Genomic DNA, 56,211 nt, shown 5'->3' on the forward strand with positions numbered 1-56,211 from the left:
GGTAGCGTCTTTTTTCTGGCTGCAGAGCATGGTACGGGATGCACACGCGCGCAGCCTGATCTTTGATCTCGATACAGCGATCCAGGCTCTGGTGGAGCGGCTGGGGCGCGATGACCCCGAAACGGTCAAATTGACCGGGATTTATCACAACCTGATCCGTCACTGGGCTGAAGTGTAACTGATGATGACATTCAAGTTCCCCGCTGCATCCGCCATGATCGCCTCGCTGGCGATGCTGATGCTGGCCGCGCCGTCTTCGGCGCAGCAGCAAACGGCGCCTGTAGCGCAGCCCGCGCCCGTGACCCGGCCTCAGCCCACACCCACGGCCCAGCCGGCGGCAGCCCAGCCTGCGGCTGCTGCCCAAGCCGCGCCGGTGGCCGCCCAGCCGGCACAAGCGGCGCCGCAGGCGCAGGCCGCGCCGGCCCCTGCCGCGGCAGCTCCGGCTCCGACGGCGAACGAGGCCTCCCTGGCTGTGCCCGCGAGCGGCGACGGCAAGTCGCTGAAGTCGACCTCGACCGGCCTGCACGAATTGTCGCCGTGGAATATGTTCTTGAACGCCGACATCATCGTGAAGGCGGTGATGCTCGGTCTCGCTTTCGCCTCGCTCGTGACCTGGACCGTGTTCATTGCCAAGATGGTCGAGCTGACCGTGGCGCAGCGCAAGCTGCGTGGCGCGCTGGCCAAGATCGCTGAATCGCGGTCGCTGGCCGAAGCGCAGTTCGCGCTCGGCGCCAAGGGTAGCGTGCTGTCGTCGTTCATCGCGGCTGCGATGCGCGAGGGGCGCCTGTCGGCGGGCATCTCGAGCGACAGCGGCATCAAGGAGCGCGCCGCGTCGAGCTTCGCCGAGATCGTGCGCGCCGAAGCCCGCAAGATCCGCATCGGCATGGGCCTGCTCGCGACCATCGGCGCGACGTCGCCCTTTGTCGGCCTGTTCGGCACGGTCTGGGGCATCATGAACAGCTTCATCGGCATTTCGAAGTCGCAGACGACCAACCTTGCCGTGGTGGCGCCGGGCATCGCGGAAGCGCTGCTCGCGACCGCGATCGGTCTCGTCGCGGCGATCCCGGCCGTGATCATATACAACCACTTCTCGCGCGTCACGAAGGTCTATCTCGAGCTCGTCAACCGCGCCTCGGGCGCCGCGGGACGGCTCTTGTCGCGCGATCTCGACCGCACCCATGGTGACGTTCCGCGCGGCGCGCATGCGCGCACCGCGGCGGCGGAGTAAGCGATGGCGGTCTCGATCTCCGAGAATGATGGCGACGACGATTTCGCGGAATCGCACGAGATCAACGTCACGCCGTTCATCGACGTCATGCTGGTGCTGCTGATCATCTTCATGGTGGCGGCACCGCTCTCGACCGTCGATCTTCCGATCGATCTGCCGACCTCCAGCGCGACGCCGCAGAAGAAGCCAGACAAGCCGACCTATCTCAGCATCAAGCCGGATCTGACGCTGGCGATTGGGGAGAACGCGGTGAAGCGCGTCGACCTGGTCAATTCGCTGGATGCCATACCCGACATGAGCCGGGACAAATACGTGTTCCTGCGGGCCGATCGGATGGTACCCTATGGCGAGCTGATGGGCGTGATGGAGCTGCTGCGCGCCGGCGGCTACACGCATGTGAAGCTGGTTACGCTTGAGGGCGTTCCGGGAGCGCCCGCGGCCGCGCAGGCCGATCCTGCCAAACCCTGACGGCGAACGCGATGTCCACCAACCCCGATCTCGATCTGCGGACCTCGAAGCGGCTCTGGGTGATCGCTGCCGTGACGGCGGTCGGGCTGCATCTGGGCGGTGCCGCGCTGGCGCTCACCAATTTGCGCGGCGACGACGGCGACGAGGGGCTCGGCGCTGCCGGCGCGGAGTACGCCGTCGAGCTGGCTTCCGCGGATGCGACCGAAGAGGCCTTACCGCCCGGACCGCTGGCTGACGACCAGCAGGCTGTGCAGGAAATGGCGCAGCAGAAGGCCGAGGTGAAGGACACCGACCTGCCTCAGGAAAAGCCGGTGGAGTCCGACGACCCCGATCGCATCGTGACGGAAGACACCGCCAAGAAGCAGAAGGAGGAGGAGGCCAAGGTCGCCAAGGTCGAGACCAACGCGCAGGAAGCGCAGCAGGCCTCGGAGGCGGCCGCGCCGACCAAGCTGGAGGACGCGCGTCAGTCGGAAACCACCAAGGCACCCAACCCAGGCATCGGCAAGGACAAGCTGCTGCTGACCGCCAAGTGGGGCAAGAAGATCAGCGCTTATCTCGACCTGCACAAGAAATTCCCGGAGAAGGGTAAGGCCAAGGAGGCCAAGGTGAAGGTCGCCCTGGTGCTGAATCGTCTGGGCAAGGTGCTGTCGGTTGCCGTGCTGGAATCGTCCGGAGATGCCGCCTTCGACGACGCGGCGATCTCGATGGTCCACCGTTCCGATCCAGTCCCGGCACCGCCGGCCGACCTGACCGACGATCAGTTCTCCTTCAGCCTCGACGTCAACTACAACAAGCCGAAGAAGTAGCCGTTGTCCTTCCGGGGCGCGACGAAGCCGCGAGCCCCGGAATGACGCTGTCTCAGCTCTTCTTCACCAGCGGGCAAACGCTCTTCTCGAGCGGCAGCCAGGCCTCATCCGCGGGGATGGTGGCGACCAGCTTGTAATAGTCCCACGGATATTTCGAGTCCGACGGCTTCTTCACCTCGAACAGATAGGCGGGGTGGATCTTGCGGCCGTCGACGCGGATCGAGCCCTTGCCGAACAGGGGATCGTCGGTCGGCAGCTCCTTCATCTTGGCGACCACGGCGCGACCGTCATGCGGATTGCCGCCGAGCGCTTCCAGCGCCTTGAAATAGTGGATCAGCGACGAATAGACGCCGGCCTGCACCATGGTCGGCGGGTTCTTCTTGAAGCGCTCCATGAAGCGCTTGGTGAAGGCGCGGGTCTGGTCGTTCATGTCCCAGTAGAACGTCTCGGTGAAGTTCAGCCCCTGCGCGACGTTGAGGCCGAGCGCGTTGATGTCGGTGATGAACAGCAGCATGCCGGCAAGCCGCTGGCCGCCCGAGACGATGCCGAATTCCGCGGCCTGCTTGATCGCGTTGGTGGTGTCGCCGCCGGCATTGGCAAGGCCGACGATCTTGGCCTTCGAGCTCTGCGCCTGCACCAGGAACGACGAGAAGTCGGCATTGTTGAGCGGATGCTTGACGCTGCCGAGCACCTTGCCGCCATTCGCGGTGACCACCGCCGAGGTGTCGCGCTCGAGCGCCTGGCCGAACGCATAGTCCGCGGTGAGGAAGAACCAGGTGTCGCCGCCGGATTTCACCAGCGCCTTGCCGGTGCCGTTGGCGAGCATGTAGGTGTCGTAGACCCAGTGTACCGTGTTCGGAGAACACTGCGCGCCCGTGAGGTCGGACGAGGCGGAGCCCGAGTTCAGGTTGACGACGTTCTTCTCCTTCGAGAGGTTGGCAATCGCGAGCCCGACATTGGAGGCCGCGAGATCGACGAACACGTCGACCTTCTCGACGTCGATCCACTGCTTGCCGATGTTGACCGCGACATCGGGCTTGTTCTGGTGATCGGCCGAGATCAGATCGATCTTCCAGCCCTTCGCCAGCAGCCCGGAATCCTCGATCGCCATCTGCGCCGCCACCGTCGAGCCGGGACCGCCGATATCCTGATAGAGGCCGGACTGATCGCCGAGCGCGCCGACCTTTGCGACCTTGTCCATCGTCTGCGCCGACGCACCGCCGCAGAACGCAAGACTCGTGGTCATGACCAAGGCCGTCGTGACCGAGGCTGCAATGGAACGCTTCATCTTCCCTCCAGTATGATTTTGTTTTTTTGAGTTCCGCATTATGCCCGGCATCGGGCGCATCGCCTAGAGCACCGGCGCGATCGCCCGTGCGCGATATTCCACGCCACGGCGATTGCGCAGCCGGTGACGCGCGACGCGATGCCGCGGCGTGCGGAGGTCGATCATCAGACGCGGATAGGGTGAAGCGCGGACGGCGCTATTTCCAGGCGCTATTTCCAGTAGTACCGGATCGCGACGTAGATCACGACGAGGCAGGCGAAGATCAGCGCCACCGGCATCGGACGCTTGGCGTTCGGGTCGGAGGCGCTCGCCTTCTTGGCGGGCAGGCGGCGGAACGCCGTGACATTGCCACTGTCGGCCACCGGCTCACGCGCGCGCGCCGGAACCTCCGGCGCTTTGCCGGCGCCGCCCATCTCGACATAATAGGTGCGATACATTTGCTGGATGGTCGCCTCGCCGGCGTCGGCTTCGCTCATCTGTCCCAGCAGCTTGTTGTAAATGGCCAGGAAATTCTGCGCTTCGGGCGGCAAGGCGGAGGCGCCGTTCAGCTTCGCCATCATCTTCCAGGTCGCAAAGTCGGCCCGCGCGCGGGTGTCGGCGCGTCGTGCAATCAGCATATCGGCAGCTTTGATCACCATGGCCTCGAAGCGTTCCCGTCCTCAACGCACGACCCGGAAGAATGGCTACCGGTTTTCCGGTCGGATCAGCGCAAATCAAGGCTATGTGTTTCCGGTAATGAGGAGAAGGGCGTTGATTACATAGCCGGTCAGAGTTCGCAGTATCGTTGAAATAACATCAAGATTTAGGCCGACTTGCTGGCCGATCACCGGCAGCAGGATCAACAGCCCGATCAGGATCAGCATGCCGTAGGGCTCCAGCCGGGCGAGCGGGATCGCCAGCGGCCTTGGCAACAGCCCGACCGCGACCCGGCCGCCGTCCAGCGGCGGGATCGGCATCATGTTGAAGATCGCGAGCACGATGTTGATCAGGAAGGCGTTTTTCAGGTTGTCCGCGGTCCATTTTGCGGCATCGGCCGGCACCAATGGCAGCGCGTGGAATGCCAGCGCCGCAGCGATCGCCAGGATGATGTTGGTGGCCGGGCCGGCCAGTGCCACCCACACCATGTCGAGCTTGGGATGATTGAGCTTGCGGAAGTTCACCGGCACCGGCTTGGCATAGCCGAACAGGAACGGCGAATGCGCGAACAGCAGCACCGCGGGCAGGATCAGCGTGCCGAACGGATCGATATGCTTCAGCGGGTTGAAGCTGACGCGGCCGAGCTGCCAGGCGGTGTCGTCGCCGAGCCGGTGCGCGACAAAGCCGTGTGCGGCTTCGTGAAATGTGATCGCAATGACCACCGGCAATACCCAGACGGAGATGTCATACAGGGAAATGTTCAATGGCTTGCCGCCTCGGGTTCGCTGGGACCGGACCTCAGGCTAGCACGGATTCGCTGAGGGCCTTGCTGGCGAGCGTTGCCGCAGTCAGCGCATGTCGGGGGCGACCGCGTGCGCCAGGGGCGGCTGCGTGGTCGCGATCCAGATGCCGGCGAAAACGGTGACGATGCCGGCCACAAGATTCCAGCTCAACGGCTCGCCGAGCAGCGCTGCGCCGACCAGCGATGCCGCGATCGGATTGACGGTGACCGAGATCGCGACCCGGGTCGGGGTCGTCCGCTCCAGCGCGAGGGCCCAGAGATAGAATGTGAGCGCAGCGCCGAACGCGCCGAGATAGATCGCGCCGAACCATTGCGGCGCGCCGAAATCGGCAACCGGCGCAAAACTGCCGCGCAGCAGCGACGCTGTTATGAGCACTACGGCCCCGGCCGCCATCGCGAGCGTGGTGAAGGGGATCGGGCCGGAGCGGCGGACATAGGGTTTTGACCAGATGCTGTAGAGCGCCATGCACAGCGCGGCCGCGACCATCAAGAGGTCGCCGCGCCAGGCGCCACGTGGCGCCGTGGCGAGGCCGGAGAGCAGCGCCATCGAGACGCCAAGGATGGTGATCAGTACGCCGACGGTTTTGCGCGCGGTGAGCGCTTCGGCGCCAAGCGCCGCGCCGACCAGCATGGTCAGCAGCGGCAGTGTCGACAGCGCGAGCGCGCCGCGCGCGGCGGTGGTGAAGATCAGCGAGGCGTTGAACAGGACCGGAAACGCCGCAAAGAACAGCAGGCCGAGGCCGGCAACGCCGAACCAGTCGTGCCGCGTCGGCCAGCTCCGGCGTTGCAGCAGTGCCAGCGGCAGCAGCAGCAAGACGCCGATGCCGAAGCGGAACGCGCCGATCGCCAGCGGATCGATGGCGCCGACCAGAAACCGCGTCGCCCCGATCGAAGTGCCGCCCAGCGCGCTCGATGCCACCGCCGCCAACACGCCCCAGATCTCGCCCATTCCGTTGCCCCTTGGTTTCGCTTGCGCAATCTAGGGACCGAGACATAATCAGGGAATGGAATAGATTTGATCGACTAAATCACATATCGTTATGAGGGCGCCCATCCTGGACCCGGATCTTCTGCAGGCCTTTGTCGCGGTGGCGGAGCATCGCTCCTTCACCCGCGCGGCCTCGGCGCTGAACCGGACCCAATCCGCCGTCAGCATGCAGGTGAAGCGGCTGGAAGAGCGGCTGCAGGCCGAACTGTTTCACCGCAGCACGTCCAGCGTCGATCTGAGTGCGGCAGGCGAGGGATTGCTTGGCTATGCCCGTCGCATTCTGAGCCTCAACGCGGAGGCGGTTGGCCGGGTGCGCGCGCATGGCACGGATGGACGGGTTCGCCTTGGCGTGATGGACGACTATGGGACGATGATCGTCCCGCCGCTGCTCAAGGAGTTCATCGCCAGCTATCCGCTGATCCATGTCGAGATGGAGACGGGGCTGACGTCGACGATGACCGACCGGCTCGGCGAAGCCTATGACCTTGTGATCGCGATGCACCCCGAGGGACGCGGCGAAGGCGAGTTGCTGCGCACCGAGCAGGCGGTGTGGGCCGCGAGCGCCGCGCATCGCGTCGAAGCGCTCGATCCGCTACCGGTCGCGCTCTATCCGCAGGGCTGCCTGTTCCGGAGTTGGGCGATGCAGGCGCTGGACGAGGCGAACCGGCCGTGGCGGCTCGCCTTTGTCAGCCACAGCCTGTCCGCGGTCGAGGCGATCGCGGCGCAGGGCCTCGCCGTGACCGTGGTCAAGTCGGGGACTTTTCCGCCGACGCTGCGTCGGCTGACCGCGCGCGACGGCATGCCGCGGCTGCCGCGGGCCGAGATCCGCCTGCATCGCGCGCAAAACCTGTCGCACGCGGCGTCACTCCTGGCCGATCATCTCGTCGCGGCGCTGCGCCAGCCGGCGAGGCGAGCGGCGATTTAATAGGTCGCGCGTCCGCCGGAGATGTCGAACACCGCGCCGGTGGAGAAGGCGCAGTCTTCCGACGCCAGCCACGCCACCATCGAGGCGAGCTCCTCGACCTGTACGAAGCGGGCTTTCGGGATCTTCGACAGCATGAAGTCGATGTGCTGCTGGGTCATCTGGTCGAAGATCGCGGTCTTCGCCGCGGCCGGCGTCACCGCATTGACCAGGACGTCGTGCTGCGCGAGCTCCTTGCCGAGCGATTTGGTGAGCGCGATCAGGCCCGCCTTCGACGACGAATAATGCGCGGCGTTCGGATTGCCTTCCTTGCCGGCGATCGAGGCGATGTTGACGATGCGGCCGTATTTGTGGCCGATCATGGTCGGCACGATCGCCTTGCAGCAGATGAAGGGACCCTCGAGATTGATGCGCATCACCCTGCGCCAGTCGTCGAGATCGGTTTCCCATACCGGCTTGTTGGCTCCGGTGATCCCGGCGTTGTTGACGAGAATGTCGATCTTGCCGAACGCCCGCAGCGTTTGATCGCGCGCGGCGTCGACCGCGTCGGGATCGGTGACGTCGGTCCTGATCGCGATCACGTTCTCGCCGATCGCCCGCGCGGTCTTCTCGGCCAGCGGCTGGTCGAAATCCCAGATCGCGACCTTGGCGCCCGACGCGACAAAGCGCTCGGTGATGGCGCGGCCAAATCCCTGCGCGCCGCCGGTGACGACGGCACAGCGGCCGTTGAGATCGATCTTGTTCATGTTGCCTCCCGATTAGAGCGTCCAGCCGCCGTCGATGACATGCGCGACACCTGTGGTGAACGAGCTTTCGTCGCTGGCAAGATAGACGGCGAGCGCGGCGATTTCCTCGGCGGTGCCGAGCCGGCCCATCGGCTGGCGCGCAACGAACATCTCGCGTCCCTGCGGGCCGGCAGCCGCCGCACGCTCAAGCATCGAAGGCGTCTCGATGGTGCCGGGGCAGATGCAGTTGCAGCGGATGCCCTTGGTGATGAAGTCGGCCGCGACCGAGCGCGTCAGTGCCGCAACCGCGGCCTTGGTGGCGCTATAGACGTAGCGGTTCGGCGCCGCCTTCACCGCGCCGGCGGCGGAGGCGATGTTGACGATGGCGCCGCCGCCCTGCGCCAGCATGCCGGGCAGGAAAGCGCGCGTGGTGCGGTGCATCGACTTGACGTTGAGGTCGAAGGAGAAGTTCCAGTCGTCGTCCGAGCACTCCAGCACCGTGCCGTGATGCACGAAGCCCGCGGCATTGAGCAGGATGTCGGTCTTGCCGGCGCGTTTTGCAATTGCCTCGACCGCTGCGGTGTCGCGCACGTCGAGCTTTGCAACCTCGGCGACGCCTTCCTGCTTGAGCAGCGCAAGCTTGCCTTCGTCGATATCGGTCGCGAACACGATCGCGCCCTCGCGGGCAAAGGCCAGCGCGCAGGCGCGGCCGATGCCGACGGCCGCTGCGGTTACGAATGCGCGTTTGCCCTTCAGGCGGTCTGACATGCGTTTCTTCCTTCTTTGGCGATTTGCAGTGTCATGCGCGGGCTTGACCCGCGCATCCATCTTTCGAAGAACGATGGATTGCCGGGTCGAGCCCGGCAATGACGGTTTGCGTCCTAGTGATTGTCGCGCGCCACGCCGACCTTGCCGGCGATATCGTGGTAGCGCGTCGCGAGCTCGAGGCAGGCGCCGGTCGCGTGCTGGCCGACGGTCTTGCGATAGAGCTCCTGCCACGGCGTCTGGTTGGCCGGATGCGGGAAGCCGCCCTTGGCCTTCAGCTCGGCGCGGCGGGTGCGCAGCTCATCCTCCGAGATCATGATGTTGGCGCTGCCCTTGTTGAGGTCGATGCGCACCTTGTCGCCGGTCTTCAGGATCGCGAGCCCGCCATCGGCGGCGGCCTCGGGCGAAGCGTTGAGGATCGAGGGCGAGCCCGAGGTGCCGGACTGCCTTCCGTCGCCGATGCAGGGCAGGGACAGGATGCCGCGTTTGATCAGCGCCGCGGGCGGCTGCATGTTCACGACCTCGGCGCCGCCGGGATAGCCGATCGGGCCGGTGCCGCGGACGAACAGGACGCAGTGCTCGTCGATGTCGAGCGCGGGATCCTCGATCCGCGCGTGATAGTCCTCCGGACCCTCGAACACGATGGCGCGGCCCTCGAAGGCGTTGAGGTCCTTCGGGTTGGACAGATAGCGGTCGCGGAATTCCTTCGAGATCACGCTGGTCTTCATGATCGCGGAATCAAAGAGATTGCCGCGCAGCACGATGAAGCCGGCGTCCTTCACCAGCGGCTTGTCGTAGCCCCAGATCACGTCGCCGTCGGGCTGCGGCGCTTCCTTGCAGTTCTCGCCCATGGTGCGGCCGTTGACGGTGAGGGCGCCTTCGTGGATGCGCTTGTGCTTGATCAGCTCGCGCACCACCGAGGGCACGCCGCCGGCGCGGTGATATTCCTCGCCGAGATAGAAGCCGGCCGGCTGCATGTTCACCAGCAGCGGGACGTCATGGCCGTATTTCTGCCAGTCGTCGATCGATAGCTCGACGCCGACATGGCGCGCCAGCGCATTGATATGGATCGGTGCATTGGTCGAGCCGCCGATCGCGGAGTTGACCACGATGCAGTTCTCGAACGCCTCGCGCGTCAGGAAGTCCGACGGCTTCAGGTCTTCCCAGACCATGTCGACGATGCGCTTGCCGGTCTCGTAGGCGATCTGGCCCCGCTCGCGATACGGCGCCGGGATCGCCGCGCAGCCCGGTAGCGAGAAGCCGAGCGCTTCCGCAAGCGAGTTCATGGTGGAGGCGGTGCCCATCGTGTTGCAATGGCCGACCGAGGGGGCCGAGGAGGCCACGATCTCGATGAATTGCTCATAGTCGATCTCGCCGGCGGCGAGCCGCTCGCGCGCCTTCCACACCACGGTGCCGGAGCCGGTGCGCTGGCCCTCGTGCCAGCCGTTCAGCATCGGGCCGCCCGACAGCACGATCGCCGGCAGGTTGACGGTCGCCGCCGCCATCATGCAGGCCGGCGTGGTCTTGTCGCAGCCGGTAGTCAGCACCACGCCGTCGAGCGGATAGCCGAACAGCACCTCGACCAGGCCGAGATAGGCGAGGTTGCGGTCGAGCGCCGCGGTCGGGCGCTTGCCGGTCTCCTGGATCGGATGGGTGGGAAACTCCATCGCGATGCCGCCGGCGGCGCGGATGCCCTCGCGGACGCGGTGTGCGAGCTCGAGGTGATGCCGATTGCAGGGCGACAGGTCGTTGCCGGTCTGCGCGATGCCGATGATCGGCTTGCCCGACTGCAATTCCTCTCGCGTCAGGCCGTAATTAAGGTAGCGCTCGAGATAGAGCGCGGTCATGCCCGGATTGTGCGGGTTGTCGAACCATTCCTGGGAGCGGAGCCTGCGGCCCTTGCCCTTGCTGGTCGCGCCTGCGGCGTTGTGCCCGTTGGTGGGGGGTTTTGTCATTGGTTTCTCCCGCAATGCAAACTCTGGTGGGCCCATTCAAGGGCTCTGGTTCAACGTCGTTGCTACCTTGCGCAAATCGCCGTGCATTACAAACCCGACCGATCACGCACAGGTGTTTCGTGTGATGGATTGGACCTTAGTTGAAGGGGCTTGGTTGCGCTATCATTTTATCTTTTTTCGCGTCCCTTGTGACGGCCAGGTGCCGGGCGACGTCAATTGCGTCGCGCCGAGCTTTGCCGTTCCATGACACTGAAGCCGAGATCGACGACGGGTTCGGCGGGCCGGCGCCCTTCCAGCGTCTCGATCACCATCACGGCAGCGTTTCTGCCCATTTCATAGCGATTGGTGCGCACGCTGCTCAGCGTCGGCTCGCTCGACGCCATGAATTCGAGGTCGTTGAAGCCGACGATCGCCATCTGCTCCGGCACCGCCATGTGCCGGCGCTTGCACTCGAACAGCGCGCCGAGTGCAAGGTCGTCATTGACGCAGAACACGGCGTCGATGTCGGGCGCCTTGGCGAGCAGGTCGGCAAACAGCGTCCCGCCGAGCGTGACCGAGGTCGGGATCGCCGTTGTCACAATAAGCTGTGGATCGAACAGCGCGGCTTCCGTCATCGCAAAGCGATAGCCGTCGAGCCGGCGCTGCACCCGCGGGTCCATCCGCGCGCCGAGGAAGCCGATCCGCCGATAGCCCTGCGCGAGCAGGTGGGCGATCGCCGCTTTCGCGGCGTCAAAATGCGAGAATCCGATCATCATGTCGATCGGGGAGGGACCGACCTCCATGATCTGGACGATCGGACAATCGACCGTCTCCATGATGCCGCGGGAATCGGCAGTCTGGTTGATGCCGGTAATGATCAGCCCGGCGGGCTTCTGTGCCAGAAACAGACGCAGCAGGCGCTCTTCCTGCAGGATGCTGTAGCGGGTGTTGGCGAGCTGAATGCTGTAGCGACTGCCGTCGAGCGCGTCATAGATGCCGCGCAGCACGTCGGAGAACACGTTGTTGGTCAGCGACGGGATCAGGACACCGATCACCTCCGTGCGCTGCGACGCAAGCGCGCGTGCCGCGAGATTGGGCACGTAACCGAGTTCTTTTGCCGCACTTTCGACCCGCGCCCGCTTGCCGGCCGAAAGTGCTTCCGGATTCCTGAAGAACCGTGAGGCCGTAATCGGACTGACACCGGCGAGCTTCGCGACTTCGGCGAGCCGGATCTTGCCTGGCGTGATGCGCTTTCGGGCCATTTGCCGCTCATATCACGACGTTTGTCGCAGACAAACTGATATTGACAGCGCTACCAAGCGATTGCTAATCGAACGATTGCCAAAACCGGATAAACTGCGGACAATAACGCCAGTCCAACAGCGCCGCGCACCCAGCGCGGCCGGAACAAAACAGAGCGGTGGCGGCACTCGTCGTACGTCGTCGGGAACTTGAGGGAGGGAAGTGGATGTCGTCGGTCCAGATTCGCGACGTGCGGAAATCGTTCGGCAATTTCGAGGTCCTGCACGGCGTGTCGATCCCGATCGAGGACGGCGAGTTCGTCGTTCTGGTCGGCCCTTCCGGCTGCGGCAAGTCGACCCTGCTGCGCATGCTGGCGGGGCTCGAGAACATCACTTCGGGAACGATCTCGATCGGCGACCGCGTCGTCAACAATGTCCAGCCCAAAGAGCGCGACATTGCGATGGTGTTCCAGAACTACGCGCTCTACCCGCACATGACGGTCGCCGACAACATGGGCTTCTCGCTCAAGCTGCGCGGCGCCAAGCCCGAGGAGATCTCGACCGGCGTCAAGCGCGCCGCGGAAATCCTTGCGCTGACGCCGCTGCTCGAGCGCTATCCCCGCCAGCTCTCCGGCGGCCAGCGCCAGCGCGTCGCGATGGGCCGCGCCATCGTGCGCGATCCCCAGGTGTTCCTGTTCGACGAGCCGCTGTCGAACCTCGACGCCAAGCTGCGTGTTGCGATGCGCACCGAGATCAAGGAGCTGCACCAGCGGCTGAAGACCACGACCGTCTACGTCACCCACGACCAGATCGAGGCCATGACCATGGCCGACAAGATCGTCGTGATGCATGACGGCATCGTCGAGCAGATGGGCTCGCCGCTCGAGCTCTACGACACGCCGGCGAACCAGTTCGTGGCCGGTTTCATCGGCTCGCCGGCGATGAATTTCCTCAAGGGCAATGTGAAGGTGAACGGCGCCGCCTATTTCGAGGGACCGAACGGCGTCAAGCTGCCGCTGAAATCGGCGCCGGCCAATTCCGACGGCCAACCCGCGGTCTACGGCGTGCGGCCCGAGCACTTCACCATCGCCGATGACGGCGCCGAGGCCGAGATCGTGGTGGTCGAGCCGACCGGCTCGGAGACCCAGGTGTTCGCCAAGCTCGGCGGCGAGCAGGTCGTCGCCGTGTTCCGCGAGCGCCATCTGTTCAACCCGGGCGACAAGGTTCGGCTCAAGCCGGATCCGTCGCTGGTCCATCTGTTCGACGATTCGACGGGGAAACGACTGAACAGCTGACGGACCGATCGATCTTAATGGCCGACCAACAGGCCAGATCAAAAACAACAAAAACACAATCATAGGGAGAAGGACGATGCACGATTTTACTCGCCGCTCGCTACTTCAGGGCGGCACGGCGCTGGCTGCAACCGGCATGCTCACCGGGCCGGCGCTGTTTGACTTCGCCAAGGCCTGGGCGCAGAGCGCGCCCTGGAAGGCGGAGCCCGGCGCCAAGCTCACCGTGATGCGCTGGAAGCGCTTCGTGCCGTCGGAAGACGATGCGTTCAACGCCATGGTCGCGGCCTTCAAGTCGGCAACCGGCACCGAGATGAATGTGTTCTCGGAATCCTTCGAGGACGTGCAGCCGAAGGCCTCGGTCGCCGCCAACACCGGTTCGGGCCTCGATCTGGCATGGGGCCTGCACACGCTGCCGCAGCTGTTCCCGACCAAGGTCCTCCTGATGAACGATGTTGCCGATTATCTCGGCAAGAAGTACGGCGGCTGGACCGAGGCCGCCGCCACAACCTGCAAGAAGGGCAATGACTGGCTGGGCATTCCCGTCGCAACCGTCGGGGGCTATTTGACTTATCGCAAGTCGGCGGTTGAGAAGGCCGGCTTCAAACAGGTGCCGTCCGACTTCCCGGCCTATCTCGAACTGTGCAAGGCGCTGAAGAAGAACAACACGCCCGCCGGCTTTGCACTCGGTCATGCCACCGGGGACGCCAATGCCTGGGTGCACAACATCCTCTGGGGCTTCAACGGCTGGACCGTCGACAAGGACGACAAGGTCATCATCAACTCGCCGGAGACCATGAAGGCGCTGGAATACGCCAAGGCGCTGTCGGAGACTTTCATCCCGGGTGTCGCATCGTGGAATGACTCCTCCAACAACAAGGCGTTCCTGTCGGGCGAATTGTTCCTGACCTCGAACGGTATCTCGATCTACATCGCTGCCAAGGACGATCCGAGCAAGAAGGATCTCGCCGACGATATCGACCACGCGCTGTGGCCGGTCGGGCCGATCGGCAAGCCGACCGAGCTGCAGCTCGCGGTTCCGATCCTCGCGTTCAACTTTACGAAGTATCCGAACGCGGCAAAGGCCTTCGTCGCCTTCATGCTGGAGAAGGAGAATTACGACAAGTGGCTGACCGGCGCGCGGGGCTATCTGACCCACACGCTCAACGCCTATGACTCCGCGCCAGTGTGGACGGCCGACCCGAAGAACGCGGTGTTCGGCCAGGCCTCGAAGCGCGCGCTGCCGGCCTCCGGCATCGGCACGCCCGGCGAGAAGGCCGCGACCGCGATCGCCGACTTCATCGTGGTCGACATGTTCGCGAACTACTGCACCGGTGCCAAGGACGGCAAGGCCGCGATGGCGGAAGCCGAACGGCAACTGAAGCGTATCTATCGCTGATGTGATGGACGCGGGCGGCGGAGCGCCGCCGCCCGCGTCATCATTGGAATGCCATCATTGGAATATTGCGTAGTCATGCTCAATCCGTTGAGCAATCGGGACATCGCCTATGGCTGACATCGCCCTTGCTCCGCGACGTGCGAAGACCGAAATCCGCGAAGCGACCGCGTGGGATCAGCTCCGCCACAACAAGAACTGGCTCGGCTTCTGGTTCATGTTGCCGGCGATGGCGTTCCTGGTCTTCTTCCTGGCCTATCCGCTGGGGCTCGGCATCTGGCTGTCCTTCACCGACACCCGCATCGGCCGCGTCGGTCATTTCATCGGCACCGAAAACTATGAATGGCTGTGGGACGACGCCATCTTCTGGCTGTCGGTCTTCAACACGCTACTCTACACCTTCATCGCGAGCGCCGTGAAGTTCGCGGTCGGGCTCTATCTGGCGCTGCTGCTCAACGAGCGCATGCCGTTCAAGGCGCTGTTGCGCGCCGCGGTGCTGATCCCCTTCATCGTGCCGACCGTGCTGTCGGCGCTGGCGTTCTGGTGGATCTTCGATTCCCAGTTCTCGATCATCTCCTGGTCGCTGAAGCATCTCGGCCTGATCACCCAGAACATCAATTTCCTCGGCGACACCACCTGGGCCCGGATCTGCGTGATCTTCGCCAATATCTGGCGCGGCGTGCCGTTCGTGGCGATCACGCTGTTGGCGGGCCTGCAGACCGTGCAGCCGTCGCTGTATGAGGCGGCGACGTTGGATGGCGCCTCGCGCTGGCAGATGTTTCGCTACATCACCTATCCCTTGCTGACGCCGATCATCGCCGTCGTGATGACGTTCTCGGTGCTGTTCACCTTCACCGACTTCCAGCTGATCTGGGCGATGACCCGCGGCGGCCCGGTCAACGCCACTCATTTGATGGCGACGCTGTCGTATCAGCGCGCGATCATCGCGGGGCAGCTGGGCGAGGGCGCCGCGATCTCGAGCGCGATGATCCCGTTCCTGCTTGCTGCGATCATGGTGTCATGGTTCGGCCTGCAACGCAGGAAGTGGCAGCAGGGAGAGAGCAATGACTGATCTCTGCCGCTTCACGGGTTTCTTTGCGCGAACGGGGCAAGCCCCGCGCGCGCTGGGAGAGAGCAATGACTGATCTTCCCGCCTCCAAGGTCGACGTCAAGAGCATCCTGTCGACGCCGTCGCGCGTCGACAACAGCGAGGGCATGAGCTACCTGCAGTCGGTGCCGCGGCGGATCGTGACGCTCTACATCCCGCTGTCGATCATCGTGATCATCCTGCTGTTCCCGTTCTATTGGATGGGGCTGACGGCGATCAAGCCGGACGAGCAGCTGCTCGATCTCGACAAGTACAATCCGTTCTGGACCTGGAATCCGACCTTCAAGCACATCCACAAGCTGCTGTTCGAGAGCTACTATCCGCACTGGCTCTGGAACACGATGTATGTGGCGGTGGGCGCCACCGTGCTGTCGATCATCGCGAGCGTGCTCGCGGCCTATGCGATTGTGCGGCTGCGCTACAAGGGCGCCAACGTCGTCGGCGGCCTGATCTTCCTGGCCTATCTGGTGCCGCCGTCGATCCTGTTCATTCCGCTCGCGACCGTCGTGTTTCAGTACGGCCTGTTCGACTCGCCCCTGGCGCTGATCCTGACCTATCCGACGATCCTGATTCCGTTCTCGACCTGGCTGTTGATGGGGTATTTCAAGACCATCCCGTTCGAGCTCGAGGAATGCGCGCTGATCGACGGCGCCAGCCGCTGGCAGATCCTGATCAAGATCGTGCTGCCGCTCGCCGTCCCCGGCCTGATCTCGGCCTTCATCTTCTGCTTCACGCTGTGCTGGAACGAGTTCATCTATGCGCTGACGTTCCTGCAATCGACCCCCAACAAGACCGTGCCGGTCGCCATCGTCAACGAATTCGTTGACGGTGATATCTATCGCTGGGGGTCCCTGATGGCAGGGGCGCTATGCGGCTCGCTGCCGCTGGTTATTCTTTACGCGTTCTTCGTAGAGCATTATGTCTCGGCGATGACGGGTGCCGTGAAGGAATGAGCGCGCAAGGCCCGCAGCTGAATTCGAACAACAAGACAAGAAAAGGAGCAGGGTCGTGCACATTCTGATTCTGGGCGCCGCCGGCATGGTCGGCCGCAAGCTGACCGAGCGTCTCTTGCGCGAGGGCCGCCTCGGCAAGCAGGAGATCACCCGGATGACGCTGCAGGACGTGGTCGCTCCGGCCAAGCCCGCGAATGCCTCGATCCCGGTCAATGTAGTCGCATCCGATTTCGCCGATGCCGGCGCCGCGGCGCCCTTGATCGCCGAGCGTCCCGAGGTGATCTTCCATCTCGCCGCAATCGTCTCGGGCGAGGCCGAGGCCGAGTTCGACAAGGGCTACCGGATCAACCTCGACGGCACGCGCTATTTGATCGACGCGATCCGTGCCGTCGGCGGCGGCTACAAGCCGCGGCTGGTGTTCACGTCCTCGATCGCGGTGTTCGGCGCGCCGTTCCCCGAGAAGATCGGCGACGAATTCTTCCATACGCCGCTGACGAGCTACGGTACCCAGAAGTCGATTTGTGAGCTCCTGATCAACGATTACACCCGCAAGGGTCTGCTCGACGGGATCTCGATCCGCCTGCCGACAATTTGCGTGCGTCCGGGCAAGCCGAACAAGGCGGCGTCCGGCTTCTTCTCGAACATCATCCGCGAGCCGCTGGCGGGCGAGGAGGCGGTGCTGCCGGTCTCCGAGGACGTCCGGCACTGGCACGCCTCGCCGAAATCGGCGGTCGGCTTTCTGGTTCACGCCGGCACGATGGATCTCAATGCGATGGGGCCGCGGCGCAATCTCAGCATGCCCGGGATGTCCGTCACCGTCGGCGAGCAGATCGCGTCGCTGGAGCGCGTCGCCGGCAAGAACGTCACCGCGCGGATCAAGCGGGTGCCCGATCCGACCATCATCAGCATCGTCTCGGGCTGGCCGCGCGATTTCGCCACCGACCGCGCGCTGAAGCTCGGCTTCACCACGGCCGAGAAGACGTTCGACGACATCATCCGGATCCATATCGAGGACGAGCTCGGCGGCAAGTTCGCCGCCTGAGCGGCGTCCGGGCTAAAGCATGATCCGGAGAAGTGCGAAGCGGTTTTCCGAGAAGATCTTGCTCAGAGGGGCTAAGGCGCGATGATGATGCAACCAGGCTTCATCGCGCCTTAGCGCGGCGCTTGAGATGACCAGAGTTGCCAGCATCGGCGAATGCATGATCGAGCTGCGCCAGGCCCCTGGCGGCCAGCTCGGCGGGCTGTATTCGCGCTCCTTTGGCGGCGACACGCTCAACACCGCGGTCTATCTGTCCCGGCTCGGCGTCCACGTCGATTACTTCACCGCGCTCGGCGATGATGCGCTGAGCGATGAGATGATCGCGGGCTGGGCGAGCGAAGGCATCGGCACCAAGCATGTCGCGCGATCGGCGGGCAAGCTGCCCGGCCTCTATCTGATCCAGACCGACGACAAGGGCGAGCGGCGCTTCTTCCACTGGCGTGACAGCGCCGCCGCCCGCGACCTGATGGATCTGCCCGAAACGGAAGACATCCTGAATTCACTCGCGACCTATGACGTCGTCTATCTCTCGGCGATCACGCTCTCGATCCTGCGCGAGGATGGGCGGGAGCGATTGCTGGCGGCGCTGAAGCGGGCGCGGCTGCTGGGGACGCGGTTTGCGTTCGACACCAATTTCCGCGCCCGCGGCTGGCCGGACCTGAACGTCGCGCGGAAGGTCTTCAGCAGCGCGTTTGAGACGGCCGATATCGTGCTTGCCTCGACCGAGGATCTGGCGCCGCTTTATCCCGGCGAGAGCAACACGGCGCTGCTGGCGGGCATCTCGAGCCCCGAAGTGGTGCTGAAGCTCGCCGAGCCGGCCTGCATCGTGCGCTCGGCCGGCGGGACACGCGAGGTGAAGGCGGAGCAACTCACCAAGCCGGTGGTCGATACCACCGCGGCCGGCGATAGCTTTGCCGCTGCCTATCTTGCCGCGCGGCTCGGCGGCGCCGAGCCGGAGGAGGCCGCGCGCGCCGGCCATCGGCTGGCTGGTGTCGTGGTGTGCTATCCCGGCGCGATCATTCCGCGCTACGCCATGCCGCCGAAGAAGGCGCTTCGTCTCCCATCATCCCGCAAGGCCTCGCAATGACGACGACATCGAAGCAGGACCAGATCGCCGCGCTGATCCGTCAGGCCACCGTGATCCCGGTGCTGACCATCGAGCGGCTCGAGGACGCGGTGCCGCTCGCGAAGGCGCTGGTCGCCGGCGGCGTGCGGACGCTCGAGGTGACGCTGCGGACGGCGGTCGCGGTCGACGCGGCCAGGGCCATCATCGCCAGTGTGCCGGAGGCGATCGTCGGGATCGGCACGATCCTCAATGGTGACGACCTGGCGCGCGCCGAGGCGCTGGGCGCCAAATTCGGCATCAGCCCGGGTGCGACACTCGAGCTGTTGACGGCAGCAGCCGCTAGCCGGCTGCCCTTCGCGCCGGGGATCGCGACCGCCTCCGAGCTGATGCAGGCGCTGGCCCACGGCTTCGACGTCGTCAAATTCTTCCCGGCCGAGCAGGCGGGCGGTATCAAGGCACTGCGGGCTCTGGCCGGCCCATTTCCGCAGGTCAGGGTGTGCCCGACCGGCGGGGTCAGCGAGGCCAATGCGGCGACCTGGCTCGCCGAGCCCAATGTGCTGGCGGTCGGCGGTTCCTGGCTGTGCCCGGCGGCCGATATCCGCGCCGGCAATTGGGCCGGCATAACCGCCATGTGCGCGACGGCGATGAAAACGCTGAAAGCCGGCTAGAACTCCGTTCCGATAGAAACGGGGTTCTAGATTCTGGTTTTGACGCGTTTTCTTCACGCGAACCGGTGTCCACTTCGCTCGAAAACGCTCTCGAGATACGCTACATAACTCTCCGAACAGGAACAGGGAGATACAGCCATGACCGCCAGCATCGTGGGTTGGGCGCACACGCCATTCGGAAAGTTCGACGCAGAGACCGTCGAGGGTCTCGTGGTCAAGGTCGCCAACGAGGCGCTGGCTGACGCCGGCATCGCCGCGTCCGATATCGACGAGATCATGCTCGGCCATTTCAACGCCGGCTTCTCGCCGCAGGATTTTACGGCCTCGCTGGTGCTGCAGGCCAATCCGGCGCTGCGCTTCAAGCCGACCACCCGCGTCGAGAATGCCTGCGCAACGGGCTCTGCCGCCGTGCATCAGGGCATCCGCGCCATCGAAGCGGGCGCCGCGAAGATCGTGCTGGTGGTCGGCGTCGAGCAGATGACGAAGACGCCGGGCCCGGAGATCGGCAAGAACCTGCTCAAGGCCTCGTATCTGCCCGAGGATGGCGACACGGTCGGCGGCTTCGCCGGCGTGTTCGGCAAGATCGCGCAGGCCTATTTCCAGAAATACGGCGACCAGTCCGATGCGCTGGCGATGATCGCCGCCAAGAACCACAAGAACGGCGTCGCCAATCCCTATGCGCAGATGCGCAAGGATTTCGGCTTCGAGTTCTGCCGCGCCGAGAGCGACAAGAACCCGTTCGTCGCCGGACCCTTGAAGCGCACCGACTGCTCGCTGGTCTCGGACGGCGCCGCCGCGCTGGTGCTGACCGATGCCGAGACGGCCAAGACCATGGGCAAGGCGGTGAACATCCGCGCCACCGCGCATGCGCAGGATTTCCTGCCGATGTCCAAGCGCGACATCCTGCAGTTCGAAGGCTGCACCACCGCCTGGCAGCGCGCGCTGCAGAAGGCCGGCCTGCAGCTCTCCGACCTGTCCTTTGTGGAGACCCATGACTGCTTCACCGTCGCCGAGCTGATCGAATATGAAGCGATGGGCCTGACGCCGAAGGGACAGGGCGCGCGCGCGATCATGGAAGGCTGGACCCAGAAGGACGGCAAGCTGCCGGTCAATCCGTCCGGCGGCCTCAAGGCCAAGGGCCACCCGATCGGCGCCACCGGCGTCTCCATGCATGTGATGAGCGCGATGCAGCTCACGGGGCAAGCGCCCGAGGGCATGCAGCTCAAGAACCCGCAGATCGGCGGCATCTTCAACATGGGCGGCGCCGCGGTCGCCAACTACGTCTCGATCCTCGAGCCGGCGAAGTAGCTTGAACATTGCCGAATGGCTGGCTGCGACGGCACGGGCGCGTCCCGACGCGCAGGCGCTGCTGACCGGCTTCGATCTCGACGCCGACTACGCCACCTTTGCCCGCCGCGCCGCCTCCATCGGGGCGGCGCTGGCGCGCGATCACAGCATTGCCGCCGGCGACCGCATCGCGCTGTTTGCGTCGAACTGCACGCAATATCTCGAATGCCTCTACGGCATCTGGTGGATCGGCGCCGCCGCGATCCCGATCAACGCCAAGCTGCACGGCCGCGAGGCGGCGTGGATCTGCGGCAATGGCGGTGCCAAACTCGCCTTCGTCTCCGATTACACGATCGGTGCGTTGAACGAGGCGAAAGACGACTGCCCCGCCGGCATGACCACGCTGTCGGTCGACAGCGACGCCTACAAGACGATGCGAGGCGGCGAGGGGCCACCCGCACCGCTGCCGCGCGAAAGCAACGATCTCGCCTGGCTGTTCTACACATCGGGCACCACCGGCCGCCCGAAGGGCGTGATGCTCAGCCACGGCAATCTGGTCGCGATGTCGCTGTGCTATCTCGCCGACGTCGATCCGGCGACGCCGCACGATGCCTCGCTCTATGCCGCGCCGATCTCGCATGGCGCCGGCCTCTACAATTTCCCGCATGTCCGGATGGGCGGCCGCCATGTCGTGCCGGAGTCCGGCGGCTTCGATCCGGATGAGGTGCTCAACCTCAGCCGCCAGCTCGACAATGTCGTGATGTTCGCGGCCCCCACGATGGTGCGCCGCCTGGTCGATGCCGCCAAAAGGCGCGGCGAGAACGGTGAGGGGCTGCGCACCATCATCTATGGCGGCGGTCCGATGTACACGGCCGACATCACCGATGCGATGGCGACGATGGGCCAGCGCTTCGTGCAGATCTACGGCCAGGGCGAGTCGCCGATGACCATCACGGCGCTGTCGCGCGGCTGGCACGCCCGGAGCGATCATCCGCGCTATCTCGAACGGCTGGCTTCGGTCGGGCTGGCGCAGAGCGTCGTCACCGTGCGCATCACCGACAAGGACGGCAACCCGCTGCCAGCCGGGGAGACCGGCGAGATCGAGGTCAAGGGCGCGACGGTGATGCTCGGCTACTGGAACAATCCGAAGGCCAATGCCGAGACGCTGAAGGACGGCTGGCTGCGCACCGGCGATGTCGGCCGGCTCGACGCCGACGGCTTCCTCACGCTGTCGGACCGCTCCAAGGACGTGATCATCTCCGGCGGCACCAACATCTATCCGCGCGAGGTCGAGGAAGCCCTGCTGACCCATCCAGATGTCCGCGAGGTCTCGGCCATCGGCGTGCCGGATCCGGAGTGGGGCGAGATCGTCGTCGCCTGCGTCGTGCTGGCGGACGGCGCTACCGCCGACGACGGCAAGCTCGATGCGCATTGCCTCGCCTCGATCGCCCGCTTCAAGCGGCCGAAGCGCTATGTCTATCTCGATGCACTGCCGAAGAACAATTATGGCAAGGTGCTGAAGACCGCGCTGCGGGAGATGCTGGCCAAAGGCATGGGCTAAATCGCGGGCGCGGCTGGGTTGAATCGAAAAATATCGAAAACAACCCCATGCACAGTAGGGATTGGGGTCACTAAAGCGGTTAAGGGATAGGCCGGGACCTCCCGCCGCGCTAAGCTGCCTGTGCTTGTCACCGGGAGTACGGACCATGGGAATCGAGACGTCTCTGTCGCTGTCGGAAGTGAACGATCGCATCGCGATCCTCCGGGACAATATCAGGCAGCTGATCGAGCAGGCCGCGGGCGCAGCCGGCGCCGAAGTCGAGGAGCGCATCGCCGAGCGGCTTGAGCAGCAGAATGCGGAACTGGAAAGGCTCCTGAAGGCGCGCGAGGTGATGACGGGGCAGTCGCCGGCATAAGGGCGGCGGTGAATACGCTTCGTTTTGCCCATCCCGCGTTCCGCCGCACGGAAGCGGCCCGGCCGCGGCCATGCATACGCCCATACGCCCGGCGCAGCTTGATCTCTTTGAAAAGCTCCCGTTACTAGCTCCATAACCACGACATCCGGGAGCGAACAGGACGATGGGACCACTGCAGGGTATCAAGGTCGTCGACATGACGACCGTGCTGATGGGACCCTACGCCACGCAGATGCTTGGCGATTACGGCGCCGACGTCATCAAGGTGGAATCGCCCGATGGCGACGTGACGCGGCAGATCGGTCCGACGCGCCATCCCGGCATGGGACCGGTGTTCCTCAACACCAACCGCAGCAAGCGCTCGGTTTGCCTCGATCTGAAGAAGCCGGCGGGGCGCGAAGCGGTGCTGCGGCTGATCGCGAAGGCCGACGTGCTGGTCTACAATGTGCGCCCGCAGGCGATGGCGCGGCTGCAACTCGGCTATGACGTCGTTTCCAAGGTCAACCCGCGGCTGATCTATGCCGGCGTGTTCGGCTTCGGCCAGGAGGGACCTTATGCCGCCAAGCCCGCCTATGACGACCTGATCCAGGGCGCGACCGCGCTGCCGGCGCTGATGGCGCAAACCTCGGACGGCGTGCCGCGCTATGTGCCGAACGCGCTGGTCGATCGCATCGTCGGCCTCACCGCGGTCGGCGCGATCTGCGCGAGCCTCGTGCATCGCGACCGTACCGGGCACGGCCAGCGCGTCGACATTCCGATGTTCGAGACCATGGCCGGCTTCGTCATGGGCGATCACATGGGCGGGTTGACCTACGATCCGCCGCTCGACAAGGGCGGCTATGCGCGGCATCTGTCGCCGGACCGGCGACCGTACAAGACGCTCGACGGCTACATCTGCGTGATCGTCTACAACGACAAGCAGTGGGAGAATTTCTTCAAGGCGACCGGCCGCGACGATCTGCGCAGCGATCCGAAATTCGCGACCTTCGCCGGCCGTGCCACCAATATCGATGTCGTCTACGCCGAGCTCGCGCGTATTCTCCAGACCAAGACCACGGCCGAGTGGAACGAGATCCTCGAAAAGGCCGACGTGCCCGTGATGCCGATGCACGATCTCGAAAGCCTGCTCGAGGACCCGCATATGGTCGCGACCGGCGTCTTCCCCGTGGTCGATCACCCGACCGAGGGCCGGATCCGCAGCATGACGCCGTCGGCGCGCTGGTCGGAGACCAGGGTTGAGCCGAGCCGGCTGGCGCCGCGGCTCGGCGAGCACAGCGCAGAGATTTTGCAGGAGGCCGGTTTCTCCACCGAGGAGATTGCGGCGATGGTGCGCGACGGCGCGGCCAAAGCGGTGCAGGCACAGGAGCACGACAGATGGATTTCGCACTCTCCGCCAACCAGGAATCGATCCGCGATGCCGTCGCCAAGATCTGCTCGCGCTTTGACGAGGCCTACTGGCTGAAGAAGGACAAGGAGGGCGGCTATCCGGCCGACTTCCACCGCGCGCTGGCCGATGCCGGCTGGCTCGGCATCTGCATTCCCGAGGAGTATGGCGGCTCCGGGCTCGGCATCACCGATGCCGCGATCATGATGCGCACGATCTCCGAATCCGGCGCCGGCATGTCCGGCGCGTCCGCGGTGCATATGAACGTGTTCGGGCTCAATCCGGTGGTGGTGTTCGGCACCAAGGAACAGTGCCAGCGCATGCTGCCGCCGATCATCGACGGCCGCGACAAGTCCTGCTTCGCGGTGACCGAGCCCAATACCGGCCTCAACACCACGCAGCTCAAGACCCGCGCGGTGCGCCAGGGCGACAAATACATCGTCAACGGCCAGAAGGTGTGGATCTCGACCGCGCAGGTCGCCAACAAGATCCTGCTGCTTGCGCGCACCACGCCGCTGGAGGAGGTGCGCAGCCCGACCCATGGCCTCAGCCTGTTCTACACCGATTTCGACCGCAAGCGCGTCACCGTGCACGAGATCGAAAAGATGGGCCGCAAGCCGGTCGATTCCAACGAGCTGTTCTTCGAGAATTTCGAGATCCCGGTCGAAGACCGCATCGGCGAAGAGGGCCGCGGCTTCGAATACATTCTGCACGGCATGAATCCCGAACGCATCCTGATCGCGGCCGAAGCGGTCGGCCTCGGCCAGATCGCGCTGAAGCGGGCGTCGGAATATGCCAAGGGCCGCATCGTGTTCAACCGGCCGATCGGCATGAACCAGGCGATCCAGCATCCGCTGGCGAAGTGCTGGATGGAGCTGGAGGCTGCTTGGCTGATGGTGCTGCGCGCCGGCTGGCAGTATGACCAGAACCTGCCCTGCGGCCCCGCGGCGAACTCCGCAAAATATCTCGCGGCGGAAGCCGGCTTCCATGCCTGCGAGCAGGCGGTGATGACCCATGGCGGCTTCGGCTACGCCAAGGAGTACCACGTCGAGCGCTATTTGCGGGAATCGCTGATCCCCCGCATCGCGCCGATCAGCCCGCAGTTGATCCTCAGCTTCATCGGCGAGAAGGTGCTCGGCCTTCCGAAGTCGTATTGATGTTGGCGCGCGCGCAGACACACGTCGAGTTGTTTTCCCTCCCCCTGAAAGGGGGAGGGCAGGGTGGGGGTCAGCCACAGGCGAGAGCGGGTGGTGTGGAGACAGATCCCACCCGGCTTGCTTGCGCAAGCCGACTTCCCCTTTGCAAGGGGAGGTGAACAGATGAGCTTCGTCACCGGCGTCGGCCTCACGTCCTACGGCAAGCATGAGGGCCTGTCCTCGCTCGACCTGATGAGCAGGGCGGCCGAGCTTGCGATCTCGGATGCCGGGCTGAAGCGCTCCGACATCGACGGCATCCTGTGCGGCTACTCCACGGTCTCGCCGCACATCATGCTGGCCACGGTATTCGCCGAGCACTTCGGCATTCGCCCGTCTTACGCGCACGCCGTCCAGGTCGGCGGCGCTACCGGGCTTGCTATGACCATGCTGGCGCATCACCTGGTCGATGCCGGCGTTGCAAAACACGTGCTGGTGGTCGGCGGCGAGAACCGGCTGACCGGGCAGAGCCGCGACGCCTCGATCCAGGCGCTGGCGCAGGTCGGGCATCCCGATTACGAGGTGACGTTGGGGCCGACGATCCCCGCCTATTACGGCCTGGTCGCGACCCGCTACATGCATGAGTACGGCCTCACGCAGGAAGACCTTGCCGAGTTCGCGGTGCTGATGCGCAAGCACGCGCTGACGCATCCCGGCGCGCAATTCCACGACCCGATCACGGTTGCCGACGTGATGGCCTCCAAGCCGGTGGCGATGCCGCTCAAGCTGCTCGATTGCTGCCCGGTGTCGGACGGCGGCGCGGCGTGCGTGATCAGCCGCGAGCCGACCGGCGAGCGGCGGGTCCGCGTCCGCGGCTGTGCGCAGGCGCATACCCATCAGCATATCACCGCCGCGCCCGCGCTCAGCGAGCTCGGTGCCGGGATATCGATCGCGAAGGCGAAAGATGTGTCGGGCATCGCGATCTCGGACGTGCGCTACGCCGCGGTCTATGACAGCTTCACGATCACGCTCGCGATGCTGCTGGAGGATCTCGGCCTTGCCGGACGCGGCGAGGCGGCGGCGCGGGTGCGCGCCGGCTATTTCAATCAGGATGGCGAGATGCCGCTCAACACCCATGGCGGCCTGCTCAGCTATGGCCATTGCGGCGTCGGCGGCGCGATGGCGCATCTGGTCGAAACCCATCTGCAGATGACCGGCCGTGCCGAGAACCGTCAGGTGCGCGACGCCTCGGTGGCGCTGCTGCACGGCGACGGCGGCGTGCTGTCGTCGCATGTCAGCATGTTCCTGGAGCGTGTGCGATGATCGGACCGATCGTGGACTGGACCAAGGGCACTGAAGCCATCGTCTATCAGAGCTGCAACGGCTGCGGCGCGCGGCAATATTTCCGGCGCAGCTTTTGCGCCGCCTGCGGTTCGCCCGATCTTGCCGAGCATCGCGCGAGCGGGGCGGGGACGGTGTATGCGACCTCGCTGGTCTGCCGCGCCGCGACGCCGGAGAGGCGGGCGCATGTGCCGTACAACATCGTGCTTGTCGATACGGACGAGGGCTTTCGCATGATGGCCCATGGCGACAACGACCTCGCCATCGGCGACAAGGTCGCGGCGCGCTTCACGCAATTCGCGGGACGGCTGGTTCCTTATTTCGCAAAGGCGAAATGAAGGGCTGAACGATCCAGTCAGAACGCAAGACCAAGCTGAACTGGTTCGCTCTTGCCCCTCATAGTTTGCGGATAACCTGTTTGGGTATGATCTTTCGGAAAACCGCTACACAATTTTCCGGATCATGCCTCAGTGCCAATAAAAGATGAAGCTGGCGATGACGAGCATCGCCGTCACCGCCAGCATTTGCGCAAGCGCTTCCGAGGCCGCCCTCTTGGTGGCTTCCTTCATGCGTTTCCCCTAGACTTGGGCGTGACTCATCGTTGCGCGAATTGCGCGCAAGACGGCCAGATTTTTTACTCGGAACACCCCGCGTCGAGCATTCGCTTTTGACGAGTCCCCACTCAGCGAATATCGACTGTGACAAGGTTGTCTGGGAATGCGGCGGCAATTTGACTCGCGCGTGTTGCTCCTGCGACAGCAGCCCGTACAGAGCGTTTTCGAGCGAAGTGGATACCGGTTTGCGTGAAGAAAACGCGTCAAAACAAGGATCTAGAGCCCCGTTCCGATTTCATCGGAACGGAAAAGGCTCTAGTGTTTCGGAACCCGACAGAAACGACAGCAAGATCAAGGTTAGGAAATGGCCCGTATCGACTACTCCGATCCCGCGAAGGCAAGCCCGCGTACCCGCGAGATCCTCGACAAGAACCGCAACGCCAACATCTTTCGCATGATGGCGCATTCGCCAAGCTACTTTGAACAGTACTGCCGGCTCGGCGGCGCGATCCGCCACAAGGGCGAGCTCGATCCCGTCGTCCGCGAGCTTGCGATCACGCGCACCGGCATTCTCTGCGAGGCGCCCTACGAGATCGTCGCGCACAAGCGCATCGGCAAGAATGTCGGCGTCACCGACGAGCAGAACGCCGCGCTCGAGGACTGGCAGTCGGCGACCTGCTTCAACGAGGTGCAGCGCGCGGCGCTCGCCTTCACCGACGAGATCGTCAAGCTGAAGAAGCCGACCGACGCGACCTTCAAGACGATCGCGGCGAAGCTGACGCCGGCCGCGCTGATCGAGCTGCAGCTCTCGGTCGGATTCTACATCATGACGTCGAAATTTCTCGAAACCTTCGAGATCGACATGCAGCCGGTGACGGAAGTGGTGAGCTGAACGGATCGCGTCGCGGAGTCCTTCGCCTCGCCCCGCCTGCGGGGAGAGGCCGGAGCGCATGCAGCGATGCGGAATGCGGTCCGGGTGAGGGGGAATCTCCGCGAGTCTAACTCGAAGTTGTTTTGCGGATGCTGCCCCTCACCCCGACCCTCTCGCCGCGAAGGGCGGGGAGAGGGAGAACAGAGAGACCTACCCCGACGTCAGCAGATCGACCTTGGCATTCGCCAGGATCAGCCGTTCGGCGAGGATTTGCGCGAGGTTGCGCATGATCCGCTCGCCGGCGCGCGGATGTTGCTCGCGGAAGCGCTCGAAATCCTCGATCGTCACTTCGTAGGTGGTCGCCGACATGTCGGCGACCACGTCCGCGATCCGCTTAGGCTCCAACAGCGCCATCTCGCCGAACGCCATGCCGGCGGTCAGCGTCGCGAGCCGGATGCCGTCGGGCAGGGTGACGTGGACCACGCCGCTGCGCAGGAAGTACAGTGAGGTCGCCTCACTGCCCGCGGCGATGATCTTCTCATTGGGCTGGTAGGTCCTGACCGTGCAGAGCGGGGTGAGGTCGGCGATCTCCTGTTCGCTCAATCCGGCGAGCAGCGGCTGCTCGGAGAGTTCTGTCGTCTCGAGGAAGTCGATCGAGCCGCCATAGCGGTAGACGATCTGGTCCTCGGCCCACTCGATCGCGGTGTCGAGCAGGTAAAAATCCCTGATATTGCCGAGCCGCCTGGTCCACTCGCTGATCGTGGCCCATTCGCGCGAGGTTCGCTTGATGCCGGAGAGGATCACGGTGACGCCGAGCTCGGCCAGTTCCTGGAAGGCCTCGGCCACCAGCCTCGCGCCCGCGCGGGTCGTCGCGGTGACACGGCGCAAATCGAAGATCACGAACTCGGGCCGCGGGCTGCCGGCGAGGCGGCGCGAGACATAGTCGACATTGGAGAGTGACAGGGTGCCGACCAGTTCGATCACACGCACCTCCTGGAAGTGGCTTGCCAGGATCTCCTGCTCCTGCGGCCGGCGCACGCGCCGCGACGGGTTCATGCCGATATTGTAGTCGGCGATGATGCTGTGGCGCGCGTCGTCGCTGCGGTTCAGCATGTGCAGGTCGTAATGCGCCGACAGCGTCTCGCACACCTTGATGCCGCGCACGCTGTTGCCGTGCTTGTCGAGTTTTGGCGAATAGCTGCCGAGCCCGAGCCGCGCCGGCAGTGCCGCCAGAATGCCGCCGCCGACGCCGCTCTTGGCGGGGATGCCAACGCGGTAGATCCATTCGCCGGCGTAGTCGTACATGCCCGACGAGGTCATCACCGACAGCGTGCGCGCGATGGCGTAGGGCGTCACCACCTGCTCCTCTGTTAGCGGGTTGATGCCGCGATTGGCGAGCGTCGCCGCCATCACGGCGGTGTCGCGCGCGGTGACCAGGATGGAGCATTGCCGGAAATAGACGTCGAGCACCGCAGGCACGTTCTCGGTGATCACGCTGTTGGTGCGCAAGAGATAACCGATCGCCCGGTTGCGGTCGCCGGTGGCGCTCTCGGAGGCGTAGACCGCCTCGTCGACATCGAGCTCACGGCCGGCGAAGCGGCCGAGCGCATGGCGGATATAGTCGAACGCGCCGTCGCCCTTGTCCGCGTGGAGCAGGCCGGAGCAGGCGATCGCGCCGGCATTGACCATCGCATTGAAGGGATGGTTGTCGGCATTGAGCCGGATCGAATTGAAGGGGTCGCCGGACGGCTCGACGCCGATTACGCTTTCCACCCGTTCGGCACCCAGCGTGTCCAGCGCCAGCGCGAACACGAATGGCTTCGACATCGACTGGATGGTGAACGGCACCCTGGTGTCGCCGACCTCGTAGACGTGGCCGTCGAGCGTCGCCAGGCTGATGCCAAAATGGGCAGGGTCGGCCTTGCCGAGCTCGGGGATGTAGTCGGCAACCGCGCCAGCGGCCTCCGGCAGGAAGTCTGCGTAACACGTGTGCAGAAACCGCAGCAGCGGCGGCTTCGAGCTGGACCGGGCCGTGGTGGTGGCGGTGACGGGAGGAGGCGATCGTTTCATCGCCTCCTGTTGTGCATCGCAATCAGGGCGCGCGCAACTGGTTCGGAACCAGCGCCTGACGGCGGACCAGCAGCAAGGCGATCAGCACCGTGGGGGCGAGGATCGCGAGCCCCAGCAGCGACACCTGCAGCTGCGACAGCGGGTTGATGCCGCCGCCAGGCGTCGCGAGCACGAAGCCGCCGATCACCAGCAGCACCCGGAGCGGCCATTCCAGGGCACCGGCGCCGCGGAGATCGCCGACGAAGGCCTGATAGCCCTGGATGCCGCCGCAGATGAACAGGGTGCCGCACGCCGCGAGCGCCATCAGGCCAAGGCCGGCGAGATAGGGGCTCGGCCCCTGCATCACCAACGCGGGGTTCAGCACGAAGAAGAACGGGATGAAATAGATGATGCTGCCGACCCACATCGATTCCCACCCGGTCTTCATCGCGGGCGAGCCGGCAATGCCGGCCGCGGCGAAGGAGGCGATCGCGACCGGCGGCGTGATCGACGACAGCATGCCCCAATAGAAGATGAACATGTGCACCGCCATCCGGTTCAGCCCGAGCTTCTCCAGCGCGGGCGCGACCAGGATGGCGAGGAAGATGTAGCAGGCGGTGGTGGTCAGCCCGAGGCCGAGGATCAGGCTGGTGAAGGCGCACATCACGAGCAGCAGGAACGCGTTGTCGCCCGCAAGCGTCAACAGATCGTTGGCAAGGCTCGAGACCACGCCGGTCATCGAGAACGCCCCGATCAGGAGACCGCAACCGGCGAGGATGCCGACCAGTTCGACGAAGGTGCGGCCATTGACCTCGAGGAATTTTCCGATCGTCCCGAGCGTCCAGCGACTCTCCTTGGAGAAGATCTGGTTCAGCACCAGCAGCAGCGCGGTGGCGTAGAACGGCGCGTGGCTTTCGCGCTTGAAATACAGCAGCATCACGATCAATAGCGCGATCACGAAGACGTAGTACCAGCCGTTCTTGATCGTATCCATCACCCGCGGCAGCTCGGCGCGCGGAATGCCCTTCAGCCCGTGGCGCGCGGCGTAGGAATCCACCTGCATGAACAGGCCGACATAGTAGAGTGCCGCAGGGATGATTGCGGCCACCGCGACCTCCGCGTAGCTGATATTGAGGAACTGCGCGATCACGAACGCGGTGGCGCCCATCACCGGCGGCGCCAGCACGGCGCCGGTGGAGGCGCAGGCCTCGATCGCGCCGGCATAGGAGGCACGGAAGCCGCTCTTCTTCATGACCGGGATCGTCATGGTGCCGGCGGTCAGCACGTTGGAGACGATCGAGCCCGACATCATGCCGAGCAGGCCGGAGGCGAAGATGCAGACCTTGGCGGCGCCGCCGCGGAACGTGCCGCACAGCGCGAAGGCGAGGTTGATGAAGAATTTTCCGGCGCCGGTCATCATCAGCGCGGTGCCGAACACCAAAAAGCCGATCACGGTGTCGGCGAAGGCCTGGATCGGAATGCCGAGCAGGCTCTCGCCCGACAGCACGTGATAGGCCGTGGTCTGGTCGAGCGTCAGCTGCGAGCCGCGGAACGGCCCGAGCCAGCTGGCCTCGGCGAACAGCGGATAGACAGTGAAGGGCAGCACGCTGAGCAAGAGGCTCCAGCCGCCGGTCCGGCGCAGTGCCTCCATCAGCATCACCCACATCACGAGGCCGGCAATGATGACGTTCCGCGGGGCGCCGTCGGACTCCCAGCCATATTGCGCCGCCTTGCGCACGTTCAGCATCAGCCAGATCGAGGCGGCGAAGGTCGCGACGGCAAGCGCGAGATCATACCAGGGAATGCGGTTCAGCGGCGCGCGCTCCGATCCGGGGAAGATCAGGAACGTGAAGGGCAGCATCAGCGCGATCAAGAGATAGAAATACTCGGTGTTGAGTTGGGTATAGTCGATGAAGAAGCGCAGCGAGAATTGCTGGTTGATGCAGAGCAGGATGGTTGCTGCGGTTGCGACCACCAGCGCCCAGCGCCACACGCCGCGCAGGGTGCGCACGCGCGTGACCTCGGCCTCCTGCAGATTGTCGAGACCGGCATGCGGATCTTCAAACTCGATTCTTTTCGCAGGCGCAGCCGCGGCGTTCTCGGGCATTACGCATCCCCCAAATGTTGTCCGTTTTTGCCCGTAGCCTAGAGCATGATCCGGAAAAGTGCGAAGCAGTTTTCCGGGAACACATGCTCAAACGAGCTGAAGCGCGATGACGACTAACCCGATCTCATCGCGCGTTGGCGGGTCTCACTCAAAGCCGTTGGGCATATTGGCTTTCGCAAGTGCGGCCGCGCGTGTCTTCATCCAACCATCGAGGAAGGCCTTGTCGTCCGACGGCGGGTTCGACTTGCCGTAATCCGTCCAGGCGGCGGCCAGCACCTCCTGGCGCTTGTAAAGCGCGTTGTTGTGCGCCTCCTGATCGTCGCTCCAGTGGCCGGCTTCCTTGAGCGCCTTCACCGCGCCGGGATGCACGGGGACGACCCAGTTCTTGGTCTGCCGGTCGGCGCCGAGCCCGGCGGCGCCGGGCGCCGAATCCTTGTAGGCGTCGTAGTTGACGATCATCGCCTTGGTGATCGCATAGATCTGATCGGCCGGCTGCGCGGCATAGGCGACGAAGATCGGATAGGGGTAATTGCCGAGCTGGATCGGCTTGTCCGGCGAGATGCCGGCGCCGCATGTCGCGGTTTGCGGGAAGAAGAACGAGCCGACCTTCTTCACCCGTGCCCAGCCTTCCTTGTCGTCGGCGGGCAGCGGCGGCCACATCAGGCCGCGTGGCGAGGTCTCGGCTTCCTTGGCGGGGCCGGTGATCGTGGTGCCGAAGGCGGCATCGGTGTCGTTGTTGATCAGGCCTTTCCACATCGCGCCGTAGCTCGCGAACTCGACGATCTTGACGTCCTTCTGGGTGAGGCCGCCGAACGCGAGCATCGCGAGCGAATTCTGGTTCAGCGCCGGCGAGCCGACCACGAAGCCAACGCGCTTGCCGCGAAGGTCCTTCATTTCCTTGACGCCGGCATCGGCTGCCACGCCGAGCGCGCCGCAATTGCAGTCGACCGACGACAGCATGAGCTGCAGCGGCTGCGGGCCCCACTCCTTGGCGCCGAACTCGAACACGCCTTCCTGCGCGAAATAGGTACCCGATCCCATCGCCGAGGAGACCGCGCGCTTGGCGCGCAGCGGCGCGAGCCGCGCGACGTCGTTGCCGGCCGGCAGCACGCGGACGTCGGTGCCGTATTTGTCCTTCATCATCTTGCCGACGCCGACCGCGATGTTGAAGCCGGCGGTGCCGGTGTCGTAGGCGGTCACCGCCATGGTCGGCGGCAGCTTGATGTCCTCGGCCGAGGCGGGCAGGGCAGCGAAGATCGAAATGCCGGCAAAAGCGGCAGGCGCGAGCGCCATCAGCCGATGGATCATAATTCCTCCCTTTGTTTCGTTGTGCGAAACTTTTCCGGGCGGGATGATTGCATCGTGATCCGGCGATGGCAACGCTACCTCCGGCGCAAGCCGGCGATTTCGGCCGCTGCATCACCGGACAGATTGTCGCGGCCGGACGGCAAGGACGGATCTCAGGTCTCGACGATCGCGACCGCCTGGCCTTCGGCAATGACATCGTCGATCTTGACCAGAATCGACTTGATTTTGCCTGCTGCCGTCGACGTGACCGGTATTTCCATCTTCATCGCTTCGACGAACGCAATCTCGTCGCCATTGCCGATGCTGCTGCCGGTCTCGACAGGAAGCGCGCAAACACGCCCGGCAACTTCGGTCACAACCTTGATCTCTGGCATTCCACTCTCCGATACCGTCTTGCGGAAATTTCATCCGGCGAACGGCTTTTTGTTGTGGCGGCAGATTGCCTGAGGTAGCTTCTTCTGCAAGTGGAATTTTATTCCGCAGGACGGAATGGAGCCAAACAGATGGGAAGGCGCTCGGAACGGCTTAGCAGGCAGGGAATGCTCGCCAGCGAGACAGGCGATGGCGATGTCATCCAGGTGGTGTCGCGCGCCTTTGACGTGTTGCGATGCTTCGAGGGGCACGAGGCCCGGCTCGGCAATCTCGAGATCTCGAACCGCTGCGGCCTGCCGCGTTCGACGGTGTCGCGGCTGACGCACACGCTGACGCGGATGGGACAGCTGGTCTATCTGCCGCGCGACCAGAAATATCGCATCGGCCCGAGCGCGGTCGCGATGAGCACCACGATGATGAAGGGGCTGCAGCTGCGCAATCTGATCCGGCTGCGCCTGCAGGATGTTGCCGATCAGTTGCCCGGCACGGTGGGCTTCGTCATTCCCGACCGCTTTCATCTGGTCTATCTGGAGTTCGCCCGCGCGGCGAATGCGCTCGGCCTGCATGAGGCCACCGGCAGCCGCATCTCGATGGCGACCACCGCGGCCGGCCACGCCTATACGGCTGCGCTCGATCCCGCGATCGGCGACGCGCTGATCGCGGAGATGGAAGGCGAGCTGCCCGAAAGCGCCAAGATGCTGACGCCGCGCATCGAGGCCAACCGCCGGCATTTGCAGGAGCACGGCTACGTCGTCGCCTGCGGCCTGTGGAGCCCGCACATCAACGGCGTCGCGGTGCCGCTGTGGTCGCCGCAGTATCAGACCTATGTGGTCACCACGATCGGCCTGCTCTCGGCGATGTATGACGAAGCGCGGCTGCACCGCGAGGTCGCGCCGCAAATGGTCGAACTCGCCGCCGCGCTCGGCAGCCTGCTCGAAGGCGCCGACGGCGACATCTTCAGCAATCGGATCGAGCGCAAGTCGCTTCCGGTGACCGCCCATAACAACAACAAAATCCTCAAGACGGGAGCAGTGAATGAACTGGAAGCCGGAACTCGACGACCTCGCCCGCCGCGAAGCGTTCGCGCGGGAGATGGGAGGCGTTGACAAGGTCAAGCGGCAACGCGACCAGGGCCGGCTCACGGTTCGTGAGCGTATCGACAAGCTCGTCGACCAGAGCAGCTTCCACGAGGTCGGTGCCATCTCCGGCATCGCCGAATACGACGAGAGCAACGAACTCAAGCATCTGACGCCGGCGAACTGCGTGTTCGGCCGCGCCAGAGTCGACGGCCGCACCGTGGTCGTGGTCGGCGACGACTTCACCGTGCGCGGCGGCTCGGCGGATGCATCGATTTCCGCCAAGCCGTTGATGGCGGAGGAGATGGCGCACGACTTCCGCCTGCCGATCGTTCGCGTGATCGAGGGCTCGGGCGGCGGCGGCTCGGTGAAGACGATCGAGACCAGGGGCGCGGCCAATCTGCCCGGCGGCGTCGGCGGCACGCGCTGGTACTGGTACACGACCGCCAATTTGGCGCGCGTGCCGGTGGTCGGTCTCGGGCTCGGCTCGGTCGCGGGCCTTGGTGCCGCGCGGCTTGCCGCCACGCATTACTCGATCATGACCAAGAGCTCCGCGATGTTCGTCGCCGGCCCGCCCGTGGTGAAGCGCCTGGGGCAGGATCTGACCAAGCAGGAGCTCGGCGGCGCCGACATCCAGACCCGCGCCGGCGCGATCGATCAGGCCGTCGAGACCGAAGAGGAGGCGTTCGATTACGCGCGGCGCTTCCTGTCCTATCTGCCGTCGTCGGTCTACGACCTGCCGCCTACCGTCCCCTGCACCGACGATCCGGAACGTGCCGAGGAGTCGCTGCTCACCGCCGTGCCGCGCAACCGCCGGCAGGTCTACAAGATGCGGCCGATCATCGATGCCGTCGTCGACAAGGGCGCGTTCTTCGAGGTCGGCACCAACTTCGGCCGCCCGATCATCACCGGATTGGCGCGGATCGAGGGCAGGGCGGTGCTGCTGCTCGCCAGCGATCCCTTCCACTATGGCGGCTCGTGGACCGCGGACGCCTGCCAGAAGGTGGTGCGCTGGGTCGACTTCGCCGAGACCTTCCATCTGCCGGTGGTCTATCTGATGGACTGCCCCGGCTTCATGATCGGGCTCGAGGCGGAGAAGACGGCGACCATCCGCCATGGCGTGCGGGCGATGGCGGCGGTCAACCAGAGCACGGTGCCGTGGTGCACCATCATCATCCGCAACGCCTTCGGCGTCGCCGGCGTGGTGCATCAGCCGGCCAACCGCTTCTCGATGCGTTATGCGTGGCCGTCGGCCTATTGGGGCTCGCTGCCGCTCGAGGGCGGCATCGAGGCGGCCTATCGCGCCGAGATCGATGCGGCCGCCGATCCCGCCGCCAAGCTGCGCGAGATCGAGGATCGTCTCAACAAGCTGCGCTCGCCGTTCCGCTCGGCGGAGAAGTTCTGGGTCGAGGAGGTGATCGACCCGCGCAAGACGCGCTCGCTGCTCTGCGAGTTCGCGCGCCTCGCCGAACCGATCCGCAAGGCCGGGCCGCCGAGCAACATGTCGACGCGGCCATAAGGCTCCTCGACCTCAACGCGTCATGCGCGGGCTTGACCCGCGCATCCATCGAATGAGTCATTCGAAGCGGGATGGATTGCCGGGTCAAGCCCGGCAATGACGGCCTTGTCCTACTCGGCTTCCCGATGCACGTCGTGGATCACGATGCCCATGCCGTTCTCGGGCATCTTGATCCATTCGCGCCGCTTCAGCGAGCGCTTGGTGTCCTCGTGCCCGCTCACCCAATGCTCGCGCATCGAGGTGCCGGAGAATTCGTGGTCCTTGGCGTCGCCCTCATAGGCCTTCTGCTGATAGATCAGCTGCAACAGCGTGATGCCCGGCAGCCGGGCGTTTGCCTTCTTGAGTTGGCGCTCCTCGTCCGAGAGCTGATCGTCGGGGATTTTTCCCAGCGCGTTGTGCAGGGCGGTGCGCAGATTGTAGGTCTTGCGATAGACATCGGTGTTGTAGCGGGTACGCGACGAATACATGATGTCCTTGTGCCGGGCCATCACGTCCTGGATGTCGCGCGGCAGCGCGCCGCGCGCCGAGAACAGGTCGACCTGGAACACCAGCGAGTTCATGTTGTCTTCCTGGTCGAGCAGATGCTGCAGCGGCGTGTTGGAGACGATGCCGCCGTCCCAGAAATGATCGGTGCCGACCTTCACCATCGGCAGCGCCGGCGGCAGCGCGCCGCTCGCCATGATGTGCTCGGGAATGATCTCGTCATGGGCATTGTCGAAATAGATGAAGTTGCCGGACAGCACGTTCACCGCGCCGACCGCGAAGCGCATTGTCTTGGAATTGATGCGGTCGAAATCGACCAGCTCGAGCAGGGACTCGCGCAGCGGCGTGGTGTCGTAGTAGCTGGTGGCAGTGCGCGCGCCGGCCAGGCTGAACCACGGATTGCTCTGATGCGGGGTGAAGAAGCCGGGCTGCCCGAGCGTCGTCGTCAGCCATGAGCTGGTGAGATTGCGCGCCTTGCGGAATACGTCGCCGTCCGGCGTGTAGTGCCAGATCTTGCGGCTGGTGATGCGATCCCAGAATGTGTGCAGTCGCTCCAGCCGCTTTTCGGGCGGATTGCCGGCGATGATCGCCGAGTTGATTGCGCCGATCGAGACGCCGCAGATCCAGTCGGGCTCGATGTTGGATTCATGCAGCGCCTGATAGACGCCGGCCTGATAGGCGCCGAGTGCGCCGCCGCCCTGCAGGACCAGGGCCACGCGATCGCAGCCTTCCGGACGCCAGCCCGGCGTCGCGTGATCGATATCGTCGAAATGCGGGGTTCGCGCGTCCATATCAGACACTCCAAAAATTCGCGGCGAGAATTCAGCGCGCCGATGACGCGGTGATGACAATTGCGGCGCCCACGCTCGGCGCATCCGGCATGCCTGCCTGCATGGTTAGCATTGGCCTCAGCAGCGCGACGCGGGACACGCAAGCGCAACCGCAGGTCATGCACCTGACGGAAATCCCTCACATCGCTGTCAATCTCGGCCGTTAGCTTCCGGGCAAATTTTTCAAACAGGGGGTTATTGCGATGCGCAGGGAAGATCTGCTCAAGCTTCCGTCGATGCCGGCCGCCGGCCCGAGCTATCCCGCCGGTCCATATCGCTTCATCGATCGCGAATTCCTCGTCATCACCTATGAGACCGATCCGGAGTTGATCCGCGCCGGCCTGCCCGAGCCGCTGGAGCCGATCGAGCAGGCGATCGTGCATTACGAATGGATCAAGATGCCCGACACCTCCGGCTTCGGCAGCTACACCGAGTCCGGCCTCGTGATCCCCGCGCGCCTGCATGGCGAAGAGGTCAACTTCGTTTGTCAGATGTATCTCGACGATGATCCGCCGATCGCGGCCGGCCGCGAGATCTGGGGCTTTCCGAAGAAATACGCCCATCCCAAGCTCGAGATCGTCAAGGACACGCTGACCGGCACGCTGGAATATGCCGGCCAGCTCGTTGCGATGGGCACGATGGGCTACAAGCACGAGAGCATGGCGGGCAATGGCGACGTCACCCGCGCTACGCTGTCGAAGACGCAAGTTAATCTGAAGATGATCCCCGGCGTCGACGGCCATCTCGAGGTCTGCCAGCTGGTCGCGATCAACCTGACCGACATCGTCGTCAAGGGCTCCTGGATCGGACCGGGCCGGCTGCATTTGGTGCCGCATGTCAACGCGCCGGTCGCCGATTTCCCGGTCAAGCGTGTCGTCGGCGCGCATCACTTCCTCGCCGACCTGACGCTGCCGTTCGGCCGCGTCGTGCACGACCACAACAAGGAGGCCGCGGAGGCGGCGGCGCCGACCGGCCTGGCCGCGGAGTAGGGCGGTCGCTGACATAAAACTGTAACAGGCGCGTCCTCCTATGTTGCGACGAAGGGACGCGCTTGCTCAGCGTTGCGCGTGGGCGAGGTCTTGAACATGTCATTTCGCGCGGTTGCGTTATCGATTGCCTTGGGGGCCGGCCATGCTGGCTGATCCACCTCCCGCTCCGGTCGGGTCGCTGCTGACCCGCGAGGCGGTCCCAGGTCTGGTCTGGGCGTTCCGCCTGCATCACGACGGCCGCGCCGAGGCGCTTCCGATCGATGCGCCGGTCGAGCCGAGCCATGACGGAAGGCTGTGGCTGCACTTCAACCTGACCGACGTCCGCACCCGGGCGTGGCTCGCCAACATGCACATCCCGCAACTGGCGCGGGACCTCTTGCTGTCGAATGACAATTTCCAGCAGATCCACGTCGTCGACAATTGCGTCTACGGCGTGTTTTCCGACCTGGTGCGGGATGTCGAAGCCGCCACCCGCGAGACCGGCTTCCTCCGCTTCGCGATGACCGAGCGTCTCCTGATCAGCGGCCGCCATCAGGCGCTGTGCTCCGCCGATGCGGCGCGCCGCGTGCTCGAGCGCGGCCATCGTGTCGGCAGCGTCGCGGCGCTGCTGGAGAAGATCGTCGACGAGATCGCCGACACCATGGACCGCATGGCGGACAGGATCGGCACCGATATCGACGCGATCGAGGAGCGGGTGCTTGCCGAGGATACCGGATCCGAACTGCGCAAGAATCTGAGCCGGATGCGCCGCACCTGTGTGCGGCTGCATCGCCAGCTCGCGGGCTTGCGCGTGCTGTTCCACCGGCTCGAGCAGAAGAACACCGACGATCTCAGCCCGGCGCTGCGGCTGCAGGCCGGCAAGCTCGCGCAGCGGCTCGACGGTCTCGACCACGACATCGTCGAACTGCACGAGCGCAGCCGCCTGCTGGAGGAGGAGCTGCGCTTCAAGCTCGAGGAGGAGAGCAACAAGCATCTCCACGCGTTGTCCGTCGTCACCATGATGCTGCTGCCGCCGACGCTCGTCACCGGCATCTTCGGCATGAACACCAAGGGATTGCCGCTGACGGATGTCGACAGCGGATTTCTGGTGGCCGCAGGCCTGTTGGCCGGGTCGGCGCTGCTGGCCTATCTGCTGATGCGGCGGCTCGGCATCGTCAAATAGCGCGATTCGCACCGCGGCATTCCCGATGTGCAGAGTTCTTTCCCGCGCGATGTTGGTGGCCGCGGCCCTCGCGCTCGGCGCGCCGGCGCATGCTGAGGACAAGCCCGTCGCCGACCGGATTGCGGATACCCGCGCTGCGCTCGAGGAGGCCGGCTACCAGTTCAGCCTGACCTATATCGGTGAGGGGTTTTCCAACGTCGCTGGCGGCGTCAGCAACGGCGCGGCCTATACCGGCCGTCTCGATCTCGGCACCACCATCGACCTCGAGAAGGCGATCGGCTGGAGCGGCGCGACCTTCCACGCCAACATGTACCAGATCCACGGCGACGGGCTGTCGCGGAGCTATGTCGGCAACCTGTTCCTGGTGTCCGGCGTCGAGTCGCTGCCGGCGACGCGGCTCTATGAATTCTGGATCGAGCAGAAGCTGCTCGGCGGCAAACTTTCGGTGCGCGTCGGCCAGCAGGGCTCGGACGTCGAGTTCATCGACAGCCAGTACGACGACATCTTCATCAATTCGGCGCTGGGCTGGCCGGGCATTGTCGGCACCATTCTGCCGGCCGGCGGACCGTCGCCGCCACTTGCCGTGCCCGGCATCCGGTTCAAGGCCAATCTGTCCGACCGCATCACCGCCTATCTCGCACTGTTCGACGGTTCGGCTTCGCCGCCGCAGGGGACGGACGATCCGCAGATATTGAACGCCCACGGGCTGAATTTTCGCGTCAACGATCCGCCGTGGTGGATCGGCCAGCTCAAATACAAGTTCGAGATCGGCGAGAGCAGGCTGCCGGCGACCATCACCGGGGGCGCCTGGTATCACATGGGCTCGTTCGCCGACCAGCGCTTCTCGGCCGACGGGCTGTCGCTCGCCGATCCCGACAGCTCCGGCGACACGCGATGGCTGCGGCGGGACAACGGCATCTTCATGGTCTATGAGCAGCTGCTTGCGCGCGCCAGGCCGGACGCTGACAAGGGCGTCGCGTTCTTCATGCGCGCTTCGGTCAGCCCGTCGGACCGCAATCTGATCAGCACCTATGTCGACGGCGGCTTCCTGCTCACCGGCTTCAGCAAGACGTATCCGGACGATCGGTTCGGCATCGCCGCGATCTATGCCAGGATTTCGGACGCCGCGCGCGCGCTCGACCGCGACACCCAGATCTTCACGGGCACGCCGTATCCGATCCGCGACTACGAGGCGATCCTCGAGATCACCTACCAGCACGTGGTGAACCCGAATTTCACCATGCAGCCGATGTTTCAATACATCGCCCATCCCGGCGGCGGCGCCGTCGATCCCAACGATCCGACGCAAACGCATCGGATCAAGGACAGCGTGGTGTTCGGGATGCGCACCATCCTGTCGTACTGACCGGCGCGCGGGAAGCGGCCTCAGGCCGCGACCGGCTTCGGCTCCGCCACCGATTTCGGCTGCGGCCGCGCGATCGCCAGCGCGATCAGCGCGGCAAAGATGCACAGCGCACCGGCAATGAAGAATGCCGGCAGGTAGCTCTGATAGATCGTGCGCGACAGTCCGGCGCCGAACGCGGCGGCGCCTGCGCCGAGCTGGTGGCCGGCGAAGATCCATCCGAACACCAGATTGGCGCGCTCGGCGCCGAAGCGCTGCGCGGTGAGGCGCACCGTCGGCGGCACCGTCGCGATCCAGTCGAGGCCATAGAACATCGCGAACAGCGACAGCCCGTAGAACGTGAAGTCGGAGAACGGCAGGAACAGCAGCGACAGCCCGCGCAGGCCGTAATACCAGAACAGCAGATAGCGGTTGTCGTAGCGGTCCGACAGCCAGCCCGAGACGATGGTGCCGAAGAAATCGAAGATTCCCATCGCGGCGAGCAGGCTCGCCGCCTGCACCTGCGGGATGCCGTAGTCGAGGCACATCGGGATCAAATGAACCTGGACCAGGCCGTTGGTCGAGGCGCCGCAGACGAAGAAGGTCGCGAACAGGATCCAGAACACTGACGACTTCGCGGAGTCCCGCAGCGTGCCGAGCGCGGCGGCCACGATCGGCGCATTGGCCGGCGGCGGCGCGGCAAGCGGCGCCGTGCCCTCGTCGCCGAACGGACGCAGGCCGATGTCGCTCGGCCGGTCGCGCATCACCATCAGCACGGCAAAGGCGGCGACGCCGAGCATGACGCAGACCAGCCCGAGCGCGACACGCCAGCCGTAGCGCTCGGTCAGCGTGGCGAGCAGGGGCAGGAAGGCGAGCTGTCCCGTCGCGACGCTTGCGGTGAGGATGCCGACCACGAGGCCGCGCCGCGCCACGAACCAGCGCGCCGCGATGGTCGCGCCGAGCACCAGCGCGGTCATCCCGGTGCCGATTCCGATCACGACACCCCACAGCAGGATGAGCTGCCAGACCTGGGTCATGGCGAGCGAGGCCAATAGTCCGGCGACCACGATCAGCTGCGCCGCCAGCGTCACGTTGCGCAGGCCGTAGCGGTTCATCAGCGCGGCGGCAAACGGCGCCATCAGCCCGAACAGGATGAAGCGGATCGACAGTGCCGAGGAAATCTCGGCGGTGGACCAGCCGAATTCCTTCTGCAGCGGCACGATGAAGACGCCGGGCGCGCCGACGGTGCCGGCCGAGATCAGCGCGGCCAGGAAGGTGACGGCGACCATCACCCAGCCGTAATGGATGTTGCGGCGGGCGAGGGTGGAAGCAAGCCAGTTCGAGATCATTGTGTTCCAGATCGATTGCGGCGAAAGCTTTGCGTGATGCGCAATATGGCACGAGGGAGCCATGGCTAAAATGCCATAGTTCCCTCGTTTTCGGACTCTGTATAACCTCATCCTGAGGAGCCCGCAGAGCGGGCGTCTCGAAGGATGCAGGCCGGGAACCGGGCCTCATGGTTCGAGACGTGCTTCGCACTCCACACCATGAGGGCAGGCAGTGGATCAGTGCGCGACCCGCTCGACTGCGATCGCGGTGGCTTCGCCGCCGCCGATGCACAGCGCGGCAACGCCGCGCTTCAGGTTCTGCGCCTCCAGCGCGTGCAGCAGCGTTACGATCAGCCGCGCGCCGGTGGCGCCGATCGGATGACCGAGCGCGCAGGCGCCGCCGTTGATGTTCAGCCTGTCCCTGGGAATGCCGAGGTCGCGCTGCGCCGCCATCGCGACCACCGCAAACGCCTCGTTGATCTCGAACAGGTCGACATCGCCGACGCTCCAGCCGACCTTGTCGAGCAGCTTTCTGATCGCCGGGATCGGCGCTGTCGTGAACCACTGCGGCTCCTGGCTGTGGGTGGCGTGGCCCTTGATCTCGGCCAGAACCGGCAGTCCGTCGCGATCGGCGAGCGAGCGCCGGCTGAGGATCAGCGCCGCGGCGCCGTCGGCATTGGCGGAGGAGGCGGCCGGCGTGATGGTGCCGCCCGCGCGGAATGCCGGCTTCAGGCCGGGGATTTTCGCCGGATCGACCTTCAGCGGGTGCTCGTCATTGGCGACGATCCGCGGGCCGGCCTTCTCGGCGAGCGTGATCGGCGCGATCTCGGCCTTGAAGGCGCCGCCCTCGACCGCCTTGCGGGCACGGCTCAGCGTCTCCATCGCGAACGCGTCCTGGTCGGCGCGGGTGAACTGATAGGCCTCCGCGGTCGCTTCGCCGAAATCGCCCATCGAGCGGCCGGTCTCGTAGGCGTCCTCGAGCCCGTCCATCATCATGTGATCGATGATGCGGTCGTGGCCGGCGCGATAGCCGCCGCGCGCCTTCTGCAACAGATACGGCGCATTGCTCATGCTCTCCATGCCGCCGGACAGCACGATCTCGGCCGAGCCGGCCTTGATGATGTCGTGGGCGAGCATGGTCGCCTTCATGCCGGAGCCGCAGACCTTGTTGACGGTGGTGGCGCCGGTGGCGTCCGGCAGTTTGGCGCCGCGCGCGGCCTGGCGGGCAGGGGCCTGGCCCTGGCCGGCGGGCAGCACGTTGCCCATGAACACCTCGTCGATGCGCTCGGGCGCGAGTTTTGCGCGCTCCAGCGCCGCGCCGATCACATGCGAGCCGAGCTTGTGCGCCGGCAGCGGCGCGAGCTCGCCCATGAAGCGGCCGAGCGGGGTGCGGGCGGCGGAGAGGATGACGACGGGATCGGTGCTGGTTGCCATGGCAAAAGTCCCTTTTTATGTCGGGGATTTGATTGAATTACTGTCATCATATGATGCGATGCAAAAAATGCAACTGCGGCGCTCATGACAAAATGTCGTGTTCGCATGAGTTGGGGGCTGGAATCGTTCCGCAATCACCAATGTCGCCCTGGCGAAAGCCAGACCCGTAACCACCGCATTCAGTGATGAACCGTGGCCCCAGCGCCGCGCAACAATGGAGATTTGGGGCAATGGGTCCTGGCTTTCGCCAGGATGACGATGAGGATGGTCCTCGATTCATGATGACACCAGGGAGAATGAGAGCACACGAGTCTCCACCGGTGTCGTCCTTGCGAAAGCAGGGACCCATACGCCGCTGCGGAGGTCGTTGAAGAGACTCGTCCTTCCAACATCGCGCAACAATCAGCATCGGTGGTTATGGGTCCCTGCTTTCGCAGGGACGACACCGAGCGTTTGGCGCCTCTTGTGAGTCACACGTCCGCATTCCCGCGACATGAATCGCCCGAACGTACGCCGGGTTTCTCTTCTCGCGAGGCCTTGCGGCATCGGGCAAGTCAATGATTGAGAATTTCGCCGGGCGGCGGCGCATCCGAGCTTGTCTGCGACCTGATCTAATCCGACCGCCAGGCACCGAGCAGAAATCGTCGCTTCGGCGCGGAGCCGGCTTGTTTCTGCACGTCCGGCAGGTCGACGGCATGGCGCTTCATCAGCAGCCGGATTGCGATCGCGATGATCACAAAGGGCGTCAGGTAGATCGCGAAAACTTCGAAGGCGTTCATGTCGTCCTCCGCGGCTTCGGAACAGGCATGCTAGCACGATCATCGCGCGCGCGGGCAGCTAAAACTGTACCGGCGCCGCTGAGTTGGCGTTAACCGAATTCCGAACGCTGATCAATTCAAGGTTGCGGAATACGGGTCTGTCTACCGATCCGGCGCTAGGGCTGGCGGATTGTGCAATGGAAAGTCCCGCCGCAATGTCCGTGATCGCCGTCGAGCAGCCGTCCGCCCGCATTCCGCTCTCCGTCAAGATCGGCTTCAGCGCCTTCATGGCCGTCCTGGTGCCGGTGTACACGTACTGCTACGGGCCGACCAACTTTCTGTATTTCTGCGACGTCTGCCTGATCCTCACCTTGATCGGGGTCTGGACCGAGAGCGCGCTGTTGATCTCGATGTGTGCCGTCGGACTCCTTGTGCCGCAAACATTTTGGGTGATCGACTTTCTCGCCCATGTCGCCGGCTACTCGCTCACCGGAATGACCGACTACATGTTCGACCAGAACCTGTCGCTGTTCCTGCGGTTCCTGTCGGGCTTCCACGGCTGGCTGCCGTTCCTGCTGCTGTTCCTGGTCTGGCGGCTCGGCTACGACCAGCGCGCGCTGATCGTCTGGAGCGTGCTGGCATGGGCGCTACTGCTGATCTGCTACTTTGTGATGCCGGGACCGCGGCCGGACCCGGGCATGACTCCGGTCAACATCAACTACGTCTTCGGTACCAGCGACAGGGCGGCGCAAGGCTTCGTGCCGCCGCTGGTGTGGCTGGCTGGCCTGATGATCGGCCTGCCGCTGCTCGCTTTCATACCCACCCATTTCATGCTGCGGCGCGCCGTGCCGCCGGTGTAGGGCCTGCGTTTCGCGAGGCTGCGCCATCCCGTCGCTGCGGATACCATCGTGCATGGCCGCATGCGGCGGCTTCGATTGACACCAATCGCCTCGGCGCTACGCTGCCGGAACAGGGCATTTTCCCAAGCGACTCAAGACAGATTCAAAGCGCCGCAAGCACGACCAAGAACCAAGACCCAGAAGAACAAGGAAAAAGGGCAGGACACGCCGTGACACGCGTCATCGCGCCTTGAGCGGGACCACGCGGACCTCCGCGCTCGCGCCATTTCGCATCCGCAGCTATCGCTTTCAATGGCCGTCCGATCTGCTCACCTCCTGGGCGTTCGAGGTCGAGACGCTGGTGCTCGGCTGGTACATCATGGTCGAGACCGGCTCGGTGCTGCTGCTGACCGTGCTGGCGTCGCTGCAATATGTCGGCACGCTGGTCGCGCCGGTCGTCGGTATGATCGGCGACCGCATGGGGCACCGCGATCTCCTCGCCGTGATGCGCTTTGCCTATACGGCGCTTGCCGGCACCATCATGGCGCTGGCGCTGACCGGGCATCTCGCTCCGCTGAACGTCATGATCATCGTCGCGATCATGGGCGTGATCCGCCCGTCGGATCTCGGCGTGCGCGGTGCGCTGCTCGCCGACATCATGCCGCCGGAGCAGCTGGTCGGCGCCATCAGCCTGGCGCGCACCACGCAGGACTCGGCGCGTATCGCAGGAGCCCTGACCGGGGCCGGATTATTCGCGGCGCTCGGCATCGGCTATGTCTATGTCGGGATCGCCGGCTTCTATTTCGTCGCCGCCATCCTGATGCTCTGCATGAGCCGCCCGAAGTCGCATGGCACGACCGATCTCGCGGCCGACGCGCCGGGCTCAAAGCTGCTGCGCGACCTGAAGGAGGGCATCGTCTATGCCTGGAGCGGCCCGGGCATGCGCGCCGCGCTCTGCGTTGCGTTCCTCGCCAACCTCACCGCGTTTCCGCTCACCAACGGGCTCTTGCCCTATGTCGCGCGCGACATCTTCCATACCGACCAGACCGGGCTCGGCTATCTCTCGGCGAGCTTTGCGGTGGGCTCGCTGATCGGCTCGATCACGCTCAGCATGGCCGGCGGGGTACGCATCGCGCGGCTTCTGATCGGCGCGACGCTCGCCTGGTACGCCATGCTCCTGGTGTTCGTCGAGCTCCGGACCATGCCGGTCGCGATGGCCTGCCTGCTGCTCGCCGGCATCGCGCAGAGCATGTCGATGATCTCGGCCGCCGTGATGCTGATGCGCAATGCCAGCGCGCATCTGCGCGGTCGCGTCATGGGCGTGCGCATGATGGTGATCTACGGCCTGCCGCTCGGGCTGCTCGCCGCCGGCAGCCTGATCGACCTGATCGGCTACACCGCGACCGGCACGCTGCTCGCTGCCGCCGGCTTCATCGCCATGTTGGCGATCGCGCTGCACTGGCGCGCCGACCTCTGGCCGACCCACGCCCCGGCGAACGCCCGGTGAGGGGCGCGGCGCGATGCCGCGCCGCGGTCGCCGACGCGCCAAAAGGACGCGACAGCGCAGGCAAGCTGTCGTAGATCATTTTCCACGCTCCCATTCCAGCACCAAGACCTTTCATACTTTAGTACCGTAATGCTCCGTCTTTTGACCCGCCTTGGACTGCGCTTCGACGACACCGTCGAGGAGCGCCGATTTGTCGACCAGTACGTGAGGGGCAATATCGGCTGGACCCAGGTCGCGATGCTGCTTGGCGCCTTCACCTATGCCGGATATGCGTTCTGGGATTGGGTGCTCTATCCCGACGTCGTGGCGACCACGCTGGCGATCCGCGGCGGGGTCGCCGTGCTGGTCTTGCTGCCGCTCACCGCCTTGCTCTCGGTGCCGGCGATGAAGCCGTGGGCCGAAACGATCTTTCTGGTCTATTGCGTCGTTCCAGGCTGCGTGCTGCCGAGCGTCTACCTCGTGCTGCCCTCGGGATTCACCTATGCGGCGCCCGGTGTGATGATGGTGATCCTGTTCGTCTCGACCATGCTGCCGCTGCGGATCGGGCCGCTGGCGGTGTTCTGTCTCACGACATGGATTGCGCTGTGCATCGCTGAATCGCTCGGGCCCGCGCTGCCGCCGGGCTTGCGCTTCATCAATCATTCCCTTGTCATCAACGCCTATGCGTTGTCGCTTTACGCCGTCGCCGCCCGCGAGTTCCGGGCGCGCCGGCAATTTCGAACGGCGCAGGCGCTGAAGCAGGAGAAGGAGCGCTCGGAAGCCTCGTTGCGCGATCTGCACGCGACGCAATCGCACCTCGTGCAGGCTGAGAAGCTGGCCTCGCTCGGGCAGCTCGTCGCCGGTGTCGCGCACGAGGTCAGCACGCCGCTTGGCCTCGCGCTGACCACGTCAACCACCATGGAGGCGGACCTTCGCGCGATGAGCGAGGCGCTCAACGGCAGCGCCGTCCGCCGCTCCGACCTGACGCGGGGCATTGCACGGATCGAGAACGGCCTTCGATTGACCTCGGAAAACCTGCATCGTGCATCCGAGATGGTGCACAGCTTCAAGCAGGTCGCCATCCATCAGGCCGACGAGGAGCGCCACACGTTCGAGCTCGGCGGATGGCTCTCTGAGCTGATCTCAAAGCTCGGGCCGCTGCTGTCCCGTCAGGGATTGGTCGTCGAAGTCACGTGCCCGCAGGGCATCATTCTCAACAGCTATCCCGGCGCGCTGGCGCAGGTGATCAGCAACCTGGCGTTCAACGCGGCGGCGCACGCCTATCCCGATGGCCGCGGCGGACGCTTCACCATGACGGTGACGCAGCCGGATCAGGCGCTCGCCCGGATCGCTTGCGCCGACCAAGGCGTCGGCATCCGCGAGGATTTGCAGGCAAGGGTGTTCGATCCGTTTTTCACCACCGGGCGGGAGCGGGGCAATATCGGGCTCGGTTTGCACATCGCCTTCAATACCGTAGTGTCGTCGCTCAGCGGCCGGATTGCGCTGGAGAGCGAGCCGGGCCGCGGCACGCTGGTCCTGATCGAGATCCCCGTCTCGAGCTGAGCGGGCCGCCTACCGCTTGCGGTCCAAAAACCCCTGCAGCAGGCGCTGCGGCTCGCCGGTCAGGAACGATTTTCCGAACACGCCGACGCTGAGGTTGACCGACTCGGTCAGCGGCAGCTCTTCCCACTGCCGCAGCAGGTCCTTCTGGATCCGTAGCGCCTCGGGGCCGCATTCCAGCAGCGCCTTGACGGTGTGCTCGACGGCGTCGTCGAGGCCGCCGGGCTTTGCCACGGTGTCGACCAGGCCCCAGGCGAGCGCGGTTTGGGCGTCGATGTTCTCCGCGGTCATCATCAGCCAGCGGGCGCGGCCCCAGCCGATCAGGCGCGGCAGCAGCGCGGCGTGGATCACCGAGGGGATGCCGACGCGCACCTCGGGCATGCCGAACATCGCGTCATGTGCGGCAACGCGGACGTCGCAGGCGGCCGCGACCTCGAGGCCGCCGCCGAGGCACCAGCCGGGCAGGCGGGCGATCACCGGCGCCGGGAATTTGCGCACGGCCTCGCAGAGGTCGCGCAGCCGGCTGATGAATGCTTCAGCGGATGTCTGGTCGAGCGTCGCCATTTCCTTGATGTCGGCGCCGCCGATCATGCTGCGCTCGCTTTCGCCGGCGAGGATCACGACGCGGATGTCGCGGTCGGCGGCCAGCTGCTCAAAGCCCTCGCGCACGCCGTTGGTGACGGCTGAACTCACGATGTTCAGCTTGCCGGCGTTGCAGATCGTGAGGCGGACGACGCCTCTGGAGTCGCGGTCGATGCCGCAGTGGGGATTGAGCATGTCCATGGGTTGGTCCCGGCGCAGGAATTGATCGACAAGTCATTCCGGGATGGTGCGCAAGCACCAGACCCGGAATCTCGAGATTCCGGGTTCGACGCTTTGCGTCGCCCCGGAATGACTTGGGCCATGTCCCGGACAAAGCGTGGCTCTGTCAAGGGACCGGCGCGGCGGTTGCGCCGAGGGATGCGGATCTATAAAATTATATTCATCATATAAATGGAGCCGTCATGACCGCCGCCGAAAGCATCGATCTTCATTCGCCCGATCTGCTGCGCGTCCGCCTGGTGGAATGGCAGGCGCCCGGACCGGTGGCGAAGGCGGCGCTGCCGATGTCCGGGATCGAGGCGATGCGCGCTATCCGCGACGGTCGGTTGCCGCCGCCGCCGATGGCCAAGCTGATCGGCTTCCGCATGGCGGTGGTCGACGAGGGCCGCATCGTAATGGAACTCGAGCCGCATGAGAGCCTCGAGAACACCATCGGCCTGCTGCACGGCGCGACCGCCGCGGCGCTGCTCGATACCGCGATGGGCTGCGCGATCTCGACCATGCTGCCGGCGGGGCAGACCTCGGTCACGCTCGACCTCAAGCTGACCTATCTGCGGCCGCTGTCGGCACGTTCGGGCACCATCAGCGCCGAAGGCAAGGTGATCAAGCTCGGCCGCCAGACCAGCTACACCGAGGGCTTCGTCCGCGACGGCAGGGGCAATCTTGCGGTGCACGCGACCGCGACATTTTCGATGCTCGGCGGGGAACCCAAAATGGCCGACAAGGCGAAATAACTGCAGCATTCCGGCCGCAAATCTGCTATTATATGATTAGAAACATTCCATGAGACCGGCATGCGCTATTCGAAAGAACACAAGCAGGAAACCCACGCGCGGATCGTCAAGAAGGCCGCGACGCGGCTGCGCGAGCGGGGCGCCCACGGCATCGGCGTCGCCGACCTGATGAAGGACGCCGGCCTGACCCATGGCGGCTTCTACGCGCATTTCGACTCGCGCGAGGCGCTGGTGATCGAGGCCTTCAGCTACGCGATGGACCGCGCCATCGAGCGCTGGCGCAAGGTCGCCGCGGACACGCCGCCGGAGAAGCGGCTTTCAACCATCATCGACGGCTATCTTTCGGCGGTGCACCGCGACGATCCCGGCCAGGGCTGCGCGATCCCGGCGCTCGGCGCCGAGATCGCCCGCGAGAGCCCGAAGACCCGCAAGGCGTTTGCCCTCAAGCTCGACCAGATGATCGACATGATGGCCGACCAGATCATCGACGTGCCGCGCAAGGCCGCCCGCAAGCAGGCGATGGCGACGCTGGCGACCATGATGGGCACCATCGTGATGTCGCGCATCGCCGGCAGCCGCGAGATGTCCGACGAGATACTGAACGCGGGCCGCGAGGCGGTGCTGGGGCGTGCGACGGCCGCGAAGGCGCCGGCGAAGAAAGCCAAGGTGAATTAGTCGCGATCTTTCCCCATCGTCGTCCCGGCGAAGGCCGGGACCCATTACCCCAAATGGTCGTGGTGGCGCGGCGCTGGGGCCGCAGCGCGCTTCAACAACGCAATGCTGTGGTTATGGGTCCCGGCCTTCGCCGGGACGACGGAGAGATTACACCCCGCTGAACAGCGCGCGCTCGGCTTCCACCGTCTCGTAGATGTAATCCGCCACCGCGCGGATGCGGGCGAGGTCCTTGCTGTCGGCGTGCATCAAAAGCCAGAAGGTGCGGGAGATCCGCACCTCGTCCGGCAGCACCGGCTGCAATTCGGGGTGGGCGGTCGCCATGAAGTGCGGCAGCACGGCGATGCCGAAGCCGGCGATGGTGGCGTTGAGCTGGGCGATCAGGTTGGCGCTGCGGAATTTCGCGGAGATCTTTGGCGAGACCTGCGGCAGATAGTCGAGCTCGGGCGTGAACAAGAGCTCCTCGATGTAGCCGACGAAGCGATGCCGCGGCAGGTCGGCGCGTGCGGCGATGGTCGGCGCCTGGGCGAGATAGGCGGGTGCGGCATAAAGCCCGAGCGTGTAGTCCAGGAGCTTGCGGCCGACGATGCGGCCTTCCTTCGGCATCGTCAGGCTGATCGCGATGTCGGCCTCGCGCTTGGAGAGCGAGAACAGCCGCGCGGTGGCGACGAGCTGCAGGTCGAGATCGGGATACCGCTCGGTGAACTTGACCAGCCGCGAGGCCAGAAAGTGACTGCCGAAGCCGTCGGGCGCGCCGATCCGCACCGTGCCGGTGAGATGGGCGCGCGAGCCGCCGACCGCCTCCTGGTTGGCGACGATGGTGGATTCCATCGCCTCCGCGCTGTCGGCGACGCGCTGGCCGGCCTCGGTCAGCAGATAGCCGGTCTTGCGGCGATCAAACAGTTTTGCGGAAAGGTGGCGCTCCAGCCGGTCGACACGGCGGATCACTGTGGCATGATCGACGCCGAGCTGCTTGGCGGCAGCCGAAACCGACCCGCCGCGCACGATGGCAAGCACGAAACGGAAGTCGTCCCAGTCGATTGTGCCGCCGCCTTGATCCAGCATTTCCGCACATCTATGGTGCAATTTATCGGACTTGAATCCCATAAAATGCAGGGTCAATAGGGTTTGTAAAGCGATCCCGCCGCGAGGAGCGGCGATTCAGGTGCTTCAGGGAGGTTTTTCCATGCGCTCAATCGGACATTTCATCGGTGGCAAGGAGGTCAAGGGCGCGTCGGGCCGCACGGCTGACGTCTTCGAGCCGATGACCGGCGAGGTCCAGGCCAAGGTGGCGCTGGCCTCCAAGGCCGAGCTTCGCGCCGCGGTCGAGAACGCCAAGGCCGCGCAGCCGGAATGGGCCGCCACCAACCCGCAGCGCCGCGCCCGCGTCATGATGCGGTTCCTCGAGCTGGTGCAGCGCGACTACGACAAGCTCGCCGAGCTGCTCGCGCGCGAGCATGGCAAGACCGTTCCCGACGCCAAGGGCGACATCCAGCGCGGCCTCGAGGTCGCCGAGTTTGCCTGCGGCATCCCGCACCTGATGAAGGGCGAGTACACCGAGGGCGCCGGCCCCGGCATCGACATCTATTCGATGCGCCAGCCGCTCGGCGTGGTCGCCGGCATCACGCCGTTCAATTTCCCGGCGATGATCCCGATGTGGAAGTTCGCGCCGGCGATCGCCTGCGGCAACGCCTTCATCCTCAAGCCGTCGGAGCGCGATCCCGGCGTGCCGATGGCGCTGGCCCAGCTGATGATCGAAGCCGGGCTGCCGGCCGGCATCCTCAACGTCGTCAACGGCGACAAGGAGGCGGTCGACGCCATCCTCGACGATCCCGATATCAAGGCGATCGGCTTCGTCGGCTCGACCCCGATCGCGCAGTACATCTACGAGCGCGCCGCGCAGACCGGCAAGCGCTGCCAGTGCTTCGGCGGCGCCAAGAACCACGCCATCGTGATGCCCGATGCCGACATGGACCAGACGGTCGACGCGCTGATCGGCGCCGGCTACGGCTCCGCCGGCGAGCGCTGCATGGCCGTCTCGGTGGCGGTGCCGGTCGGCAAGACCACCGCCGACCGCCTGATGGAGAAGCTGATCCCGCGCGTCGAGTCGCTCAAGATCGGCACCTCGGTCGATCCGTCGGCCGATTACGGTCCGCTGGTGACCCGCGAGGCAGTCGAGAAGGTCAAGAGCTACATCGACATCGGCATCAAGGAAGGCGCGACGCTTGCCGTCGACGGCCGCGGCTTCAAGATGCAGGGCTACGAGAAGGGCTTCTATCTCGGCGGTTCGCTGTTCGACAACGTCACCAAGGACATGCGGATCTACAAGGAAGAGATCTTCGGCCCGGTGCTCTCGGTGGTGCGCGCCCACGACTATCACGAGGCGCTGGCGCTGCCGTCCGACCATGACTACGGCAACGGTGTCGCGATCTTCACCCGCGACGGCGACGCCGCGCGCGACTTCGCCGCCAAGGTCAATGTCGGCATGGTCGGCATCAACGTGCCGATCCCGGTGCCGATCGCCTATTACACCTTCGGCGGCTGGAAGAAGTCCGGCTTCGGCGACCTCAACCAGCACGGTCCGGACTCGATCCGCTTCTACACCAAGACCAAGACGGTGACCTCGCGTTGGCCGTCCGGCGTCAAGGAAGGCGCGGAGTTCTCGATCCCGACGATGAAGTAAACTCGTCGCGAGAGGCGAAGCATGCAGTTCGCTCTCAACGAGGACCAGATCGCGGTTCGCGACATGGCACGGGCGTTTGCGGCGGAGAAGATCGCGCCGCACGCGCTCGAATGGGACGAGAAGAAGCACTTTCCGGTCGATGTGATGCGCGAGGCGGCAAACCTCGGCATCGGCGGCATCTATATCAAGGACGATGTCGGCGGCTCGGCGATGACGCGGTTCGACGCCGCGCTGATCTTCGAGGCGCTGGCGACGGGGTGCCCGACCACGTCGGCCTTCATCTCGATCCACAACATGGCGTCCTGGATGATCGATGCCTACGGCAACGACACCCAGCGCCACAAATGGCTGCCGCAGCTCTGCACCATGGAGCTGATCGCCAGCTACTGCCTGACCGAGCCGGGCGCCGGCTCCGACGCCGCCGCGCTGCGCACCCGCGCGGTGCGCGACGGCGATCATTACGTGCTCAACGGCCAGAAGCAGTTCATCTCCGGCGCCGGCAGCACCGACCTGCTGGTGGCGATGGTGCGCACCGGCGGCGACGGACCCGGCGGCGTCTCGACGCTTGTCGTCGACGGCAAGACGCTGGGCGTGTCGTTCGGCAATAACGAGCGCAAGATGGGCTGGAATGCGCAGCCGACCCGCGCCGTGATGTTCGAGAACGCGCGCGTGCCGGTCGCGAACCGGCTCGGCGAGGAGGGCATCGGCTTCAAGATCGCGATGGCCGGGCTCGACGGCGGCCGGCTCAACATCGCGGCGTGCTCGCTCGGCGGCGCGCAGGCCGCGCTCGACAAGGCGCTGGCCTACATGAAGGACCGCAAGGCCTTTGGAAAGCGGCTCGACGAGTTCCAGGCGCTGCAGTTCAAGATCGCCGATATGGCGACCGAGCTGGAAGCCGCGCGCACCTTCCTGTGGCGCGCGGCCGCCGCGCTCGACCGCAAGGATTCGGACGCCTCCATGCTGTGCGCGATGGCAAAACGGTTCGGCACCGACGTCGGCTTCGAGGTCGCCAACCAGGCGCTGCAGCTGCATGGCGGCTACGGCTACCTCAGCGAATACGGCGTCGAGAAGATCGTGCGCGATCTGCGCGTGCACCAGATCCTCGAAGGCACCAATGAAATCATGCGGCTGATCGTGTCGCGCAAGTTGATCGAGGGCGCGCGATGAATGATGCGGCAGCGGCCGAAGGCGATCTGATCGCGCGCAAGGAAGGTTCTGCCGGCATCATCCGGCTCAACCGGCCGAAGGCGATCAATGCCGTGACGCTGGAGATGTTCCACGACATCGACAGGGCGCTCGACCTGTTCGAAGCCGATCGCGATGTCGCTGTCGTCGTGCTGGAAGGCGCCGGCGACCGCGGCCTGTGCGCCGGCGGCGATATCCGCGCGCTCTGGGAAAGCTCCAAGGCCAAGGGCGATCTCGGCAAGATCCTGTGGCGTGACGAATACATCCTCAACGCGCGGATCAAGAAATTCCCGAAACCCTACGTCGCCTTCATGGACGGCATCGTGATGGGCGGCGGCGTCGGGCTGTCGGCGCATGGCCGCCACCGCGTGGTGACGGAGCGGACCAAGCTCGCGATGCCCGAGGTCGGGCTCGGTTTCTTCCCCGATGTCGGCGGCACCTATCTGCTGTCGCGCTCGCCCGGCGAGATCGGCACTTATTTCGGGCTCACCGGCACCACGATGAACGGTCCCGATGCGATCTACGCCAAATTCGCCGACGCCGTGGTGCCGAGCGCGAAGCTGCCGGCGTTGCGCGAGGCGCTGACCAAGGTTGCGCCGGGCACGAATTCGGCCGAGATCGACCGGCTGATCGGAGGCTTCGCCACCGGCGAGACGGCTGGCCCTGTTGCCGCGATGCAGGCCAGGATCGACGGCTGGTTCGCACGCGGCCGGATGGAGGACGTCGTCGCCGCGCTCGAGGCCGACGGCTCCGACATGGCACAGGACACGCTGAAGACGCTCAGCGAGAAGTCACCGCGCGGCATGGTGGTAACGCTGAAACTGCTGCGGCTGGCGCGCGCGACCGCGACGCTGGAAGAGTGCCTGGTGCGCGAATATCGCGCCGCGCTCGAAGTGTTCGCCAGCGACGATTTCCGCGAGGGCGTGCGCGCCGCCGTGATCGACAAGGATCGCAATCCGACATGGTCGCCGGCCCGGATCGAACAGGTGACGCCCGAGATGGTCGCGCCTTACTTCGCCGAGATCGGCGCCGACGAATTGAAATTCCCTGATAGCAAATAGAAACGTCGCAAGCGGAGGACTTCCCATGGCAAACGTCGCATTCATCGGGCTCGGCAATATGGGCGGGCCGATGGCGGCCAATCTGGTCAAGGCCGGCCACAAGGTGACCGCGTTCGATCTGGTCGCGGCATCCCGCGATCAGGCCAAGAGCGACGGTGCCGCGATCGCCGAGAGCGGCGTCGGCGCGGTGAAGGGCGCCGATGTCGTCATCACCATGCTGCCGGCCGGCAAGCATGTGCTCGGCGTCTGGAACGAGGTTCTTCCGGCGATGGTCAAGGGCGCGCTGATCATCGACTGCTCGACGATTGACGTCGAAAGCGCCAAGCAGGCGCATGCACTGGCCACCAAGCACGGCATCGCCTCGGTCGATGCCCCGGTCTCCGGCGGCACCGGCGGCGCCAAGGGCGCGACGCTGACCTTCATGTGCGGCGGTGAGGACAAAGCCTTCGCGGCGGCCCAGCCGATGCTCGCCAACATGGGCAAGAAGATCGTGCATTGCGGCGCGGGCGGTGCAGGGCAGGCGGCCAAGATCTGCAACAACATGATCCTCGGCATTTCCATGATCGCGGTCGGCGAGGCCTTCGTGCTGGCCGAGAAGCTC

The 56,211-nt window shown here is 65.1% G+C and carries 52 protein-coding genes (2 of these 52 only partly in view); 34 read left to right on the plus strand and 18 right to left on the minus strand.

The window, feature by feature from the left end; translation table 11 throughout:
- The 4 genes in view from ACE10X_RS18635 to ACE10X_RS18650 are tightly spaced (at most 11 nt apart) and all read left to right on the plus strand, a layout consistent with a single transcriptional unit that may run on beyond the window.
- Positions 1–178, plus strand: partial view of a Fe2+-dependent dioxygenase gene (locus tag ACE10X_RS18635; RefSeq protein WP_028334318.1) — the end only. The gene continues 512 nt to the left of window position 1, outside the view; only the last 178 of its 690 coding nucleotides appear in the window; its start codon lies beyond the left edge, outside the window; its stop codon occupies positions 176–178.
- 3 nt (positions 179–181) lie between these two features.
- Entirely contained in the window at positions 182–1,228 is a 1,047-nt protein-coding gene (exbB, locus tag ACE10X_RS18640; RefSeq protein ID WP_304555799.1) for a tonB-system energizer ExbB, read from the plus strand.
- Between the two features lie 3 nt (positions 1,229–1,231).
- Entirely contained in the window at positions 1,232–1,696 is a 465-nt protein-coding gene (gene exbD / locus ACE10X_RS18645) for a TonB system transport protein ExbD (protein WP_038384089.1), read from the plus strand.
- Positions 1,697–1,707: 11 nt separating this feature from the next.
- Entirely contained in the window at positions 1,708–2,502 is a 795-nt protein-coding gene (locus ACE10X_RS18650) for a TonB family protein (RefSeq protein ID WP_038384090.1), read from the plus strand.
- 52 nt (positions 2,503–2,554) lie between these two features.
- On the opposite strand, the gene ACE10X_RS18655 is transcribed toward ACE10X_RS18650, so the two are convergent.
- The 4 genes from ACE10X_RS18655 to ACE10X_RS18670 all read right to left on the minus strand — a co-directional run bounded on the left by ACE10X_RS18655 (position 2,555) and on the right by ACE10X_RS18670 (position 6,177).
- Positions 2,555–3,790 carry an ABC transporter substrate-binding protein gene (locus ACE10X_RS18655; RefSeq protein ID WP_375764453.1) on the minus strand — a complete coding sequence of 412 codons (1,236 nt, stop codon included), beginning with the start codon at positions 3,788–3,790 and terminating at the stop codon, positions 2,555–2,557.
- 209 nt (positions 3,791–3,999) lie between these two features.
- Complete coding sequence (locus ACE10X_RS18660; protein ID WP_038384104.1) at positions 4,000–4,407, minus strand: hypothetical protein; 408 nt, start codon at positions 4,405–4,407, stop codon at positions 4,000–4,002.
- Positions 4,408–4,509: 102 nt separating this feature from the next.
- On the minus strand, positions 4,510–5,190 hold the full coding sequence (locus ACE10X_RS18665; RefSeq protein ID WP_038384092.1) for a site-2 protease family protein: 681 nt from the start codon (positions 5,188–5,190) through the stop codon (positions 4,510–4,512).
- Between the two features lie 84 nt (positions 5,191–5,274).
- Positions 5,275–6,177 carry a DMT family transporter gene (locus tag ACE10X_RS18670; RefSeq protein ID WP_038384093.1) on the minus strand — a complete coding sequence of 301 codons (903 nt, stop codon included), beginning with the start codon at positions 6,175–6,177 and terminating at the stop codon, positions 5,275–5,277.
- 91 nt (positions 6,178–6,268) lie between these two features.
- On the opposite strand from ACE10X_RS18670, the gene ACE10X_RS18675 reads away from it, so the two are divergent.
- Positions 6,269–7,141 (plus strand): LysR substrate-binding domain-containing protein, encoded by an 873-nt coding sequence (locus ACE10X_RS18675; RefSeq protein ID WP_038384094.1) that lies wholly within the window; start codon positions 6,269–6,271, stop codon positions 7,139–7,141.
- On the opposite strand, the gene ACE10X_RS18680 is transcribed toward ACE10X_RS18675, so the two are convergent.
- The 4 genes from ACE10X_RS18680 to ACE10X_RS18695 form a co-directional block, all read right to left on the minus strand.
- Positions 7,138–7,884, minus strand: a complete 747-nt coding sequence (locus ACE10X_RS18680; RefSeq protein ID WP_038384095.1) for an SDR family NAD(P)-dependent oxidoreductase — start codon at positions 7,882–7,884, stop codon at positions 7,138–7,140. The genes ACE10X_RS18675 and ACE10X_RS18680 overlap by 4 nt on opposite strands.
- Positions 7,885–7,896: 12 nt before the next feature.
- On the minus strand, positions 7,897–8,631 hold the full coding sequence (locus ACE10X_RS18685; protein WP_038384096.1) for an SDR family oxidoreductase: 735 nt from the start codon (positions 8,629–8,631) through the stop codon (positions 7,897–7,899).
- Between the two features lie 113 nt (positions 8,632–8,744).
- On the minus strand, positions 8,745–10,583 hold the full coding sequence (locus ACE10X_RS18690; protein WP_038384097.1) for an IlvD/Edd family dehydratase: 1,839 nt from the start codon (positions 10,581–10,583) through the stop codon (positions 8,745–8,747).
- 212 nt (positions 10,584–10,795) lie between these two features.
- Positions 10,796–11,824 carry a LacI family DNA-binding transcriptional regulator gene (locus tag ACE10X_RS18695; RefSeq protein WP_038384098.1) on the minus strand — a complete coding sequence of 343 codons (1,029 nt, stop codon included), beginning with the start codon at positions 11,822–11,824 and terminating at the stop codon, positions 10,796–10,798.
- A gap of 206 nt (positions 11,825–12,030) precedes the next feature.
- On the opposite strand from ACE10X_RS18695, the gene ACE10X_RS18700 reads away from it, so the two are divergent.
- The 15 genes from ACE10X_RS18700 (at position 12,031) to ACE10X_RS18770 (ending at position 27,832) form a co-directional block, all read left to right on the plus strand.
- Complete coding sequence (locus tag ACE10X_RS18700) at positions 12,031–13,098, plus strand: ABC transporter ATP-binding protein (RefSeq protein WP_028334988.1); 1,068 nt, start codon at positions 12,031–12,033, stop codon at positions 13,096–13,098.
- Positions 13,099–13,174: 76 nt separating this feature from the next.
- The gene (locus ACE10X_RS18705) at positions 13,175–14,494 is read left to right on the plus strand and encodes an ABC transporter substrate-binding protein (protein ID WP_038384099.1); all 1,320 of its coding nucleotides are present in this window, start codon (positions 13,175–13,177) and stop codon (positions 14,492–14,494) included.
- 109 nt (positions 14,495–14,603) lie between these two features.
- Positions 14,604–15,563 (plus strand): carbohydrate ABC transporter permease, encoded by a 960-nt coding sequence (locus tag ACE10X_RS18710; RefSeq protein WP_038384100.1) that lies wholly within the window; start codon positions 14,604–14,606, stop codon positions 15,561–15,563.
- Between the two features lie 65 nt (positions 15,564–15,628).
- Entirely contained in the window at positions 15,629–16,552 is a 924-nt protein-coding gene (locus tag ACE10X_RS18715) for a carbohydrate ABC transporter permease (RefSeq protein ID WP_038384101.1), read from the plus strand.
- Between the two features lie 55 nt (positions 16,553–16,607).
- The gene (denD, locus tag ACE10X_RS18720; protein ID WP_028344631.1) at positions 16,608–17,594 is read left to right on the plus strand and encodes a D-erythronate dehydrogenase; all 987 of its coding nucleotides are present in this window, start codon (positions 16,608–16,610) and stop codon (positions 17,592–17,594) included.
- A gap of 127 nt (positions 17,595–17,721) precedes the next feature.
- Complete coding sequence (locus ACE10X_RS18725; protein ID WP_038384102.1) at positions 17,722–18,678, plus strand: sugar kinase; 957 nt, start codon at positions 17,722–17,724, stop codon at positions 18,676–18,678.
- Positions 18,675–19,325 carry a bifunctional 4-hydroxy-2-oxoglutarate aldolase/2-dehydro-3-deoxy-phosphogluconate aldolase gene (eda, locus tag ACE10X_RS18730; RefSeq protein WP_304555790.1) on the plus strand — a complete coding sequence of 217 codons (651 nt, stop codon included), beginning with the start codon at positions 18,675–18,677 and terminating at the stop codon, positions 19,323–19,325. Before ACE10X_RS18725 ends, eda begins: the two co-directional genes overlap by 4 nt.
- Positions 19,326–19,463: 138 nt before the next feature.
- Positions 19,464–20,633: an acetyl-CoA acetyltransferase gene (locus ACE10X_RS18735; RefSeq protein ID WP_038384106.1), complete on the plus strand. Its 1,170-nt coding sequence runs from the start codon at positions 19,464–19,466 to the stop codon at positions 20,631–20,633.
- 1 nt (position 20,634) lies between these two features.
- Positions 20,635–22,173 carry a class I adenylate-forming enzyme family protein gene (locus ACE10X_RS18740; protein WP_038384107.1) on the plus strand — a complete coding sequence of 513 codons (1,539 nt, stop codon included), beginning with the start codon at positions 20,635–20,637 and terminating at the stop codon, positions 22,171–22,173.
- 145 nt (positions 22,174–22,318) lie between these two features.
- Positions 22,319–22,528, plus strand: a complete 210-nt coding sequence (locus tag ACE10X_RS18745; RefSeq protein ID WP_016847187.1) for a hypothetical protein — start codon at positions 22,319–22,321, stop codon at positions 22,526–22,528.
- A 163-nt stretch (positions 22,529–22,691) separates the two neighbouring features.
- Complete coding sequence (locus ACE10X_RS18750) at positions 22,692–23,990, plus strand: CaiB/BaiF CoA transferase family protein (protein ID WP_375764454.1); 1,299 nt, start codon at positions 22,692–22,694, stop codon at positions 23,988–23,990.
- Positions 23,903–25,069, plus strand: coding sequence for an acyl-CoA dehydrogenase family protein (locus tag ACE10X_RS18755; protein WP_028344637.1), 1,167 nt, complete (start codon positions 23,903–23,905; stop codon positions 25,067–25,069). The genes ACE10X_RS18750 and ACE10X_RS18755 overlap by 88 nt, the downstream gene beginning before the upstream one ends.
- 162 nt (positions 25,070–25,231) lie before the next feature.
- Positions 25,232–26,368, plus strand: a complete 1,137-nt coding sequence (locus tag ACE10X_RS18760; protein ID WP_038384109.1) for a thiolase family protein — start codon at positions 25,232–25,234, stop codon at positions 26,366–26,368.
- Positions 26,365–26,724 carry a Zn-ribbon domain-containing OB-fold protein gene (locus ACE10X_RS18765; RefSeq protein ID WP_038384110.1) on the plus strand — a complete coding sequence of 120 codons (360 nt, stop codon included), beginning with the start codon at positions 26,365–26,367 and terminating at the stop codon, positions 26,722–26,724. The genes ACE10X_RS18760 and ACE10X_RS18765 overlap by 4 nt, the downstream gene beginning before the upstream one ends.
- 580 nt (positions 26,725–27,304) lie before the next feature.
- Entirely contained in the window at positions 27,305–27,832 is a 528-nt protein-coding gene (locus ACE10X_RS18770) for a carboxymuconolactone decarboxylase family protein (protein ID WP_038384111.1), read from the plus strand.
- A gap of 189 nt (positions 27,833–28,021) precedes the next feature.
- Here ACE10X_RS18770 and glsA read toward each other — a convergent pair whose 3' ends face one another.
- The 4 genes from glsA to ACE10X_RS18790 form a co-directional block, all read right to left on the minus strand.
- Positions 28,022–29,881, minus strand: coding sequence for a glutaminase A (gene glsA, locus ACE10X_RS18775; protein WP_038384112.1), 1,860 nt, complete (start codon positions 29,879–29,881; stop codon positions 28,022–28,024).
- 22 nt (positions 29,882–29,903) lie between these two features.
- The gene (locus ACE10X_RS18780) at positions 29,904–31,967 is read right to left on the minus strand and encodes a TRAP transporter permease (protein ID WP_038384113.1); all 2,064 of its coding nucleotides are present in this window, start codon (positions 31,965–31,967) and stop codon (positions 29,904–29,906) included.
- A gap of 144 nt (positions 31,968–32,111) precedes the next feature.
- Positions 32,112–33,275 (minus strand): TAXI family TRAP transporter solute-binding subunit, encoded by a 1,164-nt coding sequence (locus ACE10X_RS18785; protein WP_304555788.1) that lies wholly within the window; start codon positions 33,273–33,275, stop codon positions 32,112–32,114.
- A 152-nt stretch (positions 33,276–33,427) separates the two neighbouring features.
- Positions 33,428–33,649, minus strand: a complete 222-nt coding sequence (locus ACE10X_RS18790; protein ID WP_016847177.1) for an acetyl-CoA carboxylase biotin carboxyl carrier protein subunit — start codon at positions 33,647–33,649, stop codon at positions 33,428–33,430.
- A 129-nt stretch (positions 33,650–33,778) separates the two neighbouring features.
- On the opposite strand from ACE10X_RS18790, the gene ACE10X_RS18795 reads away from it, so the two are divergent.
- Both ACE10X_RS18795 and ACE10X_RS18800 read left to right on the plus strand, forming a co-directional pair.
- Positions 33,779–34,753, plus strand: coding sequence for an IclR family transcriptional regulator (locus ACE10X_RS18795; RefSeq protein WP_304555786.1), 975 nt, complete (start codon positions 33,779–33,781; stop codon positions 34,751–34,753).
- A complete protein-coding gene (locus ACE10X_RS18800; RefSeq protein ID WP_038384118.1) occupies positions 34,683–36,242 on the plus strand; it encodes an acyl-CoA carboxylase subunit beta in 1,560 nt (519 codons plus the stop codon). Before ACE10X_RS18795 ends, ACE10X_RS18800 begins: the two co-directional genes overlap by 71 nt.
- Positions 36,243–36,352: 110 nt before the next feature.
- Here ACE10X_RS18800 and ACE10X_RS18805 read toward each other — a convergent pair whose 3' ends face one another.
- Positions 36,353–37,516 (minus strand): patatin-like phospholipase family protein, encoded by a 1,164-nt coding sequence (locus tag ACE10X_RS18805; RefSeq protein ID WP_038384119.1) that lies wholly within the window; start codon positions 37,514–37,516, stop codon positions 36,353–36,355.
- A 242-nt stretch (positions 37,517–37,758) separates the two neighbouring features.
- Here ACE10X_RS18805 and ACE10X_RS18810 point away from each other — a divergent pair, with 242 nt between their 5' ends.
- The 3 genes from ACE10X_RS18810 to ACE10X_RS18820 all read left to right on the plus strand — a co-directional run bounded on the left by ACE10X_RS18810 (position 37,759) and on the right by ACE10X_RS18820 (position 41,072).
- The gene (locus tag ACE10X_RS18810) at positions 37,759–38,544 is read left to right on the plus strand and encodes an acetoacetate decarboxylase (protein WP_038384120.1); all 786 of its coding nucleotides are present in this window, start codon (positions 37,759–37,761) and stop codon (positions 38,542–38,544) included.
- Positions 38,545–38,686: 142 nt separating this feature from the next.
- Entirely contained in the window at positions 38,687–39,706 is a 1,020-nt protein-coding gene (locus ACE10X_RS18815) for a transporter (RefSeq protein WP_038384121.1), read from the plus strand.
- Between the two features lie 49 nt (positions 39,707–39,755).
- Entirely contained in the window at positions 39,756–41,072 is a 1,317-nt protein-coding gene (locus ACE10X_RS18820) for a carbohydrate porin (RefSeq protein ID WP_051002927.1), read from the plus strand.
- 20 nt (positions 41,073–41,092) lie between these two features.
- Here the strand turns inward: ACE10X_RS18820 and ACE10X_RS18825 are convergent, their stop codons facing one another.
- The 3 genes from ACE10X_RS18825 to ACE10X_RS18835 form a co-directional block, all read right to left on the minus strand.
- On the minus strand, positions 41,093–42,397 hold the full coding sequence (locus ACE10X_RS18825) for an MFS transporter (protein WP_304555780.1): 1,305 nt from the start codon (positions 42,395–42,397) through the stop codon (positions 41,093–41,095).
- Positions 42,398–42,613: 216 nt separating this feature from the next.
- Positions 42,614–43,810, minus strand: coding sequence for an acetyl-CoA C-acyltransferase (locus ACE10X_RS18830; protein WP_038384123.1), 1,197 nt, complete (start codon positions 43,808–43,810; stop codon positions 42,614–42,616).
- 611 nt (positions 43,811–44,421) lie between these two features.
- Positions 44,422–44,589 (minus strand): hypothetical protein, encoded by a 168-nt coding sequence (locus tag ACE10X_RS18835; RefSeq protein ID WP_162832415.1) that lies wholly within the window; start codon positions 44,587–44,589, stop codon positions 44,422–44,424.
- Between the two features lie 176 nt (positions 44,590–44,765).
- On the opposite strand from ACE10X_RS18835, the gene ACE10X_RS18840 reads away from it, so the two are divergent.
- The 3 genes from ACE10X_RS18840 to ACE10X_RS18850 all read left to right on the plus strand — a co-directional run bounded on the left by ACE10X_RS18840 (position 44,766) and on the right by ACE10X_RS18850 (position 48,456).
- Entirely contained in the window at positions 44,766–45,428 is a 663-nt protein-coding gene (locus tag ACE10X_RS18840) for a hypothetical protein (RefSeq protein ID WP_244435762.1), read from the plus strand.
- Positions 45,429–45,657: 229 nt separating this feature from the next.
- Positions 45,658–46,914 (plus strand): MFS transporter, encoded by a 1,257-nt coding sequence (locus tag ACE10X_RS18845; RefSeq protein WP_038384125.1) that lies wholly within the window; start codon positions 45,658–45,660, stop codon positions 46,912–46,914.
- A gap of 129 nt (positions 46,915–47,043) precedes the next feature.
- Positions 47,044–48,456, plus strand: coding sequence for a sensor histidine kinase (locus ACE10X_RS18850; RefSeq protein WP_038384126.1), 1,413 nt, complete (start codon positions 47,044–47,046; stop codon positions 48,454–48,456).
- Between the two features lie 9 nt (positions 48,457–48,465).
- On the opposite strand, the gene ACE10X_RS18855 is transcribed toward ACE10X_RS18850, so the two are convergent.
- On the minus strand, positions 48,466–49,236 hold the full coding sequence (locus ACE10X_RS18855; protein ID WP_038384127.1) for an enoyl-CoA hydratase: 771 nt from the start codon (positions 49,234–49,236) through the stop codon (positions 48,466–48,468).
- A 221-nt stretch (positions 49,237–49,457) separates the two neighbouring features.
- Here ACE10X_RS18855 and ACE10X_RS18860 point away from each other — a divergent pair, with 221 nt between their 5' ends.
- Both ACE10X_RS18860 and ACE10X_RS18865 read left to right on the plus strand, forming a co-directional pair.
- The gene (locus tag ACE10X_RS18860) at positions 49,458–50,009 is read left to right on the plus strand and encodes a PaaI family thioesterase (RefSeq protein WP_038384128.1); all 552 of its coding nucleotides are present in this window, start codon (positions 49,458–49,460) and stop codon (positions 50,007–50,009) included.
- Positions 50,010–50,069: 60 nt separating this feature from the next.
- Complete coding sequence (locus ACE10X_RS18865) at positions 50,070–50,684, plus strand: TetR/AcrR family transcriptional regulator (protein WP_038384129.1); 615 nt, start codon at positions 50,070–50,072, stop codon at positions 50,682–50,684.
- A gap of 147 nt (positions 50,685–50,831) precedes the next feature.
- Here ACE10X_RS18865 and ACE10X_RS18870 read toward each other — a convergent pair whose 3' ends face one another.
- The gene (locus ACE10X_RS18870) at positions 50,832–51,746 is read right to left on the minus strand and encodes a LysR family transcriptional regulator (RefSeq protein WP_028344657.1); all 915 of its coding nucleotides are present in this window, start codon (positions 51,744–51,746) and stop codon (positions 50,832–50,834) included.
- Between the two features lie 121 nt (positions 51,747–51,867).
- Here ACE10X_RS18870 and ACE10X_RS18875 point away from each other — a divergent pair, with 121 nt between their 5' ends.
- The 4 genes in view from ACE10X_RS18875 to mmsB are tightly spaced (at most 25 nt apart) and all read left to right on the plus strand, a layout consistent with a single transcriptional unit that may run on beyond the window.
- Positions 51,868–53,364 carry a CoA-acylating methylmalonate-semialdehyde dehydrogenase gene (locus tag ACE10X_RS18875; protein ID WP_038384130.1) on the plus strand — a complete coding sequence of 499 codons (1,497 nt, stop codon included), beginning with the start codon at positions 51,868–51,870 and terminating at the stop codon, positions 53,362–53,364.
- Positions 53,365–53,385: 21 nt separating this feature from the next.
- Complete coding sequence (locus tag ACE10X_RS18880; RefSeq protein ID WP_038384131.1) at positions 53,386–54,531, plus strand: isobutyryl-CoA dehydrogenase; 1,146 nt, start codon at positions 53,386–53,388, stop codon at positions 54,529–54,531.
- Positions 54,528–55,610, plus strand: a complete 1,083-nt coding sequence (locus ACE10X_RS18885) for an enoyl-CoA hydratase/isomerase family protein (protein ID WP_038384132.1) — start codon at positions 54,528–54,530, stop codon at positions 55,608–55,610. The genes ACE10X_RS18880 and ACE10X_RS18885 overlap by 4 nt, the downstream gene beginning before the upstream one ends.
- 25 nt (positions 55,611–55,635) lie before the next feature.
- Positions 55,636–56,211 carry the 5' portion of a 3-hydroxyisobutyrate dehydrogenase gene (mmsB, locus tag ACE10X_RS18890; protein WP_038384133.1) on the plus strand. It continues 312 nt past the right edge of the window, so the window shows 576 of its 888 coding nt (coding positions 1–576); it begins with the start codon at positions 55,636–55,638; the stop codon falls past the right edge of the window.

It is taken from the genome of Bradyrhizobium sp. Pha-3 (genome assembly GCF_042258325.1).
Taxonomy (GTDB): domain Bacteria; phylum Pseudomonadota; class Alphaproteobacteria; order Rhizobiales; family Xanthobacteraceae; genus Bradyrhizobium; species Bradyrhizobium elkanii.

What these genes read in the sequence shown, in the direction of transcription:
- exbB (WP_304555799.1), top strand. Translation starts at nt 182, where the DNA reads ATGATGACATTCAAGTTCCCCGCTGCATCCGCCATGATCGCCTCGCTG.
- exbD (WP_038384089.1), top strand. Translation starts at nt 1,232, where the DNA reads ATGGCGGTCTCGATCTCCGAGAATGATGGCGACGACGATTTCGCGGAA.
- ACE10X_RS18650 (WP_038384090.1), top strand. Translation starts at nt 1,708, where the DNA reads ATGTCCACCAACCCCGATCTCGATCTGCGGACCTCGAAGCGGCTCTGG.
- ACE10X_RS18655 (WP_375764453.1), bottom strand. Translation starts at nt 3,790, where the DNA reads ATGAAGCGTTCCATTGCAGCCTCGGTCACGACGGCCTTGGTCATGACC.
- ACE10X_RS18660 (WP_038384104.1), bottom strand. Translation starts at nt 4,407, where the DNA reads ATGCTGATTGCACGACGCGCCGACACCCGCGCGCGGGCCGACTTTGCG.
- ACE10X_RS18670 (WP_038384093.1), bottom strand. Translation starts at nt 6,177, where the DNA reads ATGGGCGAGATCTGGGGCGTGTTGGCGGCGGTGGCATCGAGCGCGCTG.
- ACE10X_RS18675 (WP_038384094.1), top strand. Translation starts at nt 6,269, where the DNA reads ATGAGGGCGCCCATCCTGGACCCGGATCTTCTGCAGGCCTTTGTCGCG.
- ACE10X_RS18680 (WP_038384095.1), bottom strand. Translation starts at nt 7,884, where the DNA reads ATGAACAAGATCGATCTCAACGGCCGCTGTGCCGTCGTCACCGGCGGC.
- ACE10X_RS18685 (WP_038384096.1), bottom strand. Translation starts at nt 8,631, where the DNA reads ATGTCAGACCGCCTGAAGGGCAAACGCGCATTCGTAACCGCAGCGGCC.
- ACE10X_RS18690 (WP_038384097.1), bottom strand. Translation starts at nt 10,583, where the DNA reads ATGACAAAACCCCCCACCAACGGGCACAACGCCGCAGGCGCGACCAGC.
- ACE10X_RS18695 (WP_038384098.1), bottom strand. Translation starts at nt 11,824, where the DNA reads ATGGCCCGAAAGCGCATCACGCCAGGCAAGATCCGGCTCGCCGAAGTC.
- ACE10X_RS18700 (WP_028334988.1), top strand. Translation starts at nt 12,031, where the DNA reads ATGTCGTCGGTCCAGATTCGCGACGTGCGGAAATCGTTCGGCAATTTC.
- ACE10X_RS18705 (WP_038384099.1), top strand. Translation starts at nt 13,175, where the DNA reads ATGCACGATTTTACTCGCCGCTCGCTACTTCAGGGCGGCACGGCGCTG.
- ACE10X_RS18710 (WP_038384100.1), top strand. Translation starts at nt 14,604, where the DNA reads ATGGCTGACATCGCCCTTGCTCCGCGACGTGCGAAGACCGAAATCCGC.
- ACE10X_RS18715 (WP_038384101.1), top strand. Translation starts at nt 15,629, where the DNA reads ATGACTGATCTTCCCGCCTCCAAGGTCGACGTCAAGAGCATCCTGTCG.
- ACE10X_RS18725 (WP_038384102.1), top strand. Translation starts at nt 17,722, where the DNA reads ATGACCAGAGTTGCCAGCATCGGCGAATGCATGATCGAGCTGCGCCAG.
- eda (WP_304555790.1), top strand. Translation starts at nt 18,675, where the DNA reads ATGACGACGACATCGAAGCAGGACCAGATCGCCGCGCTGATCCGTCAG.
- ACE10X_RS18735 (WP_038384106.1), top strand. Translation starts at nt 19,464, where the DNA reads ATGACCGCCAGCATCGTGGGTTGGGCGCACACGCCATTCGGAAAGTTC.
- ACE10X_RS18745 (WP_016847187.1), top strand. Translation starts at nt 22,319, where the DNA reads ATGGGAATCGAGACGTCTCTGTCGCTGTCGGAAGTGAACGATCGCATC.
- ACE10X_RS18750 (WP_375764454.1), top strand. Translation starts at nt 22,692, where the DNA reads ATGGGACCACTGCAGGGTATCAAGGTCGTCGACATGACGACCGTGCTG.
- ACE10X_RS18755 (WP_028344637.1), top strand. Translation starts at nt 23,903, where the DNA reads ATGGATTTCGCACTCTCCGCCAACCAGGAATCGATCCGCGATGCCGTC.
- ACE10X_RS18760 (WP_038384109.1), top strand. Translation starts at nt 25,232, where the DNA reads ATGAGCTTCGTCACCGGCGTCGGCCTCACGTCCTACGGCAAGCATGAG.
- ACE10X_RS18765 (WP_038384110.1), top strand. Translation starts at nt 26,365, where the DNA reads ATGATCGGACCGATCGTGGACTGGACCAAGGGCACTGAAGCCATCGTC.
- ACE10X_RS18770 (WP_038384111.1), top strand. Translation starts at nt 27,305, where the DNA reads ATGGCCCGTATCGACTACTCCGATCCCGCGAAGGCAAGCCCGCGTACC.
- glsA (WP_038384112.1), bottom strand. Translation starts at nt 29,881, where the DNA reads ATGAAACGATCGCCTCCTCCCGTCACCGCCACCACCACGGCCCGGTCC.
- ACE10X_RS18780 (WP_038384113.1), bottom strand. Translation starts at nt 31,967, where the DNA reads ATGCCCGAGAACGCCGCGGCTGCGCCTGCGAAAAGAATCGAGTTTGAA.
- ACE10X_RS18785 (WP_304555788.1), bottom strand. Translation starts at nt 33,275, where the DNA reads ATGATCCATCGGCTGATGGCGCTCGCGCCTGCCGCTTTTGCCGGCATT.
- ACE10X_RS18790 (WP_016847177.1), bottom strand. Translation starts at nt 33,649, where the DNA reads ATGCCAGAGATCAAGGTTGTGACCGAAGTTGCCGGGCGTGTTTGCGCG.
- ACE10X_RS18795 (WP_304555786.1), top strand. Translation starts at nt 33,779, where the DNA reads ATGGGAAGGCGCTCGGAACGGCTTAGCAGGCAGGGAATGCTCGCCAGC.
- ACE10X_RS18800 (WP_038384118.1), top strand. Translation starts at nt 34,683, where the DNA reads ATGAACTGGAAGCCGGAACTCGACGACCTCGCCCGCCGCGAAGCGTTC.
- ACE10X_RS18805 (WP_038384119.1), bottom strand. Translation starts at nt 37,516, where the DNA reads ATGGACGCGCGAACCCCGCATTTCGACGATATCGATCACGCGACGCCG.
- ACE10X_RS18810 (WP_038384120.1), top strand. Translation starts at nt 37,759, where the DNA reads ATGCGCAGGGAAGATCTGCTCAAGCTTCCGTCGATGCCGGCCGCCGGC.
- ACE10X_RS18815 (WP_038384121.1), top strand. Translation starts at nt 38,687, where the DNA reads ATGCTGGCTGATCCACCTCCCGCTCCGGTCGGGTCGCTGCTGACCCGC.
- ACE10X_RS18820 (WP_051002927.1), top strand. Translation starts at nt 39,756, where the DNA reads ATGTTGGTGGCCGCGGCCCTCGCGCTCGGCGCGCCGGCGCATGCTGAG.
- ACE10X_RS18825 (WP_304555780.1), bottom strand. Translation starts at nt 42,397, where the DNA reads ATGATCTCGAACTGGCTTGCTTCCACCCTCGCCCGCCGCAACATCCAT.
- ACE10X_RS18830 (WP_038384123.1), bottom strand. Translation starts at nt 43,810, where the DNA reads ATGGCAACCAGCACCGATCCCGTCGTCATCCTCTCCGCCGCCCGCACC.
- ACE10X_RS18835 (WP_162832415.1), bottom strand. Translation starts at nt 44,589, where the DNA reads ATGAACGCCTTCGAAGTTTTCGCGATCTACCTGACGCCCTTTGTGATC.
- ACE10X_RS18840 (WP_244435762.1), top strand. Translation starts at nt 44,766, where the DNA reads ATGGAAAGTCCCGCCGCAATGTCCGTGATCGCCGTCGAGCAGCCGTCC.
- ACE10X_RS18850 (WP_038384126.1), top strand. Translation starts at nt 47,044, where the DNA reads ATGCTCCGTCTTTTGACCCGCCTTGGACTGCGCTTCGACGACACCGTC.
- ACE10X_RS18855 (WP_038384127.1), bottom strand. Translation starts at nt 49,236, where the DNA reads ATGGACATGCTCAATCCCCACTGCGGCATCGACCGCGACTCCAGAGGC.
- ACE10X_RS18860 (WP_038384128.1), top strand. Translation starts at nt 49,458, where the DNA reads ATGACCGCCGCCGAAAGCATCGATCTTCATTCGCCCGATCTGCTGCGC.
- ACE10X_RS18865 (WP_038384129.1), top strand. Translation starts at nt 50,070, where the DNA reads ATGCGCTATTCGAAAGAACACAAGCAGGAAACCCACGCGCGGATCGTC.
- ACE10X_RS18870 (WP_028344657.1), bottom strand. Translation starts at nt 51,746, where the DNA reads ATGCTGGATCAAGGCGGCGGCACAATCGACTGGGACGACTTCCGTTTC.
- ACE10X_RS18875 (WP_038384130.1), top strand. Translation starts at nt 51,868, where the DNA reads ATGCGCTCAATCGGACATTTCATCGGTGGCAAGGAGGTCAAGGGCGCG.
- ACE10X_RS18880 (WP_038384131.1), top strand. Translation starts at nt 53,386, where the DNA reads ATGCAGTTCGCTCTCAACGAGGACCAGATCGCGGTTCGCGACATGGCA.
- ACE10X_RS18885 (WP_038384132.1), top strand. Translation starts at nt 54,528, where the DNA reads ATGAATGATGCGGCAGCGGCCGAAGGCGATCTGATCGCGCGCAAGGAA.